The following is a 57,671-nucleotide window of genomic DNA, read 5'->3' as shown; positions in this document are numbered from 1 at the left end:
TGAAAAGCTGTTTTATTTTTATCCTTGTGATTTTGACCGTTATCACACTCAGCCTAAAACCCGTGCCAATTCAGATTTTTTGAAAAAGGCTTTCATAAAAAATAGAAGCTATGTGGTTAAGTCCGTATAATGCTGATAACTACGTATTTTATGAAAGGACTTATGTTATGGAGTCATCTAAGCAGCCTGAAGCCGTGTCATCGGTCATGAAGGTGTTTGGGATCCTACAAGCACTTGGCGAACAAAAAGAAATTGGTGTTACTGAGCTATCTCAACGCTTAATGATGTCTAAAAGCACGGTATACCGCTTTCTTCAAACGATGAAAATGCTTGGCTACGTTTCTCAAGAAGGTGAAACTGATAAGTATGCACTTACTCTAAAGCTATTCGAACTGGGTGCAGCATCACTAGAACACGTTGACTTGATTGATCTTTGTGATAAAGAAATGCAGCAAATTTCACAACAAACCAATGAAGCACTTCACCTTGGTTCGCTTGATGAAAATGCCATTATCTATATTCATAAAATAGATTCAGGTTACAACCTACGTATGCAATCACGCATTGGCCGTCGTAACCCACTCTACAGCACTGCAATTGGTAAGGTATTACTGGCATACCGTGATGAGTCATTCACACGTGAAGCGCTGAAGGGTGTTGAATTTATCAAACACACAGATAAAACCCTTGAGAACATCGAGCAATTACTTAGCGAACTTAAAGCCGTTAAGCAACAAGCATATGCCGAAGATAATGAAGAACAAGAGCCAGGCTTACGCTGTTTAGCTGCCCCTGTATTTGACCGATTTGGTAATGTCATCGCAGGCTTATCTATTTCACTACCAACTATTCGTTTTGATGAAAAACGTAAAAATTACTATGTTGAACTATTACAAACGGCAAGCCGTAACGTCTCAGAACAGCTAGGTTTTCACAATTACCCACAATAAATAGGAACGCAATTTCATTTTTATTGACTTAAGCGTTTTTATTGATAAAAATACCCTCATTGACAATCATGAGGGTTTTTTTATGGCTTTAAAACATGTTGCCGTTATCGGTGAATGCATGGTCGAATTACAGCGTAAGGGTGAACACATCAAACAAAGTTTTGGTGGTGATACCCTCAATACAGCTCTGTACCTTTCCCGATTAACCCACCAGCACGGTATTGAAGTAAGCTATGTGACGGGCTTAGGCAACGATAGTTTTAGTCGCGACATGCTGACAGCTTGGCAGCAAGAGCAGATCAATACCGACCTCGTTTTTCAGCTAGAAGATAAAAAACCCGGTTTATACCTGATTGAAACAGATGAAACAGGCGAACGTACTTTCCATTACTGGCGTAACGACTCCGCAGCCCGTTATTGGCTTAATAATATCGATAGCCACTCATTCATTGAACAGCTTTCTAATTTCGAGATGATTTACCTCAGCGGTATTAGCCTTGCTATTTTACCTGATGAAGCGCGTGAAAAACTCTACCAAGTACTTGAGGCCTGTAAACAGCAAGGTAGCCAAATTGTTTTCGACAATAATTACCGACCTCACCTATGGCCTAATGCAGACATTGCCGCCAAGCACTATCAACGCATATTAACTCTGACAGATACAGCATTGCTGACATTCGATGATGAACTAATGCTTTACGGTGAACACAGTATCGATGACTGTATTGCTCGCAGCCAGCAATGTGGTGTCAGTGAAATTATCATCAAGCGCGGCGCTGATGATTGCTTAGTCGTAACGAACGAAGGCTGTACTTCTGTTGCTGCAACGCGGGTCAATAATGTTGTTGATACAACCGCAGCCGGTGACTCTTTTAGTGCAGGTTATTTAGCTAAACGCTTAACAGGTGGAGACATGCAACAATCAGCGCTAAATGCTCATAAGCTTGCAGGTACTGTCATCCAGCATCAAGGTGCGATCATCCCCCACGACGCAATGCCAAATTTATAACACTCGAATTAAAGGAACTATCATGACCAACCTAAATGCTCGTATGAGTGCGCTAAAAGTTATCCCAGTTATTGCCATTAAAGACGCAGACAAAGCGGTAAAACTGGCGCAAGTATTATCAGAAAACGGCCTACCTTGTGCGGAAGTTACCTTCCGTACTGAAGCTGCAGCCCAAGCTATCCGCAACATGCGCAATGCTTTCCCTGATATGCTGATCGGTGCCGGCACGGTACTTAACGCTAAGCAGGTTGATGAAGCAATTGAAGCTGGTGTTGATTTCATTGTAAGCCCAGGCTTTAACCCAACAACAGTGAAATACTGCCAGCAGCGTGAGATGCCTATTATTCCAGGTGTAAACAACCCAAGCATGGTTGAACAGGCAATGGAACTTGGCCTAGACACATTGAAATTCTTCCCAGCAGAGCCTTCAGGTGGCGTTAACATGCTAAAAGCGATGACAGCGGTCTACCCTGTTAGCTTCATGCCTACTGGTGGCGTAAATCCAGCCAATGTGAATGACTACCTGAGCGTGAAATCAGTATTTGCTTGCGGTGGCACATGGATGGTACCAGGTAACCTAATTGATGAAGAGCGCTGGGATGAACTCGCCGAGCTAGTAAAAGGCGTTGCGGGCATCGTCGCTTAACTGAACCAACAAAGATCTCGTTTAAATATAAGGGGGGATTACCCCCTTAATACTTGCTATGCGCTCTGCTTAAATCGTTCTGCCTTAAATGCCTGAGTATCAATACTCGTTGCTTCTCCCGCCACCATATCTGCAATTAACTTACCTGTTACCGGACCTGTGCTAAAACCAATATGCTGATGGCCACATGCTAACCACAAACCTGGCGTACCCGGTAGTGCACCTATGATTGGCATTGCATCAGGCAATGAAGGACGACTACCCAACCAAACATTTGAATGGCACTCATCACCAAGCTTAAAAGCTTCCCTTGCTTTGGGTAAAACTTGATTTAACTGGCTGTGGTTGGGCGATGCATGGTTATCGTTAAGCTCGACACCTGTGCTAATACGGATCCCCATATCGGTTGGCGACATGACATAACTACCTTCGACATCATAAAACGGGCGATTAAGCTGAAGATCGTCGACAGGGTGAAAATGCTGGTGATAACCACGTTCAAATCCCATTGGAACGCGGTAATTGAAAGGCTTCAGCAAATCATTAACCCATGGCCCTGTCGCCAATACAACATCATCGGCCTGATAATTTTGCCGAGTACCTAAAATCAAAAACTTTTCAGCTGTACGTTCAATACCGCGTACTGCATCTTTAATAATCTTCCCCCCCATTTGGGTAAATAGGCGAGCATATGCCGCAACAACCTCACCAGGGTTATTCACTGACGCAGTATCGGTGATCCAAAGGCCCTTTTTAAATATGTGTTGTAAGTTAGGCTCAAGTTCACGTATCTGCGCAGCATCAACAACCTCAAAACCTACATCATGCTGGTGATAAATATCTTGTTCATACGCACTGCCGCTAAAAGAAGCCTCTGAACGGAATAGCTTCAGCCAGCCATTATCACGCAGACGAAAAGAGGTGCTAGCTTCTTCCATCAGCATTTTGTGCTCAGCCAACGCCGGAGTAATTAACGTATTCAGCGCAGCAGAACGCCGCTGCGTACTCTCTTCTGTCGCTTCAGATATTAAGTTATACACCCATGATTTATTCTTAATAATATATTTATAATTATACCTAAGCGCAGGATGGCGGTTATTCATGTATTGCGGCAAACTCGATATCAGCTTTGCATTATTCAACGGTAGAATGGACCCTCGAGAAATGACACCCGCATTACCATAAGACGTTTCTCGGCCAATTTCATTTTTTTCAATAAGCGTGACTTTAAATCGCTTTTTTAATAGATAGAGCGCACACGAAACCCCAACCATTCCTCCGCCGACAACCACAACATGCTTTTCCATGGTGTTAACCTTTTGTTGTTATGTGTTATAAAAAATATACACTTATCCCTGCTTGTAATGAACCCTCAAAGCAACGTATTTCTGGAGAAAATAATGCAATCTAACGGAATAGATAAATCCAATCGAAAAGTGGGTGTGATCATGCTCAACACTCATTTTCCCCGCTTACTTGGGGATATTGGTAATCCAGATACTTTTTGTTGCGACACTGTCTATCGACGAGTAGATATCGCTACCGTGAGTAGCGTGATCAGTAATACTGGCGTCTCAAGTAATGTTGCCAATGCCATTTTTAACGCTGCGATAGAATTAGAAACCCAAGACGTTGATATTGTGCTCACCTCTTGCGGTTTCCTCGGTGAATTACAAAAAGATCTCGAACATAAAATCACGATTCCTATGCTCTCTAGCTCTTTAGTGCTCCTGCCATTTTTACGCAGTGTTTATGGTTTATCAGCAACTATTGGTATTATGACTTTTGACAGCCGCAAACTTCGTCCCATCCACTTTAATGGCAGCTATGACGAAAACATGGTGATACAGGGCGTTGAAAATGGTCAAGAGATCCACCGTGTAATTTCAAATGACCTTCTCGATATAGACAAACAAAAAGCAGAACTTGATGTTATTTTAGCTACCAGAGAATTGCTGAAATCAAACCCCAAAGCCATCGTATTAGAGTGTACTAACCTCTCGCCATATATTGACGCGATTCGCGAAGAAAGTGGACTCCCTGTTTATGACCTAATTCAAGCTGCTAACTGGTTACTTGACGCCAATAAGTGATCCAACGTTATTCATACGTAGAGTCACTAAATAGCCTCACAAGCACGATCGCTTATGAGGCTATCATTACATCGCGTAAGGCAAAAAGGTAGCTAAGCCGGGAAACATTACCAATATGAATACAGCTAACACCATTAGCATAAACATTGGTGCAGCCGCCCGAGCAATGAAGCTCATTTTGTGACCCGTCATTCCTTGCAGCACAAATAAGTTGAATCCAACAGGCGGTGTGATCTGCGCCATTTCAATGACTAGCATCAGGTAAACACCAAACCAAATCATGTCAAAACCAGCGGCTCTAACCATAGGTTCAATGATCGCCATCGTCAGCACAATGGAAGATAATCCGTCGAGAAAACAGCCTAATAAGATATAAAACAAAGTCAGACAAGCGATTAACATAAGCGGAGAAAGCTGCATCTCACCGATTATCTCAGCCAAAGTTCGTGGCAAGCCAGTATAGCCCATGGCTAATGACAGCAAGTGTGATCCCATTAAGATCAAGCCGATCATACACGAGGTTTTCACTGCCCCCATTAGCGAACGTTGAAAAGATTCGAAACTTAGACTCTTTTGCCACCAAGAAAGGAACAATGCACCTGTTACCCCTAATACTGCCGCCTCAGTTGCCGTTGCGATTCCGGTATAGATAGAACCAATCACAAACATAATCAGTAGCATAACTGGGGCTAGCTGCTTTACCGCCTCCCATTTTTGTTGCCAGCTATAGCGGGTAGTTTCTGAAACCGAATCTTTTGAAAAAAGCGACCATAATGCTACATAGCCACCAAACAAACTGGCAAGTAGAAGCCCAGGTACGATACCTGCCATAAACAATTTGGCGATGGATTCATTCACCGTGACGCCATACACAATCATCGAAATGGACGGCGGGATCAGTAGCCCCAATGTTCCCGCGCCAGCCAACGTACCGACGATCATTTTCTCGGAGTACTGCCGCTTTCGCAGTTCAGGAATCGCCATTTTACCAACAGTGCTTGCCGTGGCCGCTGATGAGCCCGAAATAGCGGCAAATAACGCAGAGCCACCAATATTGACATGTAATAACCCCCCCGGCATACGTGACATCCATGGGGTTAAACCTTTAAACAGAATTTCCGAAAGTTTGGTCCGGAATAATATCTCTCCCATCCAAATAAACAGCGGTAATGACGTTAACGTCCAAGAGGAGATTGAACCCCAGACAATGGTGGCCATCGCATCGCCAACGGGGCGGCTTGTAAATATTTCCATTCCAATAACGGCACAGCCTAATAAGCTTGCACCGACTAATACACCAGAGCCAAGAAAAAAGAACAGTAAGCTGAGGAAAACAAAAATAAGCAAAACTTCATTCATTGGTAGCCTCCTTCAGGCTATCAGCTTTGGTTTCATCAACTTGGGTTTGAGCTGTGGTAAAGAGCATTTCCAGTAATGTGTGTACAACGGATAAAGCCATCACAACACAACCAAAAGCGACAATGGATTGTGGGATGTATAGCAACATGCCGTCACTTCCCTCACTGACTTCTTCAAATTCGTACGACCAATAGGTTAGGATGATCATGTAGTAGGCGAGATAAATCATGATGGCCGATGTGGCAAAAAGCCCCCATATTGCAGCCACTTTCTGTTTTTTGGCTGAAAGCCGCGAGGTAAATAAATTGATACTAATATGACCACCATTACGAAATGTATAAGCTAAGCCTAAACAGTTCGCTGCAGCCATTAAATAACCCGCAATTTCGGTCAAGCCGCCAATATATATCTGAAAGAAACGAGATGTGATACTAAGTAATACGCTAAGTGCTAAGGCGACCAAGCATAATGCAGCAAGAACGCCACAAAATTTATAAAACTGTTCCAACAACGTTCCAAGACGTTTCAAGAGTGCCATGTAGACTGCCCCAAGTTAGAATTGGTGAAACAAAAAAGCTAGCCAGCACAAGCTGGCCAGTTCACATTTATTGCTGGTTATATTTGTTGATCACATTAACGCCGTCATCACCAGCTTTAACTAGCCATTGCTTCACCACTTTATTGCCTAACTGGACAAAATCTTCTTTCAATTCAGGTGTAGGCTCGCTCACTGTCATACCATTCGAGATAAGTTCTTTTTTATACCAGTCAGCCAATTCTCTCGCTTGCGCCCAACCCGCCTTTTCAGCATCCGCTGCTGCTGCCTCAATCACTTTTTGAGTCTCTGGTGATAATCGGTTCCAAGCGCGCTTATTAACAAAGACCATGTCTTTTGGAAGCCAAGCATTAACGTCATACCAGTACGTCACATACTCCCAAATTTTACGGTCATAGCCTGTTGAACCTGATGCAATCATGCTTTCCGTTACGCCAGTAGCAAACGCCTGAGACATTTCAGCCGTTTCAACTTTTGTCGGGACCGCTCCCATCATTCTTGCTAGTTCAACCGTCATTGGGTTGTAAGCTCGAAACTTACTCCCTTTCATATCATCAAGACTTGATACTGGTTTCTTCGCATAAAGCCCCTGTGGTGGCCACGGCACACTATAAAGTAGCTTTACTCCTTTTTTATCGAGTACCTTTTCCATCTCTGGTTTTGATGCTTGGTATAGGGTCCAAGAATCATCAAATCCTGTCGCGACGAAAGGTAATGCATCCACTTCAAATATTGGATCTTCATTCCCTAAAGCTGAAATGAGGCGCTCGCCAATAGGCACAAGCCCTCTACGTACCGCACCAAAGATTTCATTTCCTTTATATAAGGAGCCTCCAGGATGGGTCACAATATTAATTTCATCCCCAGCCTGCTCGTTTACCGTTTTAGCAAACTCAGCGGCTAACACAGAGTGGTAATTATCAGAAGAGTAAGCGAGCGGCATGTCCCAAGTATCTGCTGCTGTAGCTATATAAGAATGGCAGAGCATTCCAATACCTGCGGCCAATGAATATAGCGTCCTTTGCTTAGTCATACATATCTCCATTATGTTTATTCTTTAAATTACGTCGTTAAATAGTTTAAAAAACCAATACAGAATTTATTTATTCCGCCAATCCAAAGCAAAATATCGCAAGCACAAATATACATTTGTACTTATCGGTTACTAAGTAATCCCGTAGTGATTTATTCAGCGTCATTTTATGTCTTATATGAATAAACCATATTGCAACAACAACGCAACATAATAATACCCGAAATGATAACTGCTCACGCCTTCAGCCTAGGAAACTAAAGTGATCCGAGCTGTTATCGTTTCGAAATAGGAAGACTAGAAATAGGGGGCACTGACTTTATGGGAAATTTTGATTTAAACAGCGTTGAGTTAGGCTACGTGAGCTTGCGTTAATACATACTTAAACAAACTCACCTTTTATTCGCAGCCAATATGGTCGTGAATGCCGTACCGGGCATTAGCTTGGTAAAACAATTACCCCAAGCGGCTCTAGTAGCTGCGCCTGTTGCCAATCACAAATCGTCACGTTTTCAAGGTTCACCCGACGTAGATCGAGCCCAGTAAGATCAACGTGGCTCAAGTTTGCTCCTGCTAAATCAAATTGCCCCCATGCTTCTTGTGAAAATTCACCATTGGTTAAATCAGAGCCTTTAAATGATGCTCCAAGCAAATTGGCACCCGTCCAACGGTTTTCAAACAGCTCGCACTCTTCCAGTTTTATATCTTCAAAATCTGCGTAGGATAAATTGCAGCGCGTGATAAATGCAGAGCAGAAAAATGTGTTGTGGGTAATATAATTAGCGAATCGGGCGCGTGAGAATATAGCGCCCTTTAACTGACTATCTCGCATTTCAACACCAAACATTTCTGCACCAGAAAAGTCAGCCATACTCAAGTCGCAATCTTTAAAGCTCGCTTCTTTTAACTGAGCATAATGAAAGATACAGCCGTCATGCTCACCGCGTTCGATAAACTGGCAATGTTCAAAGCTCGCTTCAGTTAAATCAACCCGGCTAAAATCACAACGTATAAATTGGCAGTGCTCAAATGTGGCCTGTTGAAAGTTTGTTTTGGAAAAAGAGTGGTCTGTGAAGGTTTGTTTGCTAAATAACATAAATTACATCTTTGGCTACGGTTTCCCAATAGAATATAACATAATTAAACCCAGCTATATAAAGCAGCACCACGATAAAGTACTTCAGCGCTTTCCACCTGTAAGGTATGGTGGGAATAATCACCACTTTTATAACGCTCATAAAAATGCAAAATGTTATAAATCCCAGAACAAGCACCTAACTCTCCTGTTCTCGCGCCCGTCATTACTACCTGTGTATGCTTTCCAACACAAGGGAACAGCTGGTGATAAACATTCGCCCATTCCTCGGTAAGTGTTTTTATGCCATTGTATGGCGCATAAAAATGATGAATAGGTGTAGGCTCTGCTTTTTGGTAGCGTTCAAACAGGGCTGATATCGCTGCCCCTCTTGCTTTCTCTCTTACTTGCCCTTCATAAGAAAACCAGTGACGCATTAAGCCATTATCAGACAATGTGAACTTAACAAGTGCAACACACTCTGCAGCTGGAACACTTTCATCTGGTAACATCTTTGGGGGTAAGTGCATATACTGTGTTTGAGTGATGCGGGGATCGCTATCCACAGCTAATACCAATACGCTAGAGTAATTTTTCTCTTGAAGCATGATTTCTATATGCCTCCAAGCAAGTAACATTGCCGCCCGACCATACGGAAATAAATAGCAAGACGGATGTTTTTTTAAATCAGGAATAGCACGGTATACACTTTTATATAGTTGTCCATATTGATCGTTGTCTATCGTACCTAGTTGCGGCAGTAAAATTATAATAGGCGTAGATAGCCAATCTAAATTAAACTTGCCCACAGCAAGATTAAGTATGGTCGTAAGTCGCTGTAAATATGTTTCAGACGTTAGCTCCGTCATAGGCTGAGCAAGGAATTCACGGTTATTAGACTGTAATAGTGTTGGCTGTGGATACGGATATGTTTCCAGCTCTAATATCGATTTATAGTCGCAACAATTGCCTACTTGAAAATATAAGGGTTCTAATTGATAAACCATAATACTCAACCAATATTTACCGTAGGGTTACCCGCTACAATTTTACCACCATGCTTGGTTGAGTCACCCATACGGGCTGCTGGTTTCCCATTAATTAAAACACTTGAAGAACCGTCTTTTATACTATCTGGAGGGCCAACACAAATGACCATGTCCCCTTTACGGGCAGCAGGTAACCCGCCTATTAATACGTTTCCTGAGCCTACAGCGATAGGGCCGCCAACATGCGGCACTTTACTTGTCGTTTTTGGGCATGTATGAAAACAGGTTATCGTCGCAGCTGGTTTTCCCATCGTAATTTTACCCGAATATTGAATCGGGACTCCTCGCTCATTTACTTTAATCATGTGTGTTGATCGAATACTTAAGGTGTAACGCTCAAAAGCATTAATTAATTCAAGGCGATCGAACCCGCTTTCAGATCAATCGTACTTCCGTTAACTTTTATTTTTGATCCTTTAATTTCCACACATCCATCACTCGACAAAGTAATTGAGGCGCCTCCAGATTTGAACACCATTTTATTTCCCACATCAATAACCAGTTCATTTCCAACTTTTGTTTTTTGATTATTTTCAACATTCGAAGAGAGGTTATTTTCAACTATCTGGTTATAATTATTCTCCACAGTTAATTCATAATTATTTTCAACTGTTTTTTGGCTATTATTTTCAACTAAGACAGAATAATTGTTCTCTATTATTTGGTGAAGATCGTTTTCAACTACCGTATGAAAGTCTTTTTCCGCATGGATATAGAGTAATTCATTACCTTTCTCGTCATCAAAACGGATTTCATTGAAATTATCATCATTAGCTTCTTTTGTAGAACGTGTCTTTATTCCACTCTGTGTCTTTTCATTTGGTAAATCATAAGGTGGCATTTTTTCACCATTGTATAGAGAGCCAATGATGATAGGTTGATCTGGGTCGCCTTCAAAAAACTCTACTAAAACTTCCTGACCAACACGTGGGAAAAAAAATGCTCCATACTTATTACCCGCCCAGTTTTGAGCAACCCGAATCCAACAAGAGCTTGTACTGTCAGCTTCTCCATCTCGATCCCAATGAAACAACACTTTCACTCGCCCATATTTATCAATATATATTTCATCACCATCTTCACCAGTAACGCATGCAGTCTGAACACCATGAACACGAGGCTTCGCCGTTAACTGTAATGGCCTATATAATGTTTCTTTGGAAACACATGAAAAATAATTACGGAACACTTGTTCAGTATGTTTCGCTGTCCCTGTTTGGCTAGCAATAGCAACTTCTATATTCATTTGAGTGATGACAAAACTCTTGCCTTCATTCCGCGTATCTTCATGAGATTTTATGGTGAAATATTGCCCCGCTGTAAAGCTTAAACAATTACTACTGCCGCTAGATAACTTTGAATCACGCTGCAATGCATCTAGAGTAGTATTGGCAACATCCTTAGCCCTATGGTTGAATTCTGAGCCAGCCTGATATTCAAAGATTTCTGTTTTTACTGGCTGAACGTATGAAGGCACCTCAACTTGTTCTCCAAAAGGTTTATCTGCTGGCATGACAAAATCATAACCAGACTTAACACTGCTGTTTGGCGTCACTTCCAGTCCATCAGACCAAGTATGAATGTGCGGTTCTGACAAACTTCCCGTAGAAAAAGATACGAGTGCTTCCGCGCACTCTTTATAAGACGTAATATCGTCAGCTAGAACCATCTGATGGCTATTCATATCATGTCTGAAAAAGAAATATATTCCTTCATGCTCAAGTAGCCTACTTACAAAATCCAAGTCCGATTCATTATATTGAACTTTATAGTCATAGACAGGGTAACTATTTATCAACTCACTTTTAATAATTACATTATGCTCTGCTAATATCGTTTTAACGATATCTTCAGCATTTAACTTTTGAAAAATCCGGCAATTACTTCTCTGTGATAAAAATGCGAGGCATGGACTGATACTTATTACATAGTCTTGATATTTTTCACCACCAGCAACTGCTGACACTCTGGAACCTGTTGATCGAATAGATGATACATAACCGTTAAAATATCGACATGACAAAACGCCTTGAATATTACATTGTATAGATACTGTCACTGATTTACCGACAATATCTTGAGCTTTAATATATTGACCATTGGTGTAAACAAAAGCTTGAATAGAAAAAAGCGTTGAAATTCCTTCATGAATTTCAGCTCTTGTAATATGCAAAACATCTTTACCTAAAGGTGTATCGATGCGAAGGATGTTTTTATCTTGTGTCGCTTTTTCCATTTACCTATCCAAGTACTTCGATAACATAGAAAAGGGATAGCATGACTATCCCGTAATAATTAAACTCAATTACATTTGCTGGCCTTTAGCGCCACTATATCCATAAACAAGTGGAGCCTGAACATTATTTTGGTCATCCGTTGGCGTCACTGTCATCATCATTTCAGTATATGAAATTGTGATCGTTTCCACAGGACGATCATCTTGAATTGAAACACTATAGTTAGAAATCATTGCATCGGTTAATTCAATCTTCATGATTTCTTCAACTTTTTCACCCTGTTTGGTAATGTGGAAAACCGCAGGTTTGCCTTTACCAATCGTTGCTTCTTTAAAAAGATCTGGTGATGCTTTATCTTGAAGTTTAGTAATAGTCATATCATAAAGGCGAGTTGAACTCGCTTCGCGATCTTGAGCTGTACCAGTATATGAAGTAATTTCTCTACCAACGCTCCAGTCAACAGATAATAAAGTAATTAAATCTTTATACTGTTCAGCAGTCGCTTCACCTTTAATATCAGCATATTTTAAATACGTATTCGCTTGCACGCTAATCTCCTATAGCATTACTAGTTTATCCATAAAAGGATACAGGAAAGTGATCAACAATAATTATATTGATGATTTTGTAATCACAAAAAACCATTAGTAAACATTGAATAACATCCAATATTATCTCAAATGAATTTCAGTAAAAATTAATATTTAAAGAGTATTACACAAAAAGGCAACCCAAATAACAAACTATAATATAGACTCTGCGTCATGTCGCATTTATAGTTAACTTATACATATTATCATTCGAAACTTATATTATACGTGCCATTTTCGATATCAATAAAAACATAATTAAATGTTTCAGCTCTAGCCACTTTCTCTAGTATTTTAACTGATAGAGTAGGTAACAAAATATTTTGCAAGTTACTTTGAATGATCCGAGCTCCAACATTTTCATCTTTAGAATTCGCATATAGATAATTAACAACCCCGTCAGTGTATTCTAATGACGCGTTATAATTTTCTTTCATTCTGAAAGCAATACGGCTAAGTTGTAAGTGAATGATCCGGTAAAGTGTTTCTATACCTAGTGGGAGGTATGGAATAACATTAATTCGCCCAAGAAATGCTGGCTTAAATACCTCCAATAAGTCATCTTGTAACGCTTTTTTAAGCCCATCAATTGAAGGAATTGTTTCTTCATCTTCATGAAGATTTATTGTTGTTTCAGTTCCAACGTTTGAAGTCATAATAATAATGGTATTTTTAAAGTCTATATCACGCCCTTCTCCATCCTTAAGCGTACCCTTATCAAAAGCTTGATAAAAGATATCTTGAACACCTGGATGTGCTTTTTCCATTTCATCAAGTAAAACAACACCATAGGGATTTCTTCTTACTGCTTCTGTTAAAATACCGCCTTCACCATAACCGATATAACCGGGAGGAGAGCCTAGTAATAATGATACTTTATGCTCTTCTTTAAATTCAGACATATTGATAACAATTACATTATCTTCACTACCATACACTTGTTCAGCAAGAGCTAGTGCTGATTCTGTTTTACCGACCCCACTAGGGCCCGTTAGTAGAAAAACTCCATCAGGTTTCTGTTCATCACTCAGTTGAGCACGTGCGGTTTGGACAATATGACTCATTCGATCTAATGCATGATCTTGACCTATAACACGCTCTTTCAAACGCTCACTTAATGACAATATATTTTCAATCTCATCGCGTTGCATTCGACCTAATGGTATACCGGTCCAATCAGAAATAACTTCAGCAATAACAGATTCATCAACCTGAAGGAATACCATTGGATCTGCATTTTCATGAAGTGTATGTTTGATGCTTTGTAAACACCGTTTATCTTCATTAGGAAACTCAGTAGTTTCGGAAACTAATGCGTGGGAAAGTGCTTGCGCCTGAGTAACTAAATTACTTTCATCACGCCAAAGCGCATCTAATTCACGAAGTTCTTCTTGGGCGTGAAGGAGTTCACCCTTAATTTTCTGCAACTTTTTCCCATGATCACTCCCAACGATTTCTTCTTTTTCTAGGATCGCCCGCTCATCATTCAGTTGTTGCTTGTAACGAACTAAATGTTCAACCTTTCCTGGCGTACTCACCTGACTCATGGCGACTCGTGAACAAGCGGTATCTAACAAGGCTACCGCTTTATCCGGCAGTTGACGCCCATTGATATAACGACTCGATAGTTTAACTGCGGCTTGTAAGGCCATATCCGTTATTGTGACCTGGTGGTGTGATTCCATGACGGGTAATAACCCACGTAACATAACAACTGCCGTTTCTTCATTGGGTTCATCGATTTTAACGATCTGAAATCGGCGGGTAAGCGCTGCATCTTTCTCAAAATATTTTTTATATTCAGCCCACGTCGTCGCAGCAATTGTACGTAATTCCCCTCGAGCTAAAGCTGGTTTTAATAGGTTTGCAGCATCATTTTGCCCCGCCGGACCACCACTACCGATAAGTGTATGGGCTTCATCAATAAATAAAATGATCGGCGTTGGCGATAACTTTACTTCTTTTATAATCGCTTTAAGGCGATTTTCAAATTCGCCTTTCATTCCTGCTCCTGCCTCTAACAGTGCCAAGTCCAGTACACAAATTGATATATCTTTAAGTCCTTCAGGCACATCACCGAGAGCAATTCGTTGAGCAAGCCCTTCGACCACAGCGGTTTTACCCACCCCCGCTTCACCAGTTAAAATCGGGTTGTTCTGCCTACGCCGAGTCAAGATATCTATCATTTGGCGAATTTCATTATCACGCCCTAAGATCGGATCAATCTCACCAGCTCGTGCCTGTTCCGTTAAGTCTATAGTGTACTGGGACAACGCTTGCTGACCTTCAGAAGCTGAAGTTATTTGGTTTCCCAGTGAAAAGGTAGTCAATTCATTCGACTGCTCTACTAGTTGAGGCCATACAGAAATAAGCTGAGCTAAGTCTATACATGCCAACTGCTTCGCATCACGAAGAATTAGCGAGCCCAAAAGCTCATTATTGAGCAACGCATAAATTAAATGGACAGTTCGAATTTGAAAATCATTAAACTCAATTGTCGCAGCCAACCACGCAGATTGTAATACTGTCACAATATGAGGAGAAAGACCGGGAGTATGGCTGTTACCTGTTTTTAGTGTTTCAAGTCCTTGCTGCAACTCACTACGCAATTTCGGTAAATCAATAGCAAAATAGTCAGCAATAACAAAAAAATCGGTGTTTTTATCTTCCGTCATCACAAGTAACCAATGCTGAAGTTCAACACTAAAATGACTGCGACTATTACATAGGGAAGCACCTGACTCCAACATGGTTTTACAACTGGGTGAAAGTTTATCGACTAGCGCCTTCAACGTCATTGTTGACATATAATATATCCTTGCTTTCAATTAATTAAACAAAAGTAGCCTTTAGCTCTAGCTAAAAATTAACTTTACCTTAATGGGATATTCAGATTTTTGTCTTTGAGTTTAGAGCCACTCATAAGTGCCCCTCCTCGGCCTAAACTTGGGCCAATTTTACTTAATTTCATCACTGGAATATTCCGGCAAGTTGTCGTTAGGCACCAATTAACATCAATCGACGGCGGTACAAAATTTCTAGCGACTTGCTTTAAGGTTAAGAGCAGCTGGCCATTCCCCATTACTGCCAGTGCTTTATCACTGTCATTTGCTTGTATATCAATCTCGATGGCAGAAGATATATCCCATACTTTTTGCCCCAAGATACTACTAACACCGAGCTGTGCATGTTTACCCTCTGGCTGTATACCTGAACCCAACTGCGTTTGCTCTGATCTATCCAGTTGCATCCAACGCCCTATGAATTCTCGTATTTCAATATTACACCCACTGATACGCATTAATATCTGTCGTAAACTTTGTGTATTCCTTATAGACTTCGCAAATAAGCCACCAAAAAATACATTTAGATATTGGTTTGCGCCAGTTAGTGAGCGAAGAGCACTATCCATCGATGTTTCTTTTCCATTAAGACAATGCGCATGCTGAATAGAAAATTGATACTTTTCCCACGCACGATAATTCAGCGAAATTAAACGATGGTTAAATAAGTCAAAAAATTCACTGATTGCTTCATCTTTCAATCGATTACGCTGCATTATCAATTCGGTATAATGCAAAGGTAATGCGCCACTCGCCCCTGTTAGTCCCATGAAATTTACGTATAATTCTATTTTTTTATTACCATGCCCATCAGTAATCTCACCGACTGATTCAACCGCATTGCCAGGAAATCCTAAATGTTGAGATACCTTAAACCGGATATATTCATTAGCAGGCAGCGTATCAGTACCTAGCTCACCGTAGTCAACAGCATTTTTTACTGACTGTTGTATTGTGAAAGTGGAACGATAAAAGTCGTCCTTATCTATTTTATGAATTAGCTGCTCTAGACTCACAATAATGCTTTCCCACCAGCATTTGCCGGCCAGCAATGTATCGGTTCTGATTGACCTTGGATTTGAATACTTAATCGAGTAAAACTATTTATTGCTGTAAACTGAGAAAAAAAGTGGGATAAAACACTGCCAAAGAAAAATAAGTGCGTATCCGCCACTACATTATTACTAAATTGAATATCAATATTGGAACCATGGCAAAACCCTACACGCCCATTTTTAACAACCCTCGCGTTAGCAGAGGTTATACTCATGGACGAAATAGCGTCAATCAACGCTTTACTTTGGGCAGTCTGTTCAAAGTCATATAACCTCAAAGTGTCCTTTAATGTATATACGCCATCTTCATCAGAAAATTGATTGAGTGTTAAATGCTTAGCAAACTGCCAACGTGTACTTTCTAACAATTTAGGGCGAATCGGATTCGTCGGTGCCGTTAAACATCGAACCTCTTTTAATGAGTCAGTTCGTTGAACGACACTCATTGCTGGCTGCCCCCCGCCATAAGGTAAACGGATAGGTAAATTACGATTACTACAAAGCGCCTTAACTGTCACAAGCCAATGTGAGTACTCATCAATCTCAATATTATTGGTATTTTCGCCAACTATTGAAAGGTAACTATCACAGCCTGGTTCATTATGCCCACCCGACCAATTAGACTGCTCCCTCCTAACAGTCCAGAACATCTCATTATTGTAAGAGGAACTATCTAATCCATGCGCGTAAAAAGGTGCAATATCAACACGTTGATTTTGTTGATCAAAAGCTGTCACGTTCTGTATTTGAATGACTTCGCAGATCTCCGCTTCATCATATCGAGGACTCAGCCGATATTCACTCTCAATTGGTTTTAAGGCGATAGGTTCAAGCTCCTGCTCGAACAAGTTAATTATTGGAGTACAACCCAACAGTATATTTTCAGCGGTAAGCTGCTTTGGTAAAAAGTCATCCGTTTCGTCAAAATAGATATATACATCAACTTCATGGTCATCACCTAACCACTTTGGGTCAAGGTTCTGCAAATCAAAGAACAAAAATTTCTCAGCGAATAAAAAATGTTCCACTAATAGCCGGTAGCCACTAAATGTTTGCTTTTGATAGGGCACAACTTCGTGACCTTCATTAAACCCAACAGTAGTAATATGCCGAGGCTGAAAATAATGACTCGCGGTAAGTTCATCTTTTGGTGCAACAGCAACACCAACCGCAGATTTAAATAATAACTGATACATCTTGTAGCTCAATTGCCCATGACCATTGAGGTAGAATCTCAGCTGATTAATACCAAGCTTACTTAGTTTAGTATTCTCGAATTCACACTGTAACGTGAGTTTAAGTACGGATTTAGCATTTTTTTGAAAATGCGACTTTGGTGCTTTAAAGGGCGCATTTTCAAACACCGCGTGAGCGACTTCGACAGGCCATAATTGTGTGTCATAACACGTTGTAAAGTTACATTTTTTAAACCCATCAACTCGGCTTTCTATTGCACTACCTCGAGGTAATTTAAACCCATTGTCATTAATATTCTGCGTTGTCATTTTGACTATTGCCATGGAAGGAATGGTCGCATGATAGTCAGGGTATAATTGACCTAGCAGCCCTTCTGTTAACTCCGGTAAACTGTCGTCTAAACACTGCCGAGTTTGCGCTGTCAATAACGCAAAGCTTTCGATTAAACGTGAAACATGTGGGTCTTCTACATAATCATCGCTCAGGCGCAATCTTCCTGCGACTTTAGGATAACGCTTTGCAAAATCAGCCCCCATGTGGCGTATATAGGCAAGTTCACGATTATAGTACTTCAGTATTTCATCACTCATGGTTACGCCTCACTAATTTTTATCCCTAAGTAGACAGGTTCAATTTCAGAATCGAACGTTACTTCTTCAGGCTCAGGAGTCGCATGAAATAAAGCATGTATACGTAACCGCAAGATACGATCTTCAGGCAGTTCATCACCAACTATCGTGACTGCAACATCAGCAAACCTCGGTTCAAACTTACGAATCGTTTCTTCTATGGATTGGCACAACGCTTGTTTTCCATCTAGGCTGCTCAGTGGCATAGTTGAAAAGTCAGGTAATCCATAAGAAAATAACGAGTGATCAAGCTCTTGGAAATGCTTTGGCCATATATGCCAACGGCCTTTAGCATTCAACAAGTTTTCAAGGTCTTGCCGAACACTTTTTCTCATTTTTTGCCAAGTAAAAGATTGGGCTATACCGCTTGAGTGTAAAGGGGTATCGTCGATGAGACGATCAAGGAGCGATGGTAATAACGACTGGCTTACTTTCATTGCTCTAATTACCTATACTTCACAAATAGTTTTTTTGTTCAGATTATTGATACTAGAAATGGCGAGAGCTTCATCACCAAATAAATACATTTTCTGGCCGACCCCGGTGTAAACATCCGTATCATTAACAGTAAACCAGTCTGTTTCTCGCCCCAGTTTTTGTGCATCCGTTTGGCTTTCTATATAAGTAATAGGGATAAATGCTTCACCGCTTAGCCCCCCCTCAATATCAATTTCAACTTTCCGCCACACCTGCTCAACTAACGATGTAACAGGCTTCAATTCCAAGTGAATAAGCGCATCAAATGGCACCAAATAATAGAGACCATTAGTACCAAATACTTCAAGGTAACCCGCTAATGTGTCATCGATATCTCGTAAAGATTCCTGCTCAATACCATCGATGACTAATTGGCACTCCTTACGAGTTTCTTCTAGCTGCTTAGCGCTTTCCTCTAATAATTGTGTATTATCATCATTTGCCGCTAATTTTATCGAGACTAATGCTGTGAAGGATTCATCAACCTCTCTCACTAAAGAAGCAGTTGCAGCACCATTATAAAAATCACGCCTTGCTTGCGCAGCTCTAATCAACAGTCGTAAGTTGCTCGCCCCTACAAGGCAATCTGGATGTTGTTTAATAAGCATATTTAGTTGTTTATCAGCTCTTTCTAGCTGCCCATCAATGCAAAGCAACTCAATAAAATGACTTCGAATATTGCTATCTTGTGGTTGCTCTTGTAATAGGTTGCTAATGTAGCCTAATGCCTCTTCTAGCTTTGCCTGCTGGATCAATGTCGATAATTGTTTCATACGCTTTACCCTACGTTATTCTGTCTTGGTGATAGTTCAGTAATCAAACGGATACTTGAAATCATTTGATCTAATTGAAAATGTGGCCGTAAATGGATAATCGAATAATATTTACCAGGTTGGCCTGACTTTTCTCGCACCTGAATTCGCGCTTCGTTAAGAGGATAACGAGAGCGTATTTCATCTGATGACTCATCTGACGCTGTGGTATAGTCAAATAACCAATGCTGAAATTCATTTTCAAGACTTTCTGCAGTTGTATACATTCCCACTTTGTCACGCCCCATTGCCTTGATGTAATGTGCAAATCGAGAAGCACATAATATGTACTGAAGCATTGAAGATAACCTTGCATTCACCCGTACAGACTTCTGTTCATAATGTTTGGGGTAATTCACCGAAGCATTACTATAAAAAACCAAGTTATCGGAATAAGGCACAGCTGATACCGGGATGAAACCACTATCGGAAAGCTGCTTTTCCAGCCGATCACCAACTTGTAAATCCACAGATGTTTTTTTCAAGCGAATACGTTTTGAGTTCTGAAAACAACTTGACGGTAGATTAAACACTAAACCTCTTTTATATTGACCAGGCTGCAATCCTCGTATCTGGCTGAACCAGCCCGACTCTGAAAATGCTTTTAAAGTAACAGCTGCAAAACCATACGCAGCATTCCCCCAAAGGTGGTCGACCTGAGGCTGCAGAATACGCTCCTCAAAATAAACGCCCTCTTTGCCAGTACCATTATTCTGGTAAGGCTCTCGCATCAATATGTGCGGAATTGTGATCCCTAAAAACCGAGCATCATCCATTTCTCTTAACCGACGCCAGTTTTGGTATTCTCTTTGAGAAAACTGATCTTGGATTTCTGATACGTTGGCTAATTCTGAATAGTGGTCCACACCAAACAATGCAGGATCTGCTGATGTAACAAATGGCGCAAACGCTGCAGCAGCCGTATGAGTGATACCTTTAAGGGTATCAATATCACTCGTAGGAATATCATGTGTTATTTTATGAGACACTTGATAATCGCCTATAAGTAACCCAAAAGGTTCCCCTCCAGACATATTAAATTCGTTATTATAAATCAACTTAAAAAAATCACTTTGGTCGAACTCAATTGCTCGGTTAACATCACGACTAAGCTCTTTCCATGTTAGATTTAGCACTTTAATCTTACATACCAATTCACTATCGAATTCAGACAATTGATTTGTGATATAAGTTAACCCTCGCCAACTCGCTTCTATTTTTTGAAATGAATTATGGTGGATAATCTCATTTAATTGATTGTTTATTTTCTCATCAATTGATTTAATGGTTCTTAATAGCAAAGTCCTAACAGTAGCGTTAATTGGCGAACAAATATGATTACTTTTCGCTAACCAATAACGTAGGGATGAATAATCATCATTAGTTAAAATCTGATATATTTCATCTTCATGCCATATATCAGACTTAAATTCCTTGTCAGTCATTAATAGCTCTGAATCATTAACACTAAGCATTGATTGCATCAATTCAAAATCCTGTGCAAAAAAGAAAGCTGGTTAAAAACCAACTTTCTACCATTAGCTACCCACCAATTTCAGGGATTTTAGCAACAAGGCGTAAAGACGTTGTGAGTTCTTCCATTTGCAGCCATGGACGCAACCATGCTATTGCATTATAAGACCCTGGTTGACCTGGTATCTCTTTCACCTGAACTTTGGCATCCGCTAATGGATATTTTGCTCTGATCTCCTGACCTCCCCCTTCAGAAGCATTAACATACGATAATATCCAACGGTTAAGCCAAGCCTCAACTTCATCAGCTTCCATATAACTACCGATCTTATCTCTTGCCATCACCTTTAAGTAGTGTGCAAAACGAGAAGTTGCCATCATATAAGGTAGGCGTGACGATATAGCAGCGTTTGCTGTTGCTTCAGGGCTATTATGATTCTCTGGTTTTTGACAGGTTTGAGCTCCAAAGAAAACCGCATAATTCGTATTTTTATAGTGGCAAAGTGGTAAGAAGCCTAATTTCCCCAATTCGGCTTCACGACGATCGGTAATACCAATTTCAGTCGGACATTTGAGGTCTGGATCACCATCATCACTAATAAATATATGCGACGCGAGATCATTAACACGACCTCCCCCTTCTGCACCACGTATTGCGGTACAAAATCCATATTTTGAAAACGCTTCCGTTAAACGACTTCCCAACACGTATGAGGAATTCATCCAGCAATAATCTTCGTGCTCAACATTCACTGCTAGTCCAGAGTCCTGATCAAGGCTAAATTCTTCATAACGGAATGCCTCTGTGGGTAAGGTTGCTTCACCATAAGGAAGGCGAGCTAATACCCGTGGCATCGTTAAAGTAACAAAACGTGAATCGGCACTTTCGCGAAAAGAACGCCACTTTGTATACTCTAACGATTCAAACACCTTTTCGAGGTCACGTGGTTTTGATAATTCAGACCATTCATCAAAACCAAACAAAGCAGGAGATGCTGCCGACAAAAACGGGGAGAAACCGGCGGCAGCAACATTAGACATTAAACTAAGTGTTTCGATGTCTTCAGGGTGATTCGTAAATTCATAATCTCCAATGAGCGCACCGTAGGGTTCTCCACCCGGCGTACCAAATTCAGCTTCATAAACCTTTTTAAATACCTGACTTTGGTCAAATTCAACCGCTTTGCTCAAATCTTTATGCAAATCTTTCTTACTCATATTGAGCATGCGGATCTTTAATGTTTGCCCTGTATTTGAGCTCATCACTAAGTGATTCATGCCACGCCAGCTACCTTCAAGTTTCTGAAAGCCTTCGTTATGCATAATTTCAGCCAGCTGCATTGAGATTGCGCTGTCTAAAGCCGCAATCGCCTCCCTAAATGTCACCGTCAGGTTTTTATTCCACGTTACGGTTCCTTTCAACGCTTCATCGGTTAGAGTACGCAACAGCTCTTCAGCCCTTGAACTCTCCGTTTGTTTTGTTGCAGAAATAGCCTGTTCCAATAATGTACTGTTTCTTTCGTCCACAGCCAGATCTTGTACCTCAGATGTTTGAGTGTTCATTCAGCTGGCTCCTTGGTTTCTTTATTTAACTCTTCAGATAATTTTTGCAAATCTGCCGTGTTGTTCAATACGGTCTCAAGTAAATTTTCTAACTCTTCTGAACGGTCAACCTTCGTCATCAAGTCACGGAGTTTATTCCGTGTTTCCATTAATTTACGTAATGGCTCAACTTGATTGACTACAGAAGCCGGTTCAAAGTCAGCCATTGATGAAAAAGTAAGGGAGACATCCAACTGTGTATTATTATCAGCTAGTTTATTATCAACTTTGAATTTAATTTTTGGACTCATTCTATTTAAAACATCATCGAAGTTATCTCTGTCTATTTGAATAAAACGGCGATCTTTAATTGGCTTTATTGCATCAGTGTTTTGTCCCGCAAAGTCCCCCATCACACCAACAACAAAAGCGAGTTCTTTTTTTACACTCGATCCCTCTGTTTCAACATCATAAGTAATATGTACTCTTGGTTTACGCACCCGTGATAATTTCCCATGGATACTTCCCATACTATTCTCCCTTTGTATTACTTCAATTTATGATGATTTAATCAATCACGATGAACTATGACTTATTATTCTCAGATGAAATTCCGACTAGCCGGAAATAACCATTTCTTGCATCACCATCTGAGATCAATTCTTCCAACAAATCTGGCAATGACATACCGCTCCAACGAACAACCTGATCAATGGCGTATGCCATCGGTGAATGTGGTTCAGTTTGCTTAAAATATTCAGCTATCTGCTTTAGATTATTAATGGCTTCCAGCCTTGAATTCAGTTGGTTGAGCGCCTCGTTTGGCACTTTTTCATCATCACTGCTTGGCTCTAACACACCACTATTTGTTACTATCTCGGGTTGTAATTTGTCGCCTGCCAAATAAGTCACAGCCTCAAGGCAAGTCTGTAATCGCTTCGTTATTTTTGATGTCGGTAAAGGCATACCGCACGCGCTATCCATTAACTCGACAAGCGTGCTGTAAGCATCAATACTACTTTGAATATCTTTATACAACTGCTGATAGAACGTTGATTCTGAAGACTTAGCAGCATTGAGTACATCTTGAAAAACTATCCCGCCAGAGCGAAGACGTTGCTGTTTTTTATCTTCATCGAAACGGTCAATTTCTAATGCTTGCTCATATTCCCACAATGAATACGCTTGTTCGTCACCATGATCTGTCAATGGTATGCAAGCTATAGGCATCAATAGTGTCCCCTCACTATCAGTGCCATTTAGACCAATGAGCGGAGCAATTCGGGTCTCTAAGCCATCTTCATCAGGCGTCGGGTATAAATCTTGCCAAAACTCACGGATTAGTATTGCAGCAGTTTGAAAGCCAATAGTTAATCCCTTAAAGCCATAATTTCTGGTCAATGCCTCAATAAACCAAGCCGAATACTCTAAGTCTTTACATTGAGTTGTCAGTAAAGATGGCACCCGATCCAAAATGTCTTGCCATTGATGAGCAAAGTTAAACAGAGGTTCATTATCAACAAGCGCGTTTCGTTCTGCCGCTCGCGCAGTATTACGAATATCTTTTAGTGAAAAGTACACCGAATAAGGTGATACATCATTACGTGGATCTTCCCCAGTTGGTATTCCACCTAATATTGGCGCTTCCAGCGCATCAAAATCTATTAAATCGACATCCATGCCTATCATTAATCCCTTATACCTAGCTTTATATATTTACATGCAGCAGACTGCTCATTTGTTCACAATAAAAAGAGGGACAGTATCGTCACCACTAACTAAATTATGCGTCCTATGCCCCATATCGATGACCTGGACCAAAACACAGGTGACATTGTCTGAGGCTCCTCTTACCAATGCGGAATGCATCAGTGCTAAACCGGAGTCAGTGACTATATTTGCCTGCATACAATGCGTTATGTGGTTATCTGATAATTCTTTCGTCAAACCATCCGTGCAAAGTAAAAACTGATCGCCTGACATCAACTGGCCCGACACCTGATCAATGTCCACTTTTGAATCAACGCCGATTGCACGAGTAATAACATTCGCCATAGGGTGTACTTCTGCATCATTTTTATGAATTAGCCCTTGCTCAACCATATCCATTACTTGGCTGTGATCCCTTGTTTTTTGCAGCAACTGATGATGTCGTTGTAAATAGCAACGACTATCTCCAACCCAAAGACAGTAATAAGTCCCACCTTGAATGAATAATAAAACGACTGTGGTACCTATTGTTTCACCCTGTAAATATCGGTGCGAATAATCGAAGATTTGTTTATTTGCCTGCTCAATTGCCGTACGTAAATAATCCACAGTAATTAGTAGCTTTGGAATTGCTTTTATATGCTGCATAACAATATCCACTAACATTTGGCTAGCGACATCACCAGCTTTATGTCCCCCCATACCATCAGCCACAACCCAAATACCTTCATTAGAACAATCTAAACAGGCGTCTTCATTATATGGGCGTACCACTCCGGCATGAGTCTGTGAAAAAGAATTAAAATGCCACGCAGAATTATTGGAAACCATCACCATCCCCATTTACCCCAATTCCCATCGAGCATTGCGGAAAACTGACTAACTAATGGCAATCCATTGGTCAATAATGTGCATTCCGACACTCTTTCCGATCCTGATGTCCACCAAATACAATAATGATTTAGATGTTCTCGATAAGCATGATGCAACAAATGACTAGGCTGTAATATTTCGTCCCCAGCCAGAACTAATTGATTACTTTGTTCTGACTTTACCTGTACGGTTGAAAAGGTATCGCTTAGTGCCACAAACCAGTCGCTACTATTTAAGCCCTCCAACCATTGGGTTAAGTCTGTATCGTCATCAAGTAGCTTTAATACCAACTGTTCAGATAATTGACTCCATTGCCTATCTTGCCAAAATGCAACCGGCGGAAGTTCAACCTCCATTGCCAAGGTAAAGTAAAAATGCCGCCCAACGAGGTCAACGCTTGGCATTAATGTTCCAATAACACTTCTGCTCCCACAAACTCCAGGGGATAGAGCAAAATGCCAAATGGGGCTAGTGAGATAACATTCTAGCCACTCATCGCCTAACTGCTCTCTACTCACAGCTAATACGGCTTGAAGCCATTCACTCCAACATTCAATAAAATCAGTCGACAGCTGATCTTGAATAAAATCACCCCGTATTGGTACCTTGCCGAAATAGCCAAAATTTGCCATTACAGTGTCTCCGGGCAAGAGAAGTACTCTAAATCTCTTAACCAAAAAGGGTTCACAACGCTTGATGGTTGCAATTTCATGGTTGCTCTGTTGCCTTTAATCTCAATTTTTACCAAATTATCTTTTCGTGTTTGACTACGGTCTCTAGCGGCCTCATCTAACATTCGAAATAATCCCCAGCTACCAGCATACGTTTTTGTGATGGAGTGCCCTGACTGTGGCGGTGTAAAAACCAACCGCACAGACGACTGGCCGCTATCAGGCCAAGTAAATCTAGACACCCGTGTAGGACCATGTCGGTACATCAACGATTGGCGACCAAACTCCATACGGAAGTTACTAATATGCTGATCTAAATATATTGTTTTTAAACCAAACTCCACGCTTGGCATTCTACTTCCGGGCTCAAAAAAGGCATTTCGAATATTACGTGCTTGCTCAAATACTTTTAATGATTGGCTACTGACCCCGATATTCTTTACAAATCGCCAATTCGCTTTTGAAGTATCTACTGAAGGCTCAAGATAAGTTTTAAAAAAGCTATCCATCACTCCGTTATAACCAAAGAAACGGCCAAAATCTTTTAATTTCACATCACGATTTGATCGGCTATTAAAGGGAAATTTTCCAGCGATTGCAGAACGGTATTCACTTAAAACCGAATCTTGCCAAATAGCATTAAGGTGTATTTTTGACCCCTGTTTAGCAAGCTTTGATGTTTGTTTATCTAAATTGTTAATCCATTGGTTAAACGGAGCTGGCAGTGTATTTTTAACTCGCTTTATCTCCAACGTTGAACTGCTATCTACTTCTCCACCCAGTAAACTTTTATAGGCCACTTTTTCGTTATTATCTGACGAGTTCAATTTAACCAAATAGTTATGCAGTCCAATTAACGACTCGTGAAGTGAACTTAAGTCAGACTCATTGATTGCTAAGATTGATACAAATGCCTCTTCAACGGGTTGACCCGGTAAGTCAATCTCTATTTTGGGCATTTCATTTGGTAAATACCTCATGATTCGGGACTTCTTATGTTCTAAAGCAACATTGGCCGCATTACTTGTAATATCACCAACTGCTTTTACATTATCGCTAATAGGAAGATCCGTTAAACGTAGCTCTCGCTGAATTGCAAAGATAAGGCTTTCTAACGGTTTCTCGGTCCCAGCCAGTACTTTTGCCTGATACAGTCCATCACCAGTATTCTGATAAGGAATTAATTGAACATCAGCAAGCAATTGAGTCCATTCGTAAATATAATCACGATAGTATTTATCACTTACCAGTTGAGTAACTTGTTTTTTGGTTGTTTCAGCCAGAAGCAGATCGTCACCATAAACCCAACTGTCTTCCATTAGACGCTTAACAATGCGTTGGCTTTCTAGCTGAAATACACTATGAAAACCGTTATAGGTATATAGGCCGGAAATACCTTCGTTTAAAGACTTACCGCTAAATCGATGAAATATTTTTAGGCTTTGCGAACCTAATACACTGGTTAATTTAAAGTCAGGCACATGACTATTAGTATACTCTAATTTTAAACGTTGATACGCTCGCTCTGCCAACGGCATTTGAGTCAGAATACTACGTGCAACTTTAATAGAGTCTTTATTTTCAATAAAGCCACTACGCCCAGAGTTTAATAAGTTAATGGTATGTTCCATTAATGAGTCGCGTATTGGTGCATTAATATCACCCGGATAATAGCGTTCGTAATATAATGAAAACCAACCTATTACTTGTTGCTCTTCATAACGAGAGCTATCAAATATCATTAAATATGTTTTTAATGTTTCATATAAATATTCTAAATGCTCGTTATTCTCTTTCATTTCTAGCTGGAGAGAGCTTGTTAGATATGGGGCTAAATACCCCTGTAAAGCGCGATCATAAGCAGCGTGCGCTGGCAGACCAATTTTATCACCCTGATAAAGTCCCAATTTATTAATCGCTTCAGAGTCCAGCATATTTCCACTGTAGCCAGCAGGTAAATCTTTCAGTGTGTTAAGCGCATCAACTAAAGTAACAACATCGGTATCAGCCGTTATCGGCGAAGGGAATCTTTGCTGATAATCACCGACCGCATCACCTGCCATATTGACTAAAGATTTGTTCCACTGGTAGCTTGATAACCACACTCCGCCCGCAACCAATGTTAACAAACAACAAACGCCGACAACCCCACGCCTTAACCACACGTTTTGCTTTTGATGAAGACGATTAACCGTACCAACATACTGTTCAGGAAAAATAACATTTTCAAAAAGTCGCTTAATGAAGTATCCCTTACTCTCTCCTCCTTGTTGCTTCAGCGGGACAAGGCCAAGCTTCATCTCATCTGCTGTTTCAGCCATTGCACGATCTATCGGTATACCTTCTTGGGTGGCGCTTACGATGTATACACCACGTAGCATCGGCGCTTCTTCGAAAGAGTTTGGTGAAAAAATCTCTTTTAGAAAATCATCTGCAGCCGCTTGTAATAACCTTAACTGCTTAGGGAATTCATAAATTAACGCTCGCTTATCAATGTCTCGAACGTTCTGCATTCGAAAGTTAACTCGCTTATGCAGTCGCTCCAGCAAAGCATGAAATTCTTTATTAAACATACCAACGACACCACTGTCGACATCATCAGCCTGTTCAGGAAAAGTTATCCCTAAAATTTGCTCTCGTTGCTCTTGGCTTAGGTCTGCAAAAAACTCATTAAAACCAGCAACCAAATCTGCCTTTGTCAGAATGACATAAACAGGAAACTGCATGCCTAATTGATTTTTAAGCTCTTGAATTCGCTGCTTTACTGCTCTTGCATGTAAGTTCCTTTCTGTGTGAGTCTGTGTTAATAAACTCGACAAGCTGATTGTAATTATTGCCCCATTAATGGGTCTTTGTGTACGGTGCTTTTTAAGTAACCCTAGAAAGCCTAGCCAAGCTCGTGAATCTTGATCTCTATTACTATCTTGTGTGGTATAGCGCCCGGCAGTATCTATTAATACCGCTTGATTCGTAAACCACCAATCGCAATGCCGAGTTCCGCCAACACCTGCTAATGGGTCAACGCCTAATTTATCTTTAAGTGGAAAATCTAAGCCGGAATTATGTAGCGTGGTTGTTTTTCCTGTACCAGGTGGGCCTATAAGAATGTACCACGGTAGCTGATAAACACTTTTTCCTCGTTGTAGTGTCGAACTATTTAGAACAGAGATCGCCTGCACAATACGAGCGCTCAGTATTTCAATTTCCTTTTTTGTCGCTTCATCAGACAGAGCTATTTCATCACGACCATCAAGCAGCGTTTTTACCGAATTTTCATTCTGACGCTTATTTCTTGCTTGATGAATGATATTGCTGACTCCCCACCATAGCGCGAGTATTAGCAATACAACTAGCCGTGATACTTGGCTGGCCAAAGGTTCAGTGCCCGCAATAGCAATAAGTGGTCCACCGAACCAAATCAACAATGAAATTGCCATTAAGCCGATGAAAGAAACTGCCCATTTCGACTGTAATGTCCGCTTCACTTGCCTGAATAATCCTTCCTTGAGCATAGAATTAACCTATCCCTATTTAATAAATAGTAAGTCAATCTCAACCCGACGATTTCGAGCGCGATTCTCTTCATTATTATTTTGACTTCGAGGTTTTGAATCACCTAAACCTTCAGGCCATAAGCGCCCATGCAAGTCTGTTCCCATTGCCATTGTGTTCGCGACGGCAGTGGCACGAGCCAAAGAAAGATGCCAATTCGATGGATATTTGCTGGTAAAAATAGGGCGGTCATCTGTATGGCCAGTAATCAGAATGCGTCCTTGGGTTGATTCTAATGTTCGTGAAATTTTAGATAATAGAGGAATAAGCACTTCATTAACCTCTGCACTCCCTGTAGAAAACAGCTCACTTGATTTAAGAATAACCCGTACACGATCAGGGAGGTTTATCAGCTCTAAACTTCCTCTTTCAACTTCGCTTTGTAGTAATTGTTGTAAACGCTGTGACGTTAAATGTACCAATGCTTGAGTATTGTTCTCTTGAGGCTGCCAACGAGCTATAGAATTAAGTTGATTAAACACATTATTTGAATGGTCATTAATACGATAGCTAAAGCTCATATACATGGCTAAAATTACCACTGAAAATACGGAGACCAACACCCATAAAGGCATACGCGCTCGCGGCTCTACACTTCTCAACACCGTACTTTCCCACGTGCCCGAAAGAGGAATTTCAGGGTCGCCGTATAGGTTATTGAGTTCGTTATATGCTTGCTCTCGATAACTTTCTAATTTATCCCTCCCCATTTTTTCCACTCGCATTTTTCCAATAAAGCCAAGAGATAAACATTGATATTGCAATTCAAGTAACTGTTGGTTGGTCCGTGGGTCAGCCAGTGCCTCATCAAGCAAGGTATAAAAATATTCGCCTCCAAATGTTTCTGCGTGAAACGTTGAAAGTAAGCTCTCTGAAGCCCATTGAGATTGTCCCCCCCAAACCGTATTCAAAACAGTTTCATCAATAAATGAACATAAACAATACCTCCCAGCCTCAATTTTCTCAGTGCTAATTGAGTGGGCACGAAGACGCATTTCAAATTCACGGATTTTGTCGATGCAGCTTTGACGTAAAAAAAACACATCACTGTGTGATGCTGTACTTCTTATCTGCCCGACGATCGACAATAAAGCAGCAGCTTCTTCTGTTAACGGATTACTACCTATGGGTGGCAAACGAATTAACTGATTGCCTGTTTTAATTTTTGTTAAAACAACCGTATGGTCACCTGATTGTAATTGCGTTAATTTATTAACCTCGTCATTATAATTCCCCTTCCGTCCCCGAATTCCAGGGCGAGGTTTTATTAGTGTAGCTTCTGACATATACAGCTATCCTTGCTTTTATAATTAATTGATAGCCCATAATTGCATATCCAATTCTGGGTATTTCCCAGAAAGATGTATGGCTATTCCACCACTGGCACTTAAGCGTTGCCAATAGTCATTACTGTTATCTAACTGGAAATAATGATATCCAGCGTGATAAGGGATCTGCCGTGGAGCTACAGGCAATGGTGTAGCTGAGATTCCAGGTAATTGGTTATTAACAAGATCACGAATATGTTCCACAGGGCCTACTTTTACCTGAGCAGGAAAACGACGTCGGAGCTCTTCTGAATGAATATCTGCTTTTATAGCAATGACAAATATAGATCTTGCTAGCAAAGTTTTATCTGCAACAGCCGCAACACTAATACCAAACTTAGTTTCTTCTATAGGTAACTGCACGGCTGTTTGCTCTAAGACCGTACTCATGTATTGGTTTAAAATAATCATTAGATTACCCATCACTGAGGTCAAATTATCATGCTGATAAACCGGAAGTTCTGGTGGACGTTTATTTTCATCAGAGAATGAAGATAATTCACCCACCATCGATAATAAATACTGGTAAAGTAATTCAGGGTGTAGGCCATCACTCATCTCTAAGTGGCATAATAATGGTTCATAACGATTAAGTAATTGTAACATTAAGAAATCGGCTATAGAGGTTGCTGAAGATTGCCCTTGGCTCAATCGACTTGCTATTGTGTCAGCTCTTAGCTTAACCATGCTACGCAGCTCAACAATAAACCGTTTTAATACCGGGTTATTTTGTGAATTTAAGCATGGAGGAATAAATTTATCATCTAGGATCACGCGTCCTTCGTCGCTTAACTCAATGACTCTAGCTATAGGCACTGTTATATAGCCAGATAAACTATCGCTAGCAAGCTTTAATTCAATAGAAAGCTGAGACAGTTGCAATACCTCTGTCGCACCACTTCCTATTGTAGAATCTGTTACTTCGTGATCAGTAAACCAAAAGCGAGTTACTTGACTAGTATCCTTTTCACTTATATTTAGAGACCCCGATTTTTCTATTGGAACAGCAAGATAAATAAGTTGTTCACGAATATTTTTATCTAATTGAATTGCTTCTGGTAAACACTCCCGTTTGGGGCTAATAATCATTGTTCCATCAGCCAATAACACACTGATTTTTTCGATCCCAAACTTGCCATGATTAAGTAAGGACTCATCTAATATCAACTCATTAACTCCCCAATGATAGGGGAAAGCAGCGCTGACAACCTGCGTTGATTCATGTAATAGAAAACGCTCTTGCTGCTGAAAGTGTTGCGGCCGTAAGAACATACCTTCAGTCCAGGCTACCCGACTTAAATCACTCATACCAATAATTCCTAAACCAACACAATATAAATATATTAATGGGAGTCTATAAAGACCGATGATTCACCAATCATAACGTTATATGTTTTATAAGCAGTCGTATCTATATTAACCACTTCACGCCATCGTGCATTTTCAATATCCTGATAAGCAACAATAATACCGGCGTAACGTACTCCAGGGGATAATTTTAATTTATACTCATACTGGCTTTTGGGTGAAAATTCAAATTCATTTTTTTCAATAAGATCTGGGCCTAATACATATTTCGGGTCATCATACAAAGAGAAAAAGTCTTGATTATCAAATAACGTTCTTGACGACAATTCATAGACTTTAACCACTATAGGTGAAGGCCGACCATTTAGATCAGGATTAACATCTGAAGAAATATTAAAATTTAAGCTGGTATAAGCAGGAACAACATAGTTTGCAACAGTACATCCAACTATAACTATTGTCATAAGTGCAAATGTTATTACCATAAATAACGGTTTCATACCTCCCCCTTTACTTTACGCCTTTTAGATATAATTCATATGACTTATAAAAATCATCATAATAAAATGGACTCTCTGTTTCTTCTAACTCTTGAAGCAAACGGTTATATATGACTTCATAAGACTGCCAGTCATTTGATTTTAATCGTGATAGTTTTATTCCAGCCCAAAATGAATCATGACTATTTTTATCAGAAATAGATTCAGGAGATAATAATTTCATCGTTCCACTAACGGCACCATCTACCCCAGCTAATAATGCTTTCTCATGATTTTTCATGTCTGAAAAGATTTCTTTAATTGCATATTCAGGTGTTAGAAAACTTGTGCTGTTCTGATTAAAAAGATTATGAATTGCATCATCTAGTGTAGCTGAAAATTTTAATGGATTATTTTCTTGTCGTTTAAACAATGTTTGATTCAATCGATTGTTATGTTTAAACTCAGATCGACTATGTAATATATCCATTACCCCTACCATTAAGTGTTGCATTGAGTTTCCTAACTCATACCACCATTTTTCATTATTCTCCTTAGGTATCATTTGGCTATTAATACCTAAACCTTGAATAAATGCATTCATAGGTTTAGATATAGCCTCTTCAACCTGAGTATCCGTAATGTGATTATCTTCTCTGTTTTTTATGGCTATTGTCTTTTTCTTTGTTCTTACAATAGGATCACTGCCAATGCTTGTACTCCAATCTTCAGGAATACCAATCGAATTACTTTCTTCATCTTGTTGATGAGTACTCATTGGTGACACAAAGTTATCCTCAACATTACCGTCAAATAATGGAGGCACGTGATTTTTCTTTACCTTTTCGTCAATTAATAATTCTGAGTCATGAACATTATTGAATTGAGCTGTCGATATGCCAAAACCCATCCCATCATTTACTAGTAAAGCCTCTTCATGTACATGGTCACCAATTGGTTGATTATTTAATACTGATTTTTTTGAATGCGTTGTTTTCGCCTTAAGGATAACGTCTATTTCATAGTCACCGAAGCACAGAATATCACCATCTTCTAAAGTAACCGCTTTATCCTTTCCAATAGGATCTAAAGAGCGATTAATAAAAACACCATTTGTTGATATATCTGTAATCACAAAATGATCAACTCGGCTATCGATATACGCATGGATACCTGAAATTACACGCTCAGGGTCAGGTAAGCACCAATCGCATTGTTGTGATCGGCCAATCACATACTGTTGAGACTTCCCATCAAACCGAAATGTTTTTTGTATTTCGAGTTCTGATGTAAATCGGTGGTAACTAACGACGACGAGTGTTAATTCCATAACAAGTATCACCTAAAAGAACAATGAACACCTAATTACCAATAGCTCAATAAACATTGTTGATATAAGCTGTTGAAAATACAATTTAAGTAGCAATGGCAGCGATACTAGAAATATCTTTTTAAAATAGCAATGTCGTCATTTTCAGTTATTGCAAATACGCAACTCACTTCATAAAAAAATACAACACGCATTGCACACTGCGTCAATAATTTGGTGACTGACCGCAATCTTTTATAATGCAACTGTGCTGAATTACTATTTATTGATATTCAATCGATTGAAAATACTTGAATTAAATCGTTTGGAGTCAATACGCGCTATGGAAAACCGCGGAAGTAGTAAGTCACAAGGCGATGTAATAACGGATAAACCTTCATCTTTACAAAATAATGAGCCAAGCACGCCTATAAAAGCAGATAAAACACGCATCAGGGCGACAACAGGTACATTGGATGATAACAATGAGCAGGTCGAAAAACATGCAAACAGTCTTATCGGTGAAGTAATCAACAACCGTTATAGAATTGACACTCTAATTGGCCATGGCGGAATGTGCGATGTCTATAAAGCAACTGACTTACTACTTGAAGGTGCAGGTATTCGCTCACCTTATGTCGCTTTGAAAGTGTTACAGCATGAATATCTATCACAACCTGATGCGGAAAAAGTATTAATTCATGAAGCACAAAAAACGCAGCAGTTAAGCCATGAAAATATCATTCGCGTCTATGACTTTGGTATTGAGCAGAAAACCTCTTATTTAGTCATGGAGTGGCTTGATGGAGAAACTCTTGAAGAAGTTATTTTACGTTCTCGTCCTGGAGGCTTAAATTTTGATCGAGCTAAAAAATTACTTAACCAAATATGCTCTGCACTTAGCTATGCTCATAGCCAAGGTGTTATTCATGCCGATCTTAAACCTGGCAATATTATGCTTACACGCGATGGGAAAATAAAAGTTTTTGACTTCGGTGTATCACGCGCTTTTAGCCTCAATATCGACGGCTATATGATGAGCAGTCAAGATGCTACCATCGCATTAAGTGGACATACACCAACTTATGCTTCTCCCAATCTGCTCAGTGGTGGTAAACCCGAAATTAGAGATGACATTTTTGCTTTTAGTTGCATTGCCTATGAATTACTAACCAGCCAGCACCCTTTTAATAGAAATCCTGCTGATATTGCTGAACAGTCAAAGTTAGTTGCAAAAAAACCAGCCAATTTACATAGAAGAGGCTGGCGTACACTTAGTAAAGGGCTTCAATTTCAACCAGATAAACGTATGTCTGATTTTATAAAATTTAACCACAGTTTAAACAAAAAATATTGGCCCCAGTTAACAGCTCTAGCTACTGTATGTTTTATCGCGGGTACCATAAGCTATGGTTTCAGCTATAAAGAAATTCAGATCACCCAGATGAGTCGTCACTTAGATAAATTACAAAAAGGTATAACTGCCGACCGTCAACTCGCTGAACTACCCAGTAATGAACTCGTGTCGGCTATCAATTCCTTACCAAAAGAAAAATTACTAATCAAAGAAGGACTGCTTAGATACAAGCAAAACCAGATAATTGATATGTACGAAGAGCGTATTAATACAATCTTAAATAATAAAAGTGACCGCTATCCTGATTATCATGCTATTGAAGCACAATTACATGCAGCACAAACCCTCTACCCAGATTCACTGACTTTATTAAGTATATCCAATACTATAAATCAGAGCTGGAAATCAACGATTAATATGCTTGAAAAGCAACTTAATATGTCATTGGAAAAACAAGAATATAAAACCGACAAATTATTGCCAATTTTCAATGACTTAACCAACATAAATAAAGAGAGAAAATTTTTGCCCAGCAAAAAAGCAACAGATACGTTTACATCCGATATTAATGCTGCGATGAATAATCTAGATTTATCTCAACTAGAAAAATTAATACGCCTAGGTGAAATTTTTTATTCAAAGACAAAAGAGCAAAAAAAATTACTGGATATAAGCATAAGACTGTCAAATTCGATAAAAAAACTAACTGACTATCATCACCAAATTAAAGATGGAAACACAATACCGTTCCCTTACCATGCAGCTACAATTTATTATGAAAACCAATTTAATCAGTTTCAGAGTACTCTTGATAATATTTCAACTATCAACCAATTAGACATACTCAATTCAAAAACAAATGAACTATACGATTTATTTCCTAATGATTTTTCACCGTTCAATAAAATTCGTCTTTCGATTGCAATTCGATACTTAAATTTTTCTGACCAATTTCTTGACGATCGTAAAAGGCAATCAGCTAGTGCCGCAATGAAAAAAGCGAATACTATATTTGCTCAATTAGATAAAAGAGAAGCCGCTTATTAAGCGATAGAATTAGCATATACGACAACAAAAAATAGATGTTTACATTAAGAGTAATTATTGTTTAAAAAGAAATAGTTAGCTCTCGTGAAAGAGCTAACTACTAAATAACGCTTATCTCATTTAGTTAATCAATCAATGCTTCCAAACGCGCTCTCATCAAGTCGTTAAATGCTTTTCTGGCCTCTTGTGCTTCTTGCGAAGCTAGTAGCTTGGCATCTTTTGCCTTCATTGCCTCATCCATTAATTGCTGTAGCTGGTCGATACGATCCTGAGGTGCATCGCCCAACTCCATACCCGACTCCCCTTTAGCTAAGGCTTCTGAACGCATGGTTTTCTTTAGCTTCCACACTAAATACAGTGCCTCTCGCTCGGATTCAGCGGCAGCCATAGCAACATCTTTAAGCTGCTCAAATTTAGCCAACGCAATACCTTCGTTTGACCAAGGATCCACATCCGGTAGGTCTTCAATATTGATAGTCGGATCTTCGTAGCCATCTTGATGTGCTAAATCTAGATGTGCAGCCTTAACTGCTGACATCATTAACATGACGGTTATCACTAGTAACGGTAACCCACCAACGATCGCTGCGGTTTGTAACGTCGATAAGCCTCCCATAAATAACAATACCGATGGCATGAAAGACAAGGCAAATGCCCAAAACAATCGGTTCCAACGCATCGGGTCTTCGGTGACATTATTTTGCACAACCGAGGCCAGAATATAAGAGATAGAATCGAACGTCGTCGCCGTAAATATTAAGCACAGCAAGGTGAAAACAGCAATAACTATGGTGCTAAAAGGCAGTTGCTCTAATATCGAGAAAATGGCTTTGTTCGCCCCTTCGGTATTGAGTATACCCACAACATCCAGTGCACCTGACAGCTGAAGCGATAAACCATAGTTGCCCAATATCATGAAAAACAAAAAGCAGCCCATTGAGCCAAAGAATATCGAGCCTGATACCATTTGTTTTATCGTACGGCCACGAGAGATACGAGCAACAAATAGCCCCATGCTTGGTGCAAACACCAGCCACCACGCCCAGTAGAAAATGGTCCAATCTTGTGGGAAGTGAGTATTCTCAAATGAGCCATATCCACCAAACGGTTCTGCCCAAGTCGCCATCACAAAGAAATTAGATAACATTCGGCCTAGTGAATCTAACCCCGTTTCCAACATAAATATCGTCGGCCCTGCCGCCAAAATAAACGCAAGTAACCCAATCGCCCCCCAGAAGTTGATATTACTCAGCATCTTTATGCCTTTTTCCATTCCCGCGTAGGCAGAGTAAGCAAAAATAGAGGTACACAGCATTAATACAATAACTTGGGTAACGGTGTTTTTAGGGACGCCAAATAGATAGTGGGCTCCTTCAGTGATCAACGGGGCAGCTAACCCTAAGGTTGTTGCACCACCACCGAGTAAACCAAAGATAAATAGCACATCAATTAATTTCCCTTGCCAGCCATAACTGCGCGCTTCACCAATCACGGGCATCAATGCCGCTGATACTTTTAATACGGGCTGCTTACGCACGTAATAAAAATAAGCGATTGGTAAGGCAGGAACGAGATAAATAGACCACGCGATTGGCCCCCAGTGGAATAATCCATAGGTTGCCGCCCAACGAACGGCTTCTTCACTGCCCGGCTCAAGCTGGAAAGGCGGAGCCTGATAGTAATATGCCCATTCAATCGCTCCCCAATAAAGGATACTGGCACCAATTCCACCACAAAAAAGCATTGCCGCCCATGATGCCGTTTTAAATTCAGGCGCTTCATCGGGATCACCCAATTTAATCTGACCGATATCCGAAAAAACGATGTAAATCATAAAAAAGAATGCACCAAGCCCTAGTGCTAAGTATAAGAATCCCAATTTATCGGTCATAAACGTTTTGGCAATCGCGATCCATTCAGCCCCCTGAACAGGGAACAATAAAAGGGGCACAACGACGGATATCAACATACCTAACGCGCCAAAGAACGTCGGTTTGTCTATTAACTCAAAGTGCTTATTGTTAAACACGTTATCTCCTAAAAATATTATTCTTATTTAAATAGGAAACGATCATCGAGCTAACGCGTGCTTTGTTCAAACCGAGCTTTTTATGATYAACATAAAGAAAGTTGCATGATGTCATCTTGGCTCTGGGTCGGCATTATTGATTGCCGCAGCCTAAAGCCGACAGCAAAAGGTGAGGCGTTTTACAAAGAGGTGAGCAAATCGCTTATGGTACGGGTGTGAGCGGGAGACAACGCTGAGCTTCATTCACGGTTGGAGTCTAGACAGCAGTTCAATCAGTGAAATAGGGCGGTTGTAATGGTTTGATATATAAAACTAAGGCCTCGCATTTGCGAGGCCTTTTTGTGTTCCGACCAAAACTAAATAGTAGAAAGGGTCGAACATTCAATAACTCTTATTTAACGGTTAACGAAAACTAGGGATAATTGCTGGAATCCCCGGTAAAAGGCCAACCAATGCCATTACGCCACTTAGTACAATGAACATAATTCCAGGCAACACCCAACGGCTCATTTTACTCAGTTCACCGCTGCGTTCTTTACAACCGACCAAGCCTAAGTTGTCTAGTAGCATGGTGAGAGACCAACCAAATGCTGGGTTCACTAGCGCCGATGAAAATACAACAATCGCTGCCGATTGGGTGGTTTTCCCTTCACGTGTCATTTCCATTCCAGCTTCTAGCAATGGAACAAATACTCCAACAATCAGCGCGACACAAAGTACAGGTTGCCAGATAGCTAAATCCATCGGGTAACCCCAAACTGCGGCGATGATACAGAACAGAGCTGTGAGCAAAGCGCCAGCAGGAATAGGGCGTTTAGCAATTGCCGCCGGTACGATATAAGTACCCCATGAAGACGTAAAGTTAGTACCACCAAGCAGAGAACCGAACGTCTGACGAATTGAAGCCGTGGTCATGGTGTCGTCGATGTTCATATGTACTTTTTCGGTACGTTCTGGGTAGCTGATTTTTTGGAATACTTGATGTCCTAAGAAATCTGGCGACCACATTGCCACGGCTAAAATAGCAAACGGCAATACCACCATGAAGTGTTCAATCGTCGGTAGACCAAGCATCCAGCCGGTATCTTCTCCCCACCAATACATAGGGTTCATGTTAGGCAAGCCTGGCTCAGTGTGGAAAGCAAATGGGGCACCCATAGCAAATGCAATCGTACCACCCAGTAAGCAACTAAGAGGAACAGCTAACCAACGTTTGCGGAAGTGTTCCAATAGCGCGTACAAGATAATGGTGCAAAAGATCACGACAAAAGCAATATGACTCATACCTATTCCCTCAGCCCAAGCGAACAGCTTTTTCACTTGAGAGGCGGTACCAACAAAGCCAAGGTAGAGTAATAAGCCGCCGCACACGCCTTTACTGGTGAGGTTTGCCAACATGCTGCCACCTTTACTGATGGCTAAGATTAAGCCAAAGGCGCCAATCAGCAACCCAAAAGCCATAGGATGCCCGCCTGCTGCAACGACAATCGGAATTAAAGGGATGAGTGGGCCATGTGTACCTGCGAGGTTAGCGGTCGGCAATAAAAAACCAGAGAACAGAATAATGAAAACAGAGGCGATGAGTAATTCATAACGAACGTTTTCTAAAATAAAGCCTTCATTTAGCCCTAAAGCCCCGGCAAAGGTGGCTGCAATGGCGCCTACCATAACGACTTTACCAATGGTAGCAGCCATCGCTGGGATGGTATCTTCTATCTCAAATCGATAATCTTTGAACGGCAAATTGGGACGCCAGCGTTTAGGCGACATGATTTGTAACTCGTGCTCTAGATACTGTTCTCGGGAGTTAAATTCTGAGCTTGGTTTGTGTTGTTGTTCATAAGTGAGTTCATCCTCATTGGCTTGAGGCTTATCTGTTTGTATATGTACGGACTCTAAAGTAATGCTCATGTTGATTCCTTTCGTTCACACTCTAAGGTGTGTTATTCCAACAAACGTTATTGACTCACGGCACGAAAATTTAGCGGAGTAGTTAGCTATATGTTTTCTGCCACAAAGAACTCGATGACTCTATTTTACTTATGAGTAAATTTATTATTAATAAGTGAAGCTAACTCACCATGAAATACAAATAACGWATCAACCTATAACTAAAAAATCATTAATATTCAGTTACTATTACCTTATACCAAACCAAAAAAAACAAATAGTCTCAGGTGGTTAGACATTAGTCGTAGAGTAAGGCGACTAGTATGAAACACTGTAGATAGTATGTGTCTATTTATTTGTAGGCCCTTAATCTCAGGAATAATAAAGTAACGTTCAACAAGAAACAGTTCGACTTTAAAGGCTCAGAGAAAATCCATCGACTCATGCTTTGTTGTATTCTTGGTGTGATTTGATTGTGAACATCTGTTCCAGTTTTATGCTGGATATATTGGGGCGATAAACAGGGAAAGGTCTTGCCTTTGGCAACTAAATCTCTACTACGTTCTCCCCCTGATAGTGATAGAATCTCCGCATCAGAATTATCGAGAAACTAGGTATTTATAAACAATGTTTATCCATCACGTTAACGGCATCGACTGGCTGGTGATTACAGCTTTTGAAGAACTGAAAACGATGTTTATCGAAGATGCTGGTCCCATCCCATCTTACTTCTCTACCGCCAGTGAATTGAGCCTGATTGATCAAGCCAAGCGCAGCTATGGATTTTTGCCTACACTCCGCGGCGTAATCACCGATACCGGCACTTTTCAAAGCCAGGATAACGAAGAAGATTTGAACCCACAGCTTGCCTGCCTAGTTGAGGGGCGTGGTCGGGTGTTTATCTATTACGGCGGCTTTGTGGCTTTTGTGGATGACGAGCAAACCTTTATTACCCGAATGGACTGAAAATTATTCAGTAAGTTGAAATCGGCGAACTGTATCCCTAGCATAACTAAGCTTGCCATATAAACCCGTTTCAAAAAGCCCCATAAAAAAGCCCCCTATTCGTCATAAACAAATAGGGGGCTAGAATTTCAAGCATATTACTGTGTTAAGTTACGAGCCTTAACGACGATTACTTGTCAAAGTGAAGGACAGTACGAATACTTTCGCCTTTATGCATTAGCTCAAATGCTTCATTCACATCTTCAAGTGCCATTGTATGCGTAATAAAGTCGTCTAACTTAAACTCACCTTGCATGTAACGTTCTACGTACTCAGGTAGTTCAGAACGACCTTTAACGCCACCGAATGCAGAACCACGCCATACACGGCCAGTTACCAACTGGAATGGACGGGTAGAAATCTCTTGGCCCGCACCGGCAACACCGATAACAACCGATTCGCCCCAGCCTTTATGACAACACTCAAGAGCTGAACGCATTACATGTACATTCCCGATACATTCAAACGAGTATTCAACACCACCGTCAGTCATTTCAACAATGACTTCTTGAATTGGCTTGTCGAAGTTGTTCGGATTAATACAATCTGTCGCACCCAGTTTGCGTGCTAATTCGAATTTGCTTTCGTTAATGTCGATAGCAATGATGCGTGATGCTTTCGCCATCTGTGCACCAATAATTGCAGAAAGACCGATACCGCCAAGACCGAAGACTGCAACGGTGTCCCCTTCTTCAACTTTAGCCGTATTCATAACTGCACCCATGCCTGTGGTAACGCCACAGCCAAGAAGACACACTTCTTCAAGCGGTGCTTCTGGGTTTACTTTCGCTAAAGAGATTTCAGGTAATACCGTGTACTCAGAGAACGTTGATGTGCCCATGTAGTGATAAATTGGCTCACCATTAATCGAAAAGCGTGTTGTGCCGTCTGGCATCAAACCTTTACCCTGAGTTTCGCGAATTTTCTGGCACAGGTTAGTTTTACCTGATTTACAGAACTTACACTCGCCACATTCAGGTGTATAAAGCGGAATAACGTGATCGCCCACTTGGACACTTGTTACACCTTCGCCGATAGACTCAACGATACCGCCACCTTCGTGGCCAAGAATACAAGGGAAAATCCCTTCAGGATCATCACCTGAAAGCGTGAATGCATCAGTGTGGCAAACACCTGTAGCAATCATACGAATACGTACTTCACCTTTTTGCGGTGGCATTACATCAACTTCTTCCATTGATAGAGGCTGACCAGCACCCCATGCAACAGCAGCGCGTGATTTAATAGTCTGAGCAGTCATTATTTTATCCTTCAGTACGTTCAGTAAATCGAATTCTGTGGAAACGACCTATTACCGTTTCGATGGAAGCTATTATATTGATAACTCAACAAATGATAATTACCTAAAAATACAAATGACTATTACCACAGTGTAATAATCAAACCTTCCTTTCGATTAATACCTCGGCTTTATTGGCTCAATATAGCCTGTACTCATTACGATATACTCAGGCTTTACTGATAGGCATCACAGATCGTGATACCTTCTAACTTTTACTTCGATTCACAACTGATATCCTCCATCGCTCTATTCGTTTACCAGATACAGAGTAAATCAATGTCAGCGATTGAACGCCTATTCCATGCGGTAATATTTGAAGTGTTAGCCGTTACATTGTCGATTATTGGTTTAATTATTTTCACTAACCATCCAGTCACAAGCCTATCAGGAACTATGATAGTGGTCGCGACTGTTGCGATGGTGTGGAACTTAATTTTTAATGCCATTTTTGATCGTTTCTTTACCGGTAACCGTGAAGACAGAAGCTTAAAAGCCCGAGGTATTCAACTTATTGGATTTGAAAGTGGGCTATTACTATTAACGGTTCCCTTAATGGCATGGCTACTTTCGGTAAGCTTATGGGAAGCCTTTGTCTTAGATATTGGCGTCACAATCTTTATTACCGTATACGCTTTCGTCTTCAATTATTGCTATGACCATTTACGTGCAGCCTTGCTTCGTAAACGTAAACTGACAATAGCAACCCAATAAACCGCATTAATTCGCATACAAACTATTTAGACCCACCTCTTGAACGCAGGTGCATAGAAGAGTAAAAACAATGACAGCAGAAAATAACCTAGAACAAAGCCTTGCGATCATAAAGCGAGGTGTAGATAACATCACCCCAGAAATTGCACTAATAGAAAAGCTAAAATTAGATCGCCCATTACGGATCAAATTAGGTGCCGATCCTACCGCACCAGATATTCATTTGGGCCACACTGTTATCTTAAATAAGCTTCGCCAGTTTCAAGATCTTGGTCACCATGTGATGTTCTTAATTGGTGACTTTACGGGTAAGATCGGCGATCCATCGGGTAAAAACACCACCCGCCCACCATTAACCACAGAGCAAGTACTTGCTAACGCTGAAACATACCAGCAGCAAGTCTTTAAAATACTCGATCCAACCAAAACCGAGATTGTATTTAACTCTCAATGGCTATCAAAGCTGGGTGCTGAGGGAATGTTAAAATTGGCGGCCAGCCAAACTGTTGCCCGTATGCTAGAACGTGAAGATTTTAAGCAACGCTTTGCATCGCAACGTGCTATTGGTATCCATGAATTTATTTACCCTCTATTGCAGGGTTACGACTCTGTTGAATTAAAAGCCGATATTGAGCTTGGTGGTACCGATCAAACCTTCAACCTTTTAATGGGGCGCGAACTACAAAAGCAACATAAGATGGCGCAACAAGTTGTGATCACCATGCCGCTACTTGTCGGGCTTGATGGTGAGAAGAAGATGTCTAAATCTGCCCATAACTACATTGGTGTCACTGAAGCAGCGGATGAAATGTTTGGTAAAGTGATGTCAATATCTGATGAGCTGATGTGGAATTACTTCGAATTACTATCATTCCGCCCGATGGCTGAGATTGAGCAGTTTAAAGCCGACATTTCGACAGGCCGTAATCCAAAAGAAATAAAGATACTGTTAGCCAAAGAAATTGTTGCTCGCTTCCATTCAGAAGAAGCCGCGATACAGGCTAACAATGCATTTGAAAACCGCTTTAAGCGCAATGTATTACCCGATGATTTGGCCATTGTTGAATGTACACAAGGTGTAACGATTAGCCAGCTGCTAAAACAAGCTGAACTGGTTGAGTCAACATCCGAAGCAATGCGAATGATCGCTCAGGGTGCAGTAAAAATTGATGGGGAAAAAGTGAATGATAAGAACCTTATCCCAGAGAAAGGAACGGCTATTTACCAAATTGGTAAGCGCCGCGTAGCAAAGATCCTGTTGGTTTAATGATCTAATACTTATTAAAAATATTGATGATACGCCCGGCAGATAATCGGGCGTATCTATTTTATAATATGGGATTATTGACGTATTATTTTGGCAGATAAATTCAATCACAAGGACGTAAAGTGATAAAACAAGCCACTAGCCAAGATACAGCAGCCGAAATCGCTGTAATATCAAAGGCCATCAGGCACTGCATTACAGAGCCACCAGCCATTCAAGATGAACTCATTGCAAACTGCGTCGATAACATCCTTCTTAGCCGAGCAAATTCGAAAACAACACTTCACATCCTCTATTGGAAAAATGACGTCGTTGTAGGCACATTACTCATAACCGAACATAACAAACTATCTAACCTGTTTGTTGACCCTGATTACCAGAACCAAGGCATTGCGAGCAAATTACTGGATTTTGTTATTCGTCAATATATCCAGCCTAATTCCACCCGAAAAATATATGTACATTCATCAACCTACGCTAAAGGCTTTTACCACCGCCATGGCTTTATCGCTAATGGTGTGAGTACTGATTTTCAAGGCGGCTGTATCCCTTTAGTATTGCATATCCAACAATCTGTCCCCGAATCACACAGGACGAACTAAAACCCTTTTTTACGGCTGCGAGACTCGCTTTGAACGTTATGGATCATCTTGCCAAAAGCTTTATCTTTGGCACGTTTTTGGGCCAACGTCGCACTGTTAAATGCCTGCTCACGCATCAGCTTCTGGTAACTCACAAAACGACGAGTTTCTAATGCACCGCTATCAATGGCTTGCATCACAGCACACCCAGGCTCATTACTGTGGCTACAATCACCAAATCGGCATTGTTGAGCTAACTGAGTAATCTCACTGAAGGTTTCACTCACGCCTTGCTCGCAGTCACTCAGCTGTAGCTCTCTCATTCCAGGGGTATCCATCAACAATCCACCTTGAGGCAGCCACTTTAGTGCTCTATAGGTTGTTGTATGACGACCTTTACTGTCGTCCTCACGTATCGCACCGGTCTCTTGCGCATCAGAGCCCATTAAACCATTCATCAATGTCGATTTCCCGACCCCTGATGAGCCAAGGAATGCCAACGTTTTACCTTCACGGCAGTAGCCTGACAATTCTTGCAGGTGAGTAGGATCCAGTGCATTAATCGCGTGCACCATCAGCAATGGGTCTAGCGACTGTACTTGTTGCCGCTTGCTATCAGCATCATCGCATTGGTCCGCTTTTGTCAGCACAATAATAGGCTCTACTTCCGCTTCTTTTGACAAAGCAAGATAGCGCTCAATACGGTTAAGGTTAAAATCTTGATTGAGCGAGCAAACCACGAATAGGCTATCAACGTTGGAAGCAATTAATTGCGTATCGACTTTCGAACCCGGCGCTTTGCGCTTAAATAACGATTGCCGTTCAAGATTACGGTGTAGCTTCAGCGTGTCGTCAAACAACACCCAGTCACCAACACACATTCGTTCACTATTCGATGACTGCGCTAAGTTAAATGTACCTTGTTCACTCATGACCACCGAACCACTTCGATGCTGTTCGACCACGCGACCAATTCTAAAATCAGTTAGCTCTTCTAATGTCAGTTGTTGTTGAAAGTAAGGACGCCAACCTAATTGAATTAATGATGGTGTATTCATGCGTGTATTGCCTTAAATGCTTAAAATAATACCCTTCGTAGCAATGGTACCGCTACCCAAGGCTTTCTCTGTATCCAATATTATATTCATGCAATAGGAAAAGATTGAATAAAACCGACAGTTTTAAAATTCTATCAAGGTAAACTGAAAGCACAACGGACAGGGAATAGTCATAAATGATTGAGTTAATAGAATTAATAAAGCCTGATTTACTGAGTGTAAGCCACTTTACTGTTCTGATTATCTTCAGTTTTGTAACTTCGGCGCTTACCGCTGTAATGGGGGTCGGAGGCGGGGCTATGCTCATTGCCTTAATGGCAACCTTTATGCCTGCTGCTGCAATTATCCCTGTTCATGCCCTCGTGCAACTCGGCTCAAACGGCGGCCGCTGCTGGCTCCTGCGTCAACATATCAGACGCGATATTTTACTATGGTTCTTCGTCGGCAGTTTGCTCGGAGCTTTAATGGGTGGCCAACTGGCATTCAATTTACCTTCTGAAGCCATCACATTAATTTTAGGCTGCTTTATTCTCGCAAGTTGCTGGCTACCGATAACAAGAAGCTTGGGTGGCAACAAAAGCATGGCGACGTTAGGGGGGATCACAACCTTTTTAACCATGTTTATCGGGGCGACAGGTCCATTTGTTATTGCAAGTATCAAGCACCTTATTCCAGAACGCCGTGAATTAGTCAGTACAACGGCTGCACTAATGAGTTTTCAACATGCCATCAAGGCGTTAACCTTCGGCCTCTTTGGTTTTGCCTTCCAGGAGTGGATGGGTTTAGTTGGTTTGATGGTGTGCACCGGCTTTTTAGGTACACTTGCAGGACAATACCTGCTGGAGCGCTTTCCTAATCACCAATATCATAAAATATTAAAGCTTCTACTGACGTTCATCGCCATTAGGCTAATTGTTACCTCGACCTTATCTCTGGCTCAATAACTTATATGCAACTAGCTTCACAAAGCACCTAATGTGAAACCTTCAATGCCGTTCACGTACTTTTAATATCAGTAATCCGTAATATCTATTTCGTCAGCAATTACCGCTGATAAATAAAGCGTTGTCGTTATATAAACCAACCTTTATTCATTGGAATTTAAATGAAATCTATTATAGGTATTATCATGAAATGTAGTCATAGCCGCATTTATCGTATTAAGCGTACTTTCATTCAACGTGTATTTTATAAAGAAGTACATCGTTGCTATAACTGCGGCAAGTCTATTAAAATATAATGAAAAACACACAATCACTACATAAAAAGATCAAAAATCAATCAAACGTTATTTTAACTAAGTCTAGGCAGAGATTCTTAAAGAAGTACTCAACTAAAAATGAAAGTTAAATCAGCATTAGCTAAATGATAAATTAGCATGGTCTAATTATTACAATATATTGAAGGGGAAAGCTTAATCGCTATTCCCCTGTTTGACCAAGAATAAGCTTAATTTATTTAATCACTACACGGTTTTCACAGGCAAATTCAAGCATATCTCTTAACTTGATCATCGCTGCAATATCCTGATTCATTTCTTTCTTAATATCTTCAAGCTCATTCGCACTGACTTTTCCATCTATCAACGCATCTCGAATTTCATGTTGAACATCACCGCGCTCTTTATCCCAGTTCATCCATGCATTCAATACATTACGATATGTAATGTCATGCTCACTTTCCCGTTCAAAGCGTTCACACTTAAGGTTAAACAACTTCAGCATTTCCTCAATCACATAGACATGCTTTTCATTCTTTTGCAACACGAGCAGCGTCAACAAGAACTCTTGAATGGTTAAGTGGTGGTTTTCTTGGCTCGGGTTTACTTTATTGGAGAATGTTCTTGCGCTTAATTTTTTTCCGCCAATCTCTATAATCTGATTGAATACATTTTCAATCCCAACCTCTTTCATTTGAAGGTGAAGCGCACGTGTAAAACCATCAAACTGACACTCTTTATTCACTTTTCCACTCGCAAATTCCAATAAGGAATATAATCCATACCAAGATAGGCATTTAATTAAAGATTTAGCAGCTAGCTCTTCGACAGATAAATTATTAATTGAGATTCTCTAATCTCTTAAAGAGGATGAAACTATTGAATATACAAGCTGCTTGTTATTTGTTTTAAATGTATAAATTTCAGACAGGCATTTTAAGTATCAGTAAAACACATACGAACTAAATAGATCTAATAACAAATAAAGTTTAATTCAAAAACAAAATCAATTAAAGGATTTATACTCATTTCAGTAGAGAGCAGATAAACGATATTCGAAAATTATTTCGAGCGAAACAGGTGATGCGTATGACTCAATATGCCATCAATTGCATCCAACACCCAGCCACATGGTGTTAGTATCAATTCACTACAGGTAAATAGTAGCAAGCATTTTGCTGTTAAGCTTCCATACCATTAACCCCTTAGGCATACTGTCCTCACCCCGATATTACATGGGATAGATAATGGGACTATTTTTCAAGTATCGCCGTACTCGTGCACTAAGGGGTTACATTGGCAAACTCGCCCCGGTTTTAGTCACCGATTACGGACCACAAGAGACCTTTACCCTAGGCCAGATTGAACAAGCTGCCCGAAAAACCAAGGTATCAAAGCACTTTTTCCACTATGCCATAGCAATGTACCTTAAACAGTCAAACGATCAAATTCAGCAACATTACCATCTCAATCAGCAAAAATTGGATGCGCTACGCCAAGAACTATCAGAGTTGATCTTTACTGGTGAAAGATATGAAGTAAAAGACATTGTGGCTTTGACCAAATCATCGGGCTGGCAAGGCGGTAAGAATAGCGACAATCTGTCGAACTATTACGGACAAAATAGCCGATATTAATCAGCTATAAAGCAGCTTGTAAACTCCCCCGAATATAGCCAAAGCACGGTTACTTTGGCTATTTTGTAAGTTTGTTTCTTATGGTTTAATTGGTTTCTCAACCAAAGCTAATTTCTGCCATATTCTCACCATTTACTTCGAAAAAAATGGTCATTGTTCCGCTTTTTTCACTGCACTGACGAATATTAATTTCCGATTTTGGAAACCTTGCCGAAACAACCTTCAACAAGTCTTTGGTTAACTTTTCCCGATCAACGCCGCATAAAACAGTTTCAGACTTTCGCACAATACAACCACCGTAAGCTATGACAGATACCCTGTTAAAGCGACGCGTTGCTGTTTTAATTAAATCCTCTCAAGTTACCCTGCAGCACTATTTTGTGAGTCCTATGCCGAAATCTTAGAAAATAGGATACAAAACCACACGATGGGGAAGATACCAATTGAGGATTCGATGATGATGTAATCATCAAAACAAAAGCACAAAGGAACGGCTATGAAACACCCTAAAATCACTTTCATTGGTGCGGGTTCAACAATTTTTGTCAAAAATATTCTTGGTGACGTATTCCATAAACCGGCCCTAAAAAGTGCCAATGTCGCGTTAATGGATATTGACCCAGTTAGACTGGAAGAATCCCAGATTGTTGTCAGTAAACTGATGGAATCAGCAGGTGCAACCGGGAAAATTGAATGCTATACCAACCAAAAAGAGGCACTTAATGAGGCTGATTTTGTGGTTGTCGCTTTCCAAATCGGTGGTTACGAGCCGTGTACCGTGATTGACTTTAACGTGTGCAAGAAGCACGGATTAGAACAAACGATTGCTGATACATTAGGCCCAGGCGGTATAATGCGCTCGCTGCGTACCATTCCGCATTTATGGCAGATCTGTGAAGACATGACGGAAGTTTGCCCTGAAGCCACCATGTTAAACTACGTAAACCCAATGGCAATGAACACATGGGCGATGTACGAGAAATACCCGCACATCAAACAAGTGGGGCTCTGCCACTCCGTTCAGGGAACCGCTGAAGAGCTAGCCCGCGATCTGGAGATCGATTATAACGACTTACGTTATACCTGTGCAGGTATCAACCATATGGCGTATTACCTTTCCATTGAGAAAAAAGATTCACAAGGAAACTACCACAGCATATACCCTGACTTACTCGCAGCTTACGAATTGGGACAAGCTCCGAAACCAAGCATTCATGGCAACCCGCGCTGTGAGAACATTGTGCGCTATGAAATGTTCAAAAAGCTGGGCTATTTCGTGACTGAATCTTCTGAGCATTTTGCAGAATACACACCTTACTTTATCAAGCCTAATCGCCCCGATTTGATTGAACGCTATAAGGTACCGCTAGACGAATACCCAATTCGCTGCGTAGAGCAAATCGCAAACTGGAAAAAAGATCTCGACGCATTTAAAACAGCCGACCGTATAGACATAAAAGAATCTCACGAGTATGCCAGTACCATTATGAATGCTATTTGGAGTAATACCCCAAGTGTCATCTACGGCAATGTGAGAAATGATGGAATTATTGATAATTTGCCGCAGGGGTGTTGTGTTGAAGTCGCCTGTTTGGTTGATGCTAACGGCGTCCAACCGACAACTGTCGGAAAGCTACCAAGCCATTTAGCGGCATTAATGCAAACCAATATCAATGTGCAAACTTTGCTCACCGAAGCGATTTTGACAGAGAACCGTGACCGTATTTACCATGCCGCAATGCTCGACCCACACACGGCAGCGGTATTGGGTATTGATGAGATATATGCATTGGTTGATGAGCTAATCGACGCCCATCAAGACTGGCTACCAAAGTGGATTTATCAATAAGTAATAGCCAATAACTAATCCGATCTGAAAAATAATAGCGTGACGCGATTCATTCCATTGTTTGGCAAAGCGCTATTAATGAATAGACAAAAACAAAATATCTATAACAAGAAGCACTTCAATTATAACGTGAAACAATAACGATAAAATGCCTACCTCGTTCAGCGTGGGCATAAGGAGCTTTTAATGAGCGTATCTATGAACACCAAGTTAAGCTATGGATTCGGTGCATTTGGTAAGGACTTTGCCATCGTCATCGTCTATATGTACCTGATGTTTTACTATACCGATGTCGTCGGGATCTCTGCGGGCATGGTCGGTACCATATTCCTTGTCGCCCGAATTTGGGATGCAGTAAACGACCCTATCATGGGCTGGGTTGTAAATAACACCCGCACCCGTTGGGGCAAGTTCAAACCTTGGATCTTAATTGGTACCATCGCGAACTCAATTGTTCTGTATATGCTGTTCAGTGCCCATTACTTTGAAGGGCCAGCCCTCATTGCTTATATCGCGGTCACTTATATACTTTGGGGAATGACTTACACCTTAATGGATATTCCATTCTGGTCATTAGTGCCAACCCTAACCCTTGATAAACGCGAACGAGAAGAGCTAGTTCCCTACCCTCGCTTTTTTGCCAGCCTTGCCGGCTTCATTACTGGTGCAATCGCGCTGCCATTTGTTAATGCGGTCGGTGGTGACGATAAAGGGTTTGGCTTCCAAATGTTCACACTAATTCTTATCGCCTTTTTTGTCGCTTCAACAATTATTACGCTGCGGAATGTCAAAGAGCGCTATTCGTCCGCGAACCTCAACAATGGGCAACAAGAAGAAAAAGTTTCACTGAAAAAAATGGTGTCATTGATCTATAAAAATGACCAACTATCCTGTGTATTAGGCATGGCACTTTGCTATAACCTTGCCACCAATATCATCATGGCATTTGCGATTTATTACTTCACCTATGTGGTGGGACGTGAAGATCTGTTCCCGTATTACATGGCCTATGCGGGCATCGCAAACCTGATCACGTTAGTGTTCTTTCCGAAACTAGCCAAACTCTTCTCTCGTCGTATTCTATGGGCTGGTGCTTCAGGCCTACCAATTCTAGGGAGTGCGGTACTTATTTACATTGGGTTATATGATCAGCAAAGTGTATTGCTCATTTCAACAGCGGGCGTGCTATTACAAATTGGTACAGCACTATTTTGGGTGCTCAATGTGATCATGGTGGCTGATACGGTTGATTACGGGGAGTATAAGCTCGATATTCGTTGTGAAAGTATTGCTTACTCGGTGCAAACACTGGTCGTTAAAGCAGGCTCTGCGTTTGCAGCATTCTTCATCGGTATTAGTTTAACCATGGTGAATTATGTGCCAAATGTTGATCAAAGTGCCGATACCATTTTTGGCATGCAATGCATCATGATTGGCTTACCAAGCTTCTTCTTTGCCATCGCTCTGCTTATTTACTTTCGTTACTACAAACTAAACGGCGCTTATCATCAAAAGATCCAAGATCAGTTGATGGTGAAATATGGAACTGAAGGTGACGAACAAGAAAAACCTCTCGCCACTGAACCACCATTTGCTACAGAAAGTCGCTAAAAACAGCGGCTCTTGGTTAACCCAAGAGCCGTTTTAAAATCAACTTACTTGCTCAACGCTGTCAGCCCACTTGGCAATCATGCTAATGAGATCGGCTTTTTTTACCGGCTTAGTCAAATAGTCATTCATCCCGAAAGCGATACTCTTTTGTCGCTCTTCAATCATCGCATGGGCGGATAGCGCAACAATCGGGCACCAATGCGTATCGCTGTTCGCCTGAATAGCCCGAATATCTTTTGTTACCCCATAACCATCTTTTTTCGGCATCGAAATATCAGTAATGACTAAATCAGGTAAATGGTGTTGATACAGTTCAACAGCCTGCTCGCCATCAACGGCAAGGATCAACTCTACGCCAGTACTACCCAGCATTTTTTCAACCAATAACCGATTTACCATACTGTCTTCAGCGACCAACACCCTAACATTGTGAATATCCGGTTGCACAGGTGGAGGACCAGAGTCATTTCCTTTACTAAGATGTTGGTGGGCACTTTGAACTTGGCTTTGTTTGCTTGTAAATGGCAGCACGGGGTTATTATTCTTAGGCTCAGTCGGTTGATTGCTCAGCAATACCGAGAACATAAACTGCGACCCCTTTCCTTCTTCAGATGCCACCGTTAACTCGCCACCCAACAACTTAATTAAGTGATTGCAAATAGCAAGCCCCAAGCCCGTCCCTTCATACTCACGAGTAGCCGAGTTATCGACTTGTTCAAATTTTTCCATGATAAAAGGCAGCCTGTCCGCTGGAATACCGATACCAGTATCGGCAATGCAGAAACTATAGCGAGTTTGAGATGGCAACGCCTCGGCTTTAACGGTGAGCCTTACCTGTCCGGAAGGCGTGAATTTAATCGCGTTGCCAACAATATTGAGCAACACCTGATTGAGGCGCCCTTTATCGCCACAGGCAAATGCATTTATATCCGCAGGTATATCAAGTAATAGCTTCAAACCTTTAGCATTGGCATGATAGGTACATAAGTCGACAGCACCTTGAACCGTTTCGCGTAAATCAAAGGGTTCATCGATTAAGGTAAGCTTACCCGCTTCAATTTTACTGTAATCCAAAATATCGTTAATGATAGTGACAAGGTTATCTGCCGAATTATGTATCAGCTTTAACTGTTCATGATATTCACCGTTCGCTACCTGCTCAAGTAACAACTCACTCATCCCCATAATGGCATTCATTGGAGTACGAATTTCATGACTCATATTAGCGAGAAATTCAGATTTTGCCTGAGCGGCTTTTGTTGCCTGTTCTAACGCGGTTTCTAGCTGCTGCTCAACCTGACGACGCTCCGTTACATCACGTTCGACAGCAATAAACCTGTCTATATTGCCAAAGCTATCTGATACTGGCGATATATCAAGTTCAACCCAATACGGTTTGCCTTGTTTGGTGTAGTTTAGAATTTCAACTCGCACAGGCTGTTGGTTTTTAATGCATTTCGCCAGTTTCTCAATGGTTTCCAGATCAGTATCTTCACCTTGTAAGAGCTCACCAGGCTGTTTACCAATGACTTCGGTCAAGGTATAACCCGTAAGGTTTTCAAATGCAGGGTTAACCCAAGTAATATCGCCTTGGCCATCAGTGATGATCATCACGTCTCTGGCATGTTCGGCCACCTGCGCTAGCTCCGTCACTTTTTCAGACAGTATCATTTGTTGGCGGTGTTTATCGGCAAGATGTTCATGACTACAAGCGAGCGATTGAGACATCTCATTAAATGCTTGGCAAACTCGCGTTACCTCATCGTTCCCCGTTATGGCTATTTGCGTACCAGGCCCCTTCTGCGCCACTTGCTCAACCCCTTTTCGGAGCAAGTCGAGTCGGCGCATTAGGTATGTCCCTAGCGCTAACGAAAACAGCGCCACTAGCGACATTTCAGCCGCGGCAATCATCAAGCTAGAGCTGGTTGCCTGACTAAGCAGCACATGTAAGTCACTAACTCTAACCCCCATCTCAACTTTACCGTAATATTGCTCAGCAACCATGATTTGGCTTTCAACATCAAACACATCATCTGTCACGTTAGATGGTGACTGGGTCAGGTTTACATCTTCATCGACATATTCACCATGCAAAGTCAACTCGGTATTATTGCGGTCAACAATGCGGATATAAGCAAGGTTTTGTTCACTAACGATAGATTGGGCGAAACTATCCAAATAGGCTAAATCTGTCGCCAGCACAGCATCTCTGGTCGCTTTAGAAAATACGCTTACCAATTGCTTACTACCCAGCTCTAAACGATTTTCATTAGACACTTCCAGCCAATGCAACCCACTGATGATTAATATCGCCAGCGCAAAGGCTTCTATTAATGCTATACCAATGATGGTTTTTGAACGTAGTGTCATAGCCTCGCCCTCTACTTTAAATAATTAAAGCTGGATCCCTAATGCGACGACATCATCCCAATCACTGTCTATTGCTGACTCAAAACCTTTAATATTTAATGACTTAAACATTTCTCGCGCTTGTGCATGATGATTGAGCTTGTTAATACTACTGTGTAGCTGCGCTACCGTTTCTTTATCAAGGTCATTTTTATAGGCGATTGCATGAGGGGTATAACTTTGGGTCTTGTAGATTACGGTTAGCTGCGATCTCAAGCTTTCTGGGATACTATTGAACGTTCGCATAATGCCGCCACCCGCAGGGTAAATGCCTTTTGCCACCGCCATATACACCGAGTCATGCGCACCAACATAGTTCGGGTTAATCGCCAGCCCTTTCTGACGTAACTCTGACTGGGTAAGAATAGAAGCGGCAAACGCGCGTGGTGCAGGAAACGCTAGTTGCTGGTTATCTAGTGTTGATATCTCTTCACTCCAGCCTTTTTTCGCCACCATGATCCCTGTTATTCGTTTGTCTTTTGCATGAGCCAGTGCGGTATATCCATTAGGGTTATTCACCAGTGTAAAGTGGTAAGGATTCATATAGGCTATATCATACTCACCATCGGCTAGGCGCTGTTCAAAGGTCGGTATATCTCGCGCAGTGGCAAAGCGAATTTTAACCCCAGTAACTTCGCTCCATGCCGATAATAACGGTCCCCACTGCTGAGCTAGCTTGGCCGCTGATTGCTGAGGAACCACGCCAAAAACCAGTTCATTATCTTCAGCCAAGGCTTGCTGAGATCCTACGAAAAGTAACATGGCCATCATAACCGTTCCGATTATGCGTTGTAATTTGATTTGCATCTTGGCGATTAGCATTACTCTTTGCATGTTTTTATCCTCTGTAAATAACATTAATCATGACTAGTAATTAATGCTTCCCCATATTTACTGCAATACAATGAGAATGCATGTTTACTCATATCGGCTACATGATAGGTACTACAAGATTGATGCCAGATTATATAAATGCAGCAGATGCCAAGGGATTAAGACATCGTGAAGGAATGACACAGGCCAAGAATTGGGTTGAAAATAAAGAAGCTAAATGAATTGCCTTTTAAAGAAATAATGTAGTTACCGCGCCACGATATTTACACCATGCATAGAAAGTTGATTGTTTTTACGGCTTAGTTCGCGAAACTCAGTCGGGGTCATACTCATATAACGTTGAAACGTATCGTAGAAACGACTGCTAGAATTAAAACCAACGGTTAGTGCAATATCTAAAATAGTTCGGTTCGAGTCAGTTAACAATGCACGGGCATGATTGATCCGCATGGATGTGATGTACTCTTTTATTGTCATTTTCATTACACTCTGAAATCAGTTCATCGCGTAGTTAGTATGCAAACCGACATGCTCGGCAATCGCTTTCACGGTCAAAGACGAATCGTGATTACAGGCAATATACTCAAGAATTTTCTGAACATGGAACTAAGAGTGCTTGGATAGACCTTTCACGCTTTGCTTACAGTCCATTGTTGAGGTTAACTGTTCCCATCCCGTTAAGGATAGTCGTTTAAGCATTAACGACATCTCATCAGCATTAGTTTAACCATGGTGAATTATGTGCCAAGTGTTGAACAAAGTGCTGATACCATCTTTGGCATGCAATGCATCATGATTGGCTAACCAAGTTTCTTCTTTGCCGTCGCTCTGGGTATTTACTTCCGTTACTACAAACTCAACGGGCTTATCACCAGAAAATCGTTAGTAAAGACACATATAATTGTCAGCAAGCATTATTTCGCCCAATGACAAAAAACCAAATAGAACTCAAAAATATTTTTTAGACCTGCTTAATACATGCATCGTTATCGGTTTTACCTCCATTTTTCTACTACTACGCCATATTGATCTAGCATATTTTTACTTGCCAAGACCATGGTTTCATTGACTTTTTGTTACTTATATACGTTATATAAATAATTATTTGGTGATAAGCTCATCTCTAATATTAAAGATATGGACATGGTTCTTTTTATGAATAAGAAATTCATTTTCGCATTTTCTATTGCGGCTACTCTTATCAGCGGATGTTCGGCAATATCTGAGGGAAAAATAGAAAATAATGTCAAATTTAATGGCAACGGTACAAGAAACTTCACATTCGAAAAAGCTGAAGGCGTAAATGAATCTGAAATAAAACACGCACTAGCCTCAAGCTTTTACAAAGCCAGCCTGATACACACCGTTCGTCATTCTGATAACGACACACTGAAGGGCGTTAAAGTCGCTTTAGTCGGCAATGACATCGCAGTTACCCATTACGGAAATTACGGTTCATTATATGATGAAAAGTCTGCCGTCTTTAACATCGCGATCACTGAAAATGAAAACGATTATAAGGTCACGGTTAAGTGTCCATCTGAATACTTAGACAGAGCGAATTCTAGAGGGACGATAGGCCAGCCTGAGTATACTTCTAGAAGGGATGTTGTGAATAATTTAAATGCTATGTGCACAAAATCCACCCCTTCAATTGCGAGTAATTAATATATTTATCACGCAATAATACTCGTAAACCAAGTTATGAAAGAGTAACTCGATGCATTGGTTCAAATATAATGTACTTACATTAATCCCTTATCTAACGCCGAACCATGCATCGACAACTGATTGTTTTTACGGCTTAGTTCGCGAAACTCAGTCGGGGTCATACTCATATAACGTTGAAACGTATCGTAAAAGCGGCTGCTGGAATTAAAGCCGACAGTAAGTGCAATGTCTAAAATAGTTCGGTTCGAGTCAGTTAACAATGCACGGGCATGATTGATCCGCATGGATGTAATGTACTCTTTTATTGTCATTTTCATTACACTCTGAAATAAGTTCAT

At 40.8% G+C, this 57,671-nt stretch carries 49 protein-coding genes and 2 pseudogenes; 16 read left to right on the top strand and 35 right to left on the bottom strand.

The window, feature by feature from the left end:
* The first annotated feature begins 167 nt into the window (after window positions 1-167).
* The 3 genes from kdgR to L4D09_RS19110 all read left to right on the top strand — a co-directional run bounded on the left by kdgR (window position 168) and on the right by L4D09_RS19110 (window position 2,605).
* Window positions 168-950 carry a DNA-binding transcriptional regulator KdgR gene (gene kdgR, locus L4D09_RS19120; RefSeq protein ID WP_428459120.1) on the top strand — a complete coding sequence of 261 codons (783 nt, stop codon included), beginning with the start codon at window positions 168-170 and terminating at the stop codon, window positions 948-950.
* A gap of 82 nt (window positions 951-1,032) precedes the next feature.
* Window positions 1,033-1,959 carry a 2-dehydro-3-deoxygluconokinase gene (gene kdgK / locus L4D09_RS19115; protein WP_428459119.1) on the top strand — a complete coding sequence of 309 codons (927 nt, stop codon included), beginning with the start codon at window positions 1,033-1,035 and terminating at the stop codon, window positions 1,957-1,959.
* Window positions 1,960-1,981: 22 nt separating this feature from the next.
* Window positions 1,982-2,605, top strand: a complete 624-nt coding sequence (locus tag L4D09_RS19110; RefSeq protein WP_428459118.1) for a bifunctional 4-hydroxy-2-oxoglutarate aldolase/2-dehydro-3-deoxy-phosphogluconate aldolase — start codon at window positions 1,982-1,984, stop codon at window positions 2,603-2,605.
* Between the two features lie 56 nt (window positions 2,606-2,661).
* On the opposite strand, the gene L4D09_RS19105 is transcribed toward L4D09_RS19110, so the two are convergent.
* Window positions 2,662-3,912 carry an NAD(P)/FAD-dependent oxidoreductase gene (locus tag L4D09_RS19105; RefSeq protein ID WP_428459117.1) on the bottom strand — a complete coding sequence of 417 codons (1,251 nt, stop codon included), beginning with the start codon at window positions 3,910-3,912 and terminating at the stop codon, window positions 2,662-2,664.
* Between the two features lie 93 nt (window positions 3,913-4,005).
* Here L4D09_RS19105 and L4D09_RS19100 point away from each other — a divergent pair, with 93 nt between their 5' ends.
* Window positions 4,006-4,698, top strand: coding sequence for an aspartate/glutamate racemase family protein (locus tag L4D09_RS19100; RefSeq protein ID WP_428459116.1), 693 nt, complete (start codon window positions 4,006-4,008; stop codon window positions 4,696-4,698).
* 66 nt (window positions 4,699-4,764) lie between these two features.
* Here L4D09_RS19100 and L4D09_RS19095 read toward each other — a convergent pair whose 3' ends face one another.
* The 24 genes from L4D09_RS19095 to tagH form a co-directional block, all read right to left on the bottom strand.
* Window positions 4,765-6,057 carry a TRAP transporter large permease gene (locus L4D09_RS19095; RefSeq protein ID WP_428459115.1) on the bottom strand — a complete coding sequence of 431 codons (1,293 nt, stop codon included), beginning with the start codon at window positions 6,055-6,057 and terminating at the stop codon, window positions 4,765-4,767.
* Complete coding sequence (locus tag L4D09_RS19090) at window positions 6,050-6,595, bottom strand: TRAP transporter small permease (RefSeq protein WP_428459114.1); 546 nt, start codon at window positions 6,593-6,595, stop codon at window positions 6,050-6,052. The genes L4D09_RS19095 and L4D09_RS19090 overlap by 8 nt, the downstream gene beginning before the upstream one ends.
* Window positions 6,596-6,662: 67 nt before the next feature.
* Window positions 6,663-7,646 carry a TRAP transporter substrate-binding protein gene (locus L4D09_RS19085; RefSeq protein WP_428459113.1) on the bottom strand — a complete coding sequence of 328 codons (984 nt, stop codon included), beginning with the start codon at window positions 7,644-7,646 and terminating at the stop codon, window positions 6,663-6,665.
* A gap of 439 nt (window positions 7,647-8,085) precedes the next feature.
* Entirely contained in the window at window positions 8,086-8,742 is a 657-nt protein-coding gene (locus tag L4D09_RS19080) for a Qnr family pentapeptide repeat protein (protein ID WP_428459112.1), read from the bottom strand.
* Between the two features lie 44 nt (window positions 8,743-8,786).
* On the bottom strand, window positions 8,787-9,728 hold the full coding sequence (locus L4D09_RS19075) for a hypothetical protein (protein WP_428459111.1): 942 nt from the start codon (window positions 9,726-9,728) through the stop codon (window positions 8,787-8,789).
* A gap of 5 nt (window positions 9,729-9,733) precedes the next feature.
* Complete coding sequence (locus tag L4D09_RS19070) at window positions 9,734-10,021, bottom strand: PAAR domain-containing protein (protein ID WP_428459110.1); 288 nt, start codon at window positions 10,019-10,021, stop codon at window positions 9,734-9,736.
* A 98-nt stretch (window positions 10,022-10,119) separates the two neighbouring features.
* On the bottom strand, window positions 10,120-12,006 hold the full coding sequence (locus L4D09_RS19065) for a type VI secretion system Vgr family protein (RefSeq protein WP_428459109.1): 1,887 nt from the start codon (window positions 12,004-12,006) through the stop codon (window positions 10,120-10,122).
* Window positions 12,007-12,075: 69 nt separating this feature from the next.
* Window positions 12,076-12,555: an Hcp family type VI secretion system effector gene (locus tag L4D09_RS19060; protein ID WP_428459108.1), complete on the bottom strand. Its 480-nt coding sequence runs from the start codon at window positions 12,553-12,555 to the stop codon at window positions 12,076-12,078.
* A 248-nt stretch (window positions 12,556-12,803) separates the two neighbouring features.
* Entirely contained in the window at window positions 12,804-15,404 is a 2,601-nt protein-coding gene (tssH, locus tag L4D09_RS19055; protein ID WP_428459125.1) for a type VI secretion system ATPase TssH, read from the bottom strand.
* Between the two features lie 65 nt (window positions 15,405-15,469).
* Window positions 15,470-16,456, bottom strand: a complete 987-nt coding sequence (gene tssG, locus L4D09_RS19050) for a type VI secretion system baseplate subunit TssG (protein ID WP_428459107.1) — start codon at window positions 16,454-16,456, stop codon at window positions 15,470-15,472.
* A complete protein-coding gene (gene tssF / locus L4D09_RS19045) occupies window positions 16,453-18,282 on the bottom strand; it encodes a type VI secretion system baseplate subunit TssF (RefSeq protein WP_428459106.1) in 1,830 nt (609 codons plus the stop codon). The genes tssG and tssF overlap by 4 nt, the downstream gene beginning before the upstream one ends.
* 2 nt (window positions 18,283-18,284) lie before the next feature.
* Window positions 18,285-18,758, bottom strand: a complete 474-nt coding sequence (gene tssE / locus L4D09_RS19040; protein ID WP_428459105.1) for a type VI secretion system baseplate subunit TssE — start codon at window positions 18,756-18,758, stop codon at window positions 18,285-18,287.
* 12 nt (window positions 18,759-18,770) lie between these two features.
* The gene (locus L4D09_RS19035; RefSeq protein ID WP_428459104.1) at window positions 18,771-19,571 is read right to left on the bottom strand and encodes a type VI secretion system accessory protein TagJ; all 801 of its coding nucleotides are present in this window, start codon (window positions 19,569-19,571) and stop codon (window positions 18,771-18,773) included.
* 5 nt (window positions 19,572-19,576) lie between these two features.
* Window positions 19,577-21,094 (bottom strand): type VI secretion system contractile sheath large subunit, encoded by a 1,518-nt coding sequence (gene tssC / locus L4D09_RS19030; protein ID WP_428459103.1) that lies wholly within the window; start codon window positions 21,092-21,094, stop codon window positions 19,577-19,579.
* Window positions 21,095-21,152: 58 nt separating this feature from the next.
* Window positions 21,153-22,646 (bottom strand): type VI secretion system contractile sheath large subunit, encoded by a 1,494-nt coding sequence (gene tssC, locus L4D09_RS19025; RefSeq protein ID WP_428459102.1) that lies wholly within the window; start codon window positions 22,644-22,646, stop codon window positions 21,153-21,155.
* Window positions 22,643-23,155, bottom strand: coding sequence for a type VI secretion system contractile sheath small subunit (gene tssB, locus L4D09_RS19020; RefSeq protein ID WP_428459101.1), 513 nt, complete (start codon window positions 23,153-23,155; stop codon window positions 22,643-22,645). The genes tssC (L4D09_RS19025) and tssB overlap by 4 nt, the downstream gene beginning before the upstream one ends.
* 55 nt (window positions 23,156-23,210) lie before the next feature.
* A complete protein-coding gene (gene tssA, locus L4D09_RS19015; protein WP_428459100.1) occupies window positions 23,211-24,305 on the bottom strand; it encodes a type VI secretion system protein TssA in 1,095 nt (364 codons plus the stop codon).
* 54 nt (window positions 24,306-24,359) lie between these two features.
* Window positions 24,360-25,172, bottom strand: a complete 813-nt coding sequence (locus tag L4D09_RS19010; protein WP_428459124.1) for a PP2C family protein-serine/threonine phosphatase — start codon at window positions 25,170-25,172, stop codon at window positions 24,360-24,362.
* Window positions 25,166-25,840 (bottom strand): type VI secretion system-associated protein TagF, encoded by a 675-nt coding sequence (gene tagF, locus L4D09_RS19005; RefSeq protein ID WP_428459099.1) that lies wholly within the window; start codon window positions 25,838-25,840, stop codon window positions 25,166-25,168. The genes L4D09_RS19010 and tagF overlap by 7 nt, the downstream gene beginning before the upstream one ends.
* Complete coding sequence (gene tssM / locus L4D09_RS19000) at window positions 25,840-29,364, bottom strand: type VI secretion system membrane subunit TssM (protein WP_428459098.1); 3,525 nt, start codon at window positions 29,362-29,364, stop codon at window positions 25,840-25,842. Before tssM ends, tagF begins: the two co-directional genes overlap by 1 nt.
* Window positions 29,365-29,406: 42 nt before the next feature.
* Window positions 29,407-30,717: a type VI secretion system protein TssL, long form gene (tssL, locus tag L4D09_RS18995; protein ID WP_428459097.1), complete on the bottom strand. Its 1,311-nt coding sequence runs from the start codon at window positions 30,715-30,717 to the stop codon at window positions 29,407-29,409.
* A gap of 24 nt (window positions 30,718-30,741) precedes the next feature.
* Window positions 30,742-32,067, bottom strand: a complete 1,326-nt coding sequence (gene tssK / locus L4D09_RS18990) for a type VI secretion system baseplate subunit TssK (RefSeq protein WP_428459096.1) — start codon at window positions 32,065-32,067, stop codon at window positions 30,742-30,744.
* 35 nt (window positions 32,068-32,102) lie between these two features.
* Complete coding sequence (tssJ, locus tag L4D09_RS18985) at window positions 32,103-32,567, bottom strand: type VI secretion system lipoprotein TssJ (RefSeq protein ID WP_428459095.1); 465 nt, start codon at window positions 32,565-32,567, stop codon at window positions 32,103-32,105.
* A 10-nt stretch (window positions 32,568-32,577) separates the two neighbouring features.
* Window positions 32,578-33,876, bottom strand: a complete 1,299-nt coding sequence (tagH, locus tag L4D09_RS18980) for a type VI secretion system-associated FHA domain protein TagH (protein ID WP_428459094.1) — start codon at window positions 33,874-33,876, stop codon at window positions 32,578-32,580.
* Window positions 33,877-34,198: 322 nt separating this feature from the next.
* Here tagH and L4D09_RS18975 point away from each other — a divergent pair, with 322 nt between their 5' ends.
* Window positions 34,199-36,259, top strand: coding sequence for a protein kinase domain-containing protein (locus L4D09_RS18975; RefSeq protein WP_428459093.1), 2,061 nt, complete (start codon window positions 34,199-34,201; stop codon window positions 36,257-36,259).
* A 124-nt stretch (window positions 36,260-36,383) separates the two neighbouring features.
* Here L4D09_RS18975 and L4D09_RS18970 read toward each other — a convergent pair whose 3' ends face one another.
* Window positions 36,384-38,288 carry a BCCT family transporter gene (locus L4D09_RS18970; RefSeq protein ID WP_428459092.1) on the bottom strand — a complete coding sequence of 635 codons (1,905 nt, stop codon included), beginning with the start codon at window positions 38,286-38,288 and terminating at the stop codon, window positions 36,384-36,386.
* A gap of 402 nt (window positions 38,289-38,690) precedes the next feature.
* Window positions 38,691-40,199 (bottom strand): DUF3360 domain-containing protein, encoded by a 1,509-nt coding sequence (locus tag L4D09_RS18965; protein WP_428459091.1) that lies wholly within the window; start codon window positions 40,197-40,199, stop codon window positions 38,691-38,693.
* Window positions 40,200-40,805: 606 nt separating this feature from the next.
* On the opposite strand from L4D09_RS18965, the gene L4D09_RS18960 reads away from it, so the two are divergent.
* Window positions 40,806-41,144 (top strand): cytosolic protein, encoded by a 339-nt coding sequence (locus tag L4D09_RS18960; protein ID WP_428459090.1) that lies wholly within the window; start codon window positions 40,806-40,808, stop codon window positions 41,142-41,144.
* A gap of 169 nt (window positions 41,145-41,313) precedes the next feature.
* Here L4D09_RS18960 and L4D09_RS18955 read toward each other — a convergent pair whose 3' ends face one another.
* The gene (locus tag L4D09_RS18955; protein ID WP_428459089.1) at window positions 41,314-42,444 is read right to left on the bottom strand and encodes an S-(hydroxymethyl)glutathione dehydrogenase/class III alcohol dehydrogenase; all 1,131 of its coding nucleotides are present in this window, start codon (window positions 42,442-42,444) and stop codon (window positions 41,314-41,316) included.
* 318 nt (window positions 42,445-42,762) lie between these two features.
* On the opposite strand from L4D09_RS18955, the gene L4D09_RS18950 reads away from it, so the two are divergent.
* From L4D09_RS18950 to L4D09_RS18940, 3 genes are all read left to right on the top strand, one after another.
* A complete protein-coding gene (locus tag L4D09_RS18950) occupies window positions 42,763-43,197 on the top strand; it encodes a PACE efflux transporter (RefSeq protein ID WP_428459088.1) in 435 nt (144 codons plus the stop codon).
* A gap of 70 nt (window positions 43,198-43,267) precedes the next feature.
* On the top strand, window positions 43,268-44,464 hold the full coding sequence (gene tyrS / locus L4D09_RS18945) for a tyrosine--tRNA ligase (protein ID WP_428459087.1): 1,197 nt from the start codon (window positions 43,268-43,270) through the stop codon (window positions 44,462-44,464).
* 122 nt (window positions 44,465-44,586) lie between these two features.
* Complete coding sequence (locus L4D09_RS18940; protein ID WP_428459086.1) at window positions 44,587-45,066, top strand: GNAT family N-acetyltransferase; 480 nt, start codon at window positions 44,587-44,589, stop codon at window positions 45,064-45,066.
* Here L4D09_RS18940 and rsgA read toward each other — a convergent pair.
* Window positions 45,063-46,103, bottom strand: coding sequence for a ribosome small subunit-dependent GTPase A (rsgA, locus tag L4D09_RS18935; RefSeq protein WP_428459085.1), 1,041 nt, complete (start codon window positions 46,101-46,103; stop codon window positions 45,063-45,065). The genes L4D09_RS18940 and rsgA overlap by 4 nt on opposite strands.
* Before the next feature lie 176 nt (window positions 46,104-46,279).
* Here rsgA and L4D09_RS18930 point away from each other — a divergent pair, with 176 nt between their 5' ends.
* Entirely contained in the window at window positions 46,280-47,047 is a 768-nt protein-coding gene (locus tag L4D09_RS18930; protein ID WP_428459084.1) for a sulfite exporter TauE/SafE family protein, read from the top strand.
* 510 nt (window positions 47,048-47,557) lie between these two features.
* On the opposite strand, the gene L4D09_RS18925 is transcribed toward L4D09_RS18930, so the two are convergent.
* Window positions 47,558-48,088, bottom strand: a complete 531-nt coding sequence (locus L4D09_RS18925; RefSeq protein ID WP_428459083.1) for a phage regulatory CII family protein — start codon at window positions 48,086-48,088, stop codon at window positions 47,558-47,560.
* Between the two features lie 481 nt (window positions 48,089-48,569).
* Between L4D09_RS18925 and L4D09_RS18920 the strand changes: the two genes are divergently transcribed.
* Window positions 48,570-48,959 carry a DUF6559 family protein gene (locus tag L4D09_RS18920; protein ID WP_428459082.1) on the top strand — a complete coding sequence of 130 codons (390 nt, stop codon included), beginning with the start codon at window positions 48,570-48,572 and terminating at the stop codon, window positions 48,957-48,959.
* Between the two features lie 97 nt (window positions 48,960-49,056).
* Here the strand turns inward: L4D09_RS18920 and L4D09_RS18915 are convergent, their stop codons facing one another.
* Window positions 49,057-49,245: a hypothetical protein gene (locus L4D09_RS18915; protein ID WP_428459081.1), complete on the bottom strand. Its 189-nt coding sequence runs from the start codon at window positions 49,243-49,245 to the stop codon at window positions 49,057-49,059.
* A 210-nt stretch (window positions 49,246-49,455) separates the two neighbouring features.
* Between L4D09_RS18915 and L4D09_RS18910 the strand changes: the two genes are divergently transcribed.
* Together L4D09_RS18910 and melB are read left to right on the top strand one after the other, a co-directional pair.
* Window positions 49,456-50,808, top strand: a complete 1,353-nt coding sequence (locus tag L4D09_RS18910) for an alpha-glucosidase/alpha-galactosidase (protein WP_428459080.1) — start codon at window positions 49,456-49,458, stop codon at window positions 50,806-50,808.
* 186 nt (window positions 50,809-50,994) lie between these two features.
* The gene (gene melB, locus L4D09_RS18905; RefSeq protein ID WP_428459079.1) at window positions 50,995-52,419 is read left to right on the top strand and encodes a melibiose:sodium transporter MelB; all 1,425 of its coding nucleotides are present in this window, start codon (window positions 50,995-50,997) and stop codon (window positions 52,417-52,419) included.
* Window positions 52,420-52,458: 39 nt separating this feature from the next.
* Here the strand turns inward: melB and L4D09_RS18900 are convergent, their stop codons facing one another.
* Both L4D09_RS18900 and L4D09_RS18895 read right to left on the bottom strand, forming a co-directional pair.
* Entirely contained in the window at window positions 52,459-54,789 is a 2,331-nt protein-coding gene (locus tag L4D09_RS18900) for a hybrid sensor histidine kinase/response regulator (protein WP_428459078.1), read from the bottom strand.
* A 24-nt stretch (window positions 54,790-54,813) separates the two neighbouring features.
* Window positions 54,814-55,599: a phosphate/phosphite/phosphonate ABC transporter substrate-binding protein gene (locus L4D09_RS18895; protein ID WP_428459123.1), complete on the bottom strand. Its 786-nt coding sequence runs from the start codon at window positions 55,597-55,599 to the stop codon at window positions 54,814-54,816.
* Window positions 55,600-55,742: 143 nt separating this feature from the next.
* On the opposite strand from L4D09_RS18895, the gene L4D09_RS18890 reads away from it, so the two are divergent.
* A complete protein-coding gene (locus L4D09_RS18890; protein ID WP_428459077.1) occupies window positions 55,743-55,883 on the top strand; it encodes a hypothetical protein in 141 nt (46 codons plus the stop codon).
* Window positions 55,884-55,908: 25 nt separating this feature from the next.
* Here L4D09_RS18890 and L4D09_RS18885 read toward each other — a convergent pair.
* Window positions 55,909-56,376: pseudogene (locus tag L4D09_RS18885) on the bottom strand (helix-turn-helix domain-containing protein); the annotation flags it as partial.
* On the opposite strand from L4D09_RS18885, the pseudogene L4D09_RS18880 reads away from it, so the two are divergent.
* A pseudogene (locus L4D09_RS18880) lies at window positions 56,374-56,543 on the top strand (melibiose:sodium transporter MelB); the annotation flags it as partial. The pseudogenes L4D09_RS18885 and L4D09_RS18880 overlap by 3 nt on opposite strands.
* 274 nt (window positions 56,544-56,817) lie before the next feature.
* Entirely contained in the window at window positions 56,818-57,330 is a 513-nt protein-coding gene (locus L4D09_RS18875; RefSeq protein ID WP_428459076.1) for a hypothetical protein, read from the top strand.
* A 77-nt stretch (window positions 57,331-57,407) separates the two neighbouring features.
* Here L4D09_RS18875 and L4D09_RS18870 read toward each other — a convergent pair.
* Window positions 57,408-57,671: helix-turn-helix domain-containing protein (locus tag L4D09_RS18870; protein WP_428459075.1), on the bottom strand; the 264-nt coding region annotated here is incomplete at its 5' end.

It is taken from the genome of Photobacterium makurazakiensis (assembly GCF_050336715.1).
GTDB classification, from domain to species: Bacteria; Pseudomonadota; Gammaproteobacteria; order Enterobacterales; family Vibrionaceae; genus Photobacterium; species Photobacterium makurazakiensis.
This window is presented reverse-complemented; position numbering and strand designations above follow the sequence as displayed.

Coding starts and splice junctions, on each gene's coding strand:
- kdgR (WP_428459120.1), top strand. CDS start 168: ATGGAGTCATCTAAGCAGCCTGAAGCCGTGTCATCGGTCATGAAGGTG.
- kdgK (WP_428459119.1), top strand. CDS start 1,033: ATGGCTTTAAAACATGTTGCCGTTATCGGTGAATGCATGGTCGAATTA.
- L4D09_RS19110 (WP_428459118.1), top strand. CDS start 1,982: ATGACCAACCTAAATGCTCGTATGAGTGCGCTAAAAGTTATCCCAGTT.
- L4D09_RS19105 (WP_428459117.1), bottom strand. CDS start 3,912: ATGGAAAAGCATGTTGTGGTTGTCGGCGGAGGAATGGTTGGGGTTTCG.
- L4D09_RS19100 (WP_428459116.1), top strand. CDS start 4,006: ATGCAATCTAACGGAATAGATAAATCCAATCGAAAAGTGGGTGTGATC.
- L4D09_RS19095 (WP_428459115.1), bottom strand. CDS start 6,057: ATGAATGAAGTTTTGCTTATTTTTGTTTTCCTCAGCTTACTGTTCTTT.
- L4D09_RS19090 (WP_428459114.1), bottom strand. CDS start 6,595: ATGGCACTCTTGAAACGTCTTGGAACGTTGTTGGAACAGTTTTATAAA.
- L4D09_RS19085 (WP_428459113.1), bottom strand. CDS start 7,646: ATGACTAAGCAAAGGACGCTATATTCATTGGCCGCAGGTATTGGAATG.
- L4D09_RS19080 (WP_428459112.1), bottom strand. CDS start 8,742: ATGTTATTTAGCAAACAAACCTTCACAGACCACTCTTTTTCCAAAACA.
- L4D09_RS19075 (WP_428459111.1), bottom strand. CDS start 9,728: ATGGTTTATCAATTAGAACCCTTATATTTTCAAGTAGGCAATTGTTGC.
- L4D09_RS19070 (WP_428459110.1), bottom strand. CDS start 10,021: ATGGGAAAACCAGCTGCGACGATAACCTGTTTTCATACATGCCCAAAA.
- L4D09_RS19065 (WP_428459109.1), bottom strand. CDS start 12,006: ATGGAAAAAGCGACACAAGATAAAAACATCCTTCGCATCGATACACCT.
- tssH (WP_428459125.1), bottom strand. CDS start 15,404: ATGTCAACAATGACGTTGAAGGCGCTAGTCGATAAACTTTCACCCAGT.
- tssF (WP_428459106.1), bottom strand. CDS start 18,282: ATGAGTGATGAAATACTGAAGTACTATAATCGTGAACTTGCCTATATA.
- tssE (WP_428459105.1), bottom strand. CDS start 18,758: ATGAAAGTAAGCCAGTCGTTATTACCATCGCTCCTTGATCGTCTCATC.
- L4D09_RS19035 (WP_428459104.1), bottom strand. CDS start 19,571: ATGAAACAATTATCGACATTGATCCAGCAGGCAAAGCTAGAAGAGGCA.
- tssC (WP_428459103.1), bottom strand. CDS start 21,094: ATGCAATCAATGCTTAGTGTTAATGATTCAGAGCTATTAATGACTGAC.
- tssC (WP_428459102.1), bottom strand. CDS start 22,646: ATGAACACTCAAACATCTGAGGTACAAGATCTGGCTGTGGACGAAAGA.
- tssB (WP_428459101.1), bottom strand. CDS start 23,155: ATGGGAAGTATCCATGGGAAATTATCACGGGTGCGTAAACCAAGAGTA.
- tssA (WP_428459100.1), bottom strand. CDS start 24,305: ATGGATGTCGATTTAATAGATTTTGATGCGCTGGAAGCGCCAATATTA.
- L4D09_RS19010 (WP_428459124.1), bottom strand. CDS start 25,172: ATGGTGATGGTTTCCAATAATTCTGCGTGGCATTTTAATTCTTTTTCA.
- tagF (WP_428459099.1), bottom strand. CDS start 25,840: ATGGCAAATTTTGGCTATTTCGGCAAGGTACCAATACGGGGTGATTTT.
- tssL (WP_428459097.1), bottom strand. CDS start 30,717: ATGTCAGAAGCTACACTAATAAAACCTCGCCCTGGAATTCGGGGACGG.
- tssK (WP_428459096.1), bottom strand. CDS start 32,067: ATGAGTGATTTAAGTCGGGTAGCCTGGACTGAAGGTATGTTCTTACGG.
- tssJ (WP_428459095.1), bottom strand. CDS start 32,567: ATGAAACCGTTATTTATGGTAATAACATTTGCACTTATGACAATAGTT.
- tagH (WP_428459094.1), bottom strand. CDS start 33,876: ATGGAATTAACACTCGTCGTCGTTAGTTACCACCGATTTACATCAGAA.
- L4D09_RS18975 (WP_428459093.1), top strand. CDS start 34,199: ATGGAAAACCGCGGAAGTAGTAAGTCACAAGGCGATGTAATAACGGAT.
- L4D09_RS18965 (WP_428459091.1), bottom strand. CDS start 40,199: ATGAGCATTACTTTAGAGTCCGTACATATACAAACAGATAAGCCTCAA.
- L4D09_RS18960 (WP_428459090.1), top strand. CDS start 40,806: ATGTTTATCCATCACGTTAACGGCATCGACTGGCTGGTGATTACAGCT.
- L4D09_RS18955 (WP_428459089.1), bottom strand. CDS start 42,444: ATGACTGCTCAGACTATTAAATCACGCGCTGCTGTTGCATGGGGTGCT.
- L4D09_RS18950 (WP_428459088.1), top strand. CDS start 42,763: ATGTCAGCGATTGAACGCCTATTCCATGCGGTAATATTTGAAGTGTTA.
- tyrS (WP_428459087.1), top strand. CDS start 43,268: ATGACAGCAGAAAATAACCTAGAACAAAGCCTTGCGATCATAAAGCGA.
- rsgA (WP_428459085.1), bottom strand. CDS start 46,103: ATGAATACACCATCATTAATTCAATTAGGTTGGCGTCCTTACTTTCAA.
- L4D09_RS18930 (WP_428459084.1), top strand. CDS start 46,280: ATGATTGAGTTAATAGAATTAATAAAGCCTGATTTACTGAGTGTAAGC.
- L4D09_RS18920 (WP_428459082.1), top strand. CDS start 48,570: ATGGGACTATTTTTCAAGTATCGCCGTACTCGTGCACTAAGGGGTTAC.
- L4D09_RS18910 (WP_428459080.1), top strand. CDS start 49,456: ATGAAACACCCTAAAATCACTTTCATTGGTGCGGGTTCAACAATTTTT.
- melB (WP_428459079.1), top strand. CDS start 50,995: ATGAGCGTATCTATGAACACCAAGTTAAGCTATGGATTCGGTGCATTT.
- L4D09_RS18900 (WP_428459078.1), bottom strand. CDS start 54,789: ATGACACTACGTTCAAAAACCATCATTGGTATAGCATTAATAGAAGCC.
- L4D09_RS18895 (WP_428459123.1), bottom strand. CDS start 55,599: ATGATGGCCATGTTACTTTTCGTAGGATCTCAGCAAGCCTTGGCTGAA.
- L4D09_RS18890 (WP_428459077.1), top strand. CDS start 55,743: ATGTTTACTCATATCGGCTACATGATAGGTACTACAAGATTGATGCCA.
- L4D09_RS18875 (WP_428459076.1), top strand. CDS start 56,818: ATGAATAAGAAATTCATTTTCGCATTTTCTATTGCGGCTACTCTTATC.